Annotated in this window: 49 protein-coding genes and 1 tRNA gene (1 of these 50 cut by a window edge); 33 read left to right on the forward strand and 17 right to left on the reverse strand. The window is 70.6% G+C overall.

Features of this window, described 5'->3' with window-relative positions; translation table 11 throughout:
* The first annotated feature begins 20 nt into the window (after window positions 1–20).
* Entirely contained in the window at window positions 21–2,783 is a 2,763-nt protein-coding gene (locus tag ACH4YP_RS39725) for a penicillin acylase family protein (RefSeq protein WP_398495932.1), read from the forward strand.
* Between the two features lie 60 nt (window positions 2,784–2,843).
* Here ACH4YP_RS39725 and ACH4YP_RS39730 read toward each other — a convergent pair whose 3' ends face one another.
* A complete protein-coding gene (locus ACH4YP_RS39730; protein ID WP_361051893.1) occupies window positions 2,844–3,470 on the reverse strand; it encodes a 5-formyltetrahydrofolate cyclo-ligase in 627 nt (208 codons plus the stop codon).
* Window positions 3,471–3,564: 94 nt separating this feature from the next.
* On the opposite strand from ACH4YP_RS39730, the gene galU reads away from it, so the two are divergent.
* The 7 genes from galU to ACH4YP_RS39765 all read left to right on the forward strand — a co-directional run bounded on the left by galU (window position 3,565) and on the right by ACH4YP_RS39765 (window position 9,332).
* The gene (galU, locus tag ACH4YP_RS39735; RefSeq protein WP_361051896.1) at window positions 3,565–4,467 is read left to right on the forward strand and encodes a UTP--glucose-1-phosphate uridylyltransferase GalU; all 903 of its coding nucleotides are present in this window, start codon (window positions 3,565–3,567) and stop codon (window positions 4,465–4,467) included.
* A 5-nt stretch (window positions 4,468–4,472) separates the two neighbouring features.
* On the forward strand, window positions 4,473–5,795 hold the full coding sequence (gene glp / locus ACH4YP_RS39740; protein WP_398495934.1) for a gephyrin-like molybdotransferase Glp: 1,323 nt from the start codon (window positions 4,473–4,475) through the stop codon (window positions 5,793–5,795).
* Window positions 5,796–5,858: 63 nt separating this feature from the next.
* Window positions 5,859–6,338: a cyclic pyranopterin monophosphate synthase MoaC gene (gene moaC, locus ACH4YP_RS39745; protein WP_361051903.1), complete on the forward strand. Its 480-nt coding sequence runs from the start codon at window positions 5,859–5,861 to the stop codon at window positions 6,336–6,338.
* Window positions 6,335–6,889 carry a molybdenum cofactor biosynthesis protein B gene (locus ACH4YP_RS39750; protein ID WP_398495937.1) on the forward strand — a complete coding sequence of 185 codons (555 nt, stop codon included), beginning with the start codon at window positions 6,335–6,337 and terminating at the stop codon, window positions 6,887–6,889. Before moaC ends, ACH4YP_RS39750 begins: the two co-directional genes overlap by 4 nt.
* A 26-nt stretch (window positions 6,890–6,915) precedes the next feature.
* Complete coding sequence (locus ACH4YP_RS39755) at window positions 6,916–7,545, forward strand: GNAT family N-acetyltransferase (protein WP_234048271.1); 630 nt, start codon at window positions 6,916–6,918, stop codon at window positions 7,543–7,545.
* A gap of 177 nt (window positions 7,546–7,722) precedes the next feature.
* Complete coding sequence (gene glpR / locus ACH4YP_RS39760) at window positions 7,723–9,150, forward strand: gephyrin-like molybdotransferase receptor GlpR (RefSeq protein WP_361051912.1); 1,428 nt, start codon at window positions 7,723–7,725, stop codon at window positions 9,148–9,150.
* 108 nt (window positions 9,151–9,258) lie between these two features.
* Window positions 9,259–9,332, forward strand: a tRNA-Ala gene (locus ACH4YP_RS39765).
* A 165-nt stretch (window positions 9,333–9,497) separates the two neighbouring features.
* On the opposite strand, the gene ACH4YP_RS39770 is transcribed toward ACH4YP_RS39765, so the two are convergent.
* Window positions 9,498–9,974 (reverse strand): GNAT family N-acetyltransferase, encoded by a 477-nt coding sequence (locus tag ACH4YP_RS39770; RefSeq protein ID WP_361051915.1) that lies wholly within the window; start codon window positions 9,972–9,974, stop codon window positions 9,498–9,500.
* Between the two features lie 98 nt (window positions 9,975–10,072).
* Here ACH4YP_RS39770 and ACH4YP_RS39775 point away from each other — a divergent pair, with 98 nt between their 5' ends.
* The gene (locus ACH4YP_RS39775; RefSeq protein ID WP_398495940.1) at window positions 10,073–10,897 is read left to right on the forward strand and encodes an exodeoxyribonuclease III; all 825 of its coding nucleotides are present in this window, start codon (window positions 10,073–10,075) and stop codon (window positions 10,895–10,897) included.
* A 538-nt stretch (window positions 10,898–11,435) separates the two neighbouring features.
* On the opposite strand, the gene ACH4YP_RS39780 is transcribed toward ACH4YP_RS39775, so the two are convergent.
* Entirely contained in the window at window positions 11,436–12,065 is a 630-nt protein-coding gene (locus tag ACH4YP_RS39780; RefSeq protein ID WP_361052053.1) for a MerR family transcriptional regulator, read from the reverse strand.
* A 202-nt stretch (window positions 12,066–12,267) separates the two neighbouring features.
* On the opposite strand from ACH4YP_RS39780, the gene ACH4YP_RS39785 reads away from it, so the two are divergent.
* The 4 genes from ACH4YP_RS39785 (at window position 12,268) to ACH4YP_RS39800 (ending at window position 15,981) form a co-directional block, all read left to right on the forward strand.
* Entirely contained in the window at window positions 12,268–13,818 is a 1,551-nt protein-coding gene (locus ACH4YP_RS39785) for a flavin-containing monooxygenase (protein WP_398495942.1), read from the forward strand.
* Entirely contained in the window at window positions 13,815–14,747 is a 933-nt protein-coding gene (locus ACH4YP_RS39790) for an alpha/beta fold hydrolase (RefSeq protein ID WP_398495944.1), read from the forward strand. Before ACH4YP_RS39785 ends, ACH4YP_RS39790 begins: the two co-directional genes overlap by 4 nt.
* A complete protein-coding gene (locus tag ACH4YP_RS39795; RefSeq protein ID WP_398495945.1) occupies window positions 14,744–15,628 on the forward strand; it encodes an SDR family oxidoreductase in 885 nt (294 codons plus the stop codon). The genes ACH4YP_RS39790 and ACH4YP_RS39795 overlap by 4 nt, the downstream gene beginning before the upstream one ends.
* Before the next feature lie 92 nt (window positions 15,629–15,720).
* A complete protein-coding gene (locus ACH4YP_RS39800) occupies window positions 15,721–15,981 on the forward strand; it encodes a hypothetical protein (protein ID WP_361051931.1) in 261 nt (86 codons plus the stop codon).
* A 244-nt stretch (window positions 15,982–16,225) separates the two neighbouring features.
* On the opposite strand, the gene ACH4YP_RS39805 is transcribed toward ACH4YP_RS39800, so the two are convergent.
* On the reverse strand, window positions 16,226–19,570 hold the full coding sequence (locus ACH4YP_RS39805) for a S41 family peptidase (RefSeq protein ID WP_398496025.1): 3,345 nt from the start codon (window positions 19,568–19,570) through the stop codon (window positions 16,226–16,228).
* Window positions 19,571–19,942: 372 nt separating this feature from the next.
* Between ACH4YP_RS39805 and ACH4YP_RS39810 the strand changes: the two genes are divergently transcribed.
* The 3 genes from ACH4YP_RS39810 (at window position 19,943) to ACH4YP_RS39820 (ending at window position 23,689) form a co-directional block, all read left to right on the forward strand.
* Entirely contained in the window at window positions 19,943–20,533 is a 591-nt protein-coding gene (locus ACH4YP_RS39810) for a TetR/AcrR family transcriptional regulator (protein WP_361051934.1), read from the forward strand.
* Between the two features lie 151 nt (window positions 20,534–20,684).
* Window positions 20,685–22,979 carry an MMPL family transporter gene (locus ACH4YP_RS39815; protein WP_398495948.1) on the forward strand — a complete coding sequence of 765 codons (2,295 nt, stop codon included), beginning with the start codon at window positions 20,685–20,687 and terminating at the stop codon, window positions 22,977–22,979.
* A gap of 155 nt (window positions 22,980–23,134) precedes the next feature.
* Window positions 23,135–23,689, forward strand: a complete 555-nt coding sequence (locus ACH4YP_RS39820) for a cysteine hydrolase family protein (RefSeq protein ID WP_361051940.1) — start codon at window positions 23,135–23,137, stop codon at window positions 23,687–23,689.
* A gap of 26 nt (window positions 23,690–23,715) precedes the next feature.
* On the opposite strand, the gene ACH4YP_RS39825 is transcribed toward ACH4YP_RS39820, so the two are convergent.
* On the reverse strand, window positions 23,716–24,504 hold the full coding sequence (locus tag ACH4YP_RS39825; protein ID WP_398495950.1) for a class I SAM-dependent methyltransferase: 789 nt from the start codon (window positions 24,502–24,504) through the stop codon (window positions 23,716–23,718).
* Between the two features lie 199 nt (window positions 24,505–24,703).
* On the opposite strand from ACH4YP_RS39825, the gene ACH4YP_RS39830 reads away from it, so the two are divergent.
* Together ACH4YP_RS39830 and ACH4YP_RS39835 are read left to right on the forward strand one after the other, a co-directional pair.
* Window positions 24,704–25,210, forward strand: a complete 507-nt coding sequence (locus ACH4YP_RS39830; protein WP_361051946.1) for a YbaK/EbsC family protein — start codon at window positions 24,704–24,706, stop codon at window positions 25,208–25,210.
* Window positions 25,207–26,052: an EamA family transporter gene (locus ACH4YP_RS39835; protein WP_398495952.1), complete on the forward strand. Its 846-nt coding sequence runs from the start codon at window positions 25,207–25,209 to the stop codon at window positions 26,050–26,052. The genes ACH4YP_RS39830 and ACH4YP_RS39835 overlap by 4 nt, the downstream gene beginning before the upstream one ends.
* Window positions 26,053–26,159: 107 nt before the next feature.
* On the opposite strand, the gene ACH4YP_RS39840 is transcribed toward ACH4YP_RS39835, so the two are convergent.
* The 6 genes from ACH4YP_RS39840 to ACH4YP_RS39865 form a co-directional block, all read right to left on the reverse strand.
* Window positions 26,160–27,344, reverse strand: coding sequence for a serine hydrolase domain-containing protein (locus ACH4YP_RS39840; RefSeq protein WP_398495954.1), 1,185 nt, complete (start codon window positions 27,342–27,344; stop codon window positions 26,160–26,162).
* Between the two features lie 91 nt (window positions 27,345–27,435).
* Window positions 27,436–27,885: an organic hydroperoxide resistance protein gene (locus tag ACH4YP_RS39845; protein ID WP_361051955.1), complete on the reverse strand. Its 450-nt coding sequence runs from the start codon at window positions 27,883–27,885 to the stop codon at window positions 27,436–27,438.
* Window positions 27,886–27,987: 102 nt separating this feature from the next.
* A complete protein-coding gene (locus ACH4YP_RS39850) occupies window positions 27,988–28,482 on the reverse strand; it encodes a MarR family winged helix-turn-helix transcriptional regulator (RefSeq protein ID WP_398496027.1) in 495 nt (164 codons plus the stop codon).
* 48 nt (window positions 28,483–28,530) lie between these two features.
* A complete protein-coding gene (locus ACH4YP_RS39855; RefSeq protein ID WP_361051958.1) occupies window positions 28,531–29,322 on the reverse strand; it encodes an ABC transporter ATP-binding protein in 792 nt (263 codons plus the stop codon).
* On the reverse strand, window positions 29,310–30,071 hold the full coding sequence (gene cbiQ, locus ACH4YP_RS39860; protein WP_398495957.1) for a cobalt ECF transporter T component CbiQ: 762 nt from the start codon (window positions 30,069–30,071) through the stop codon (window positions 29,310–29,312). Before cbiQ ends, ACH4YP_RS39855 begins: the two co-directional genes overlap by 13 nt.
* A 1-nt stretch (window position 30,072) precedes the next feature.
* Window positions 30,073–31,122 (reverse strand): energy-coupling factor ABC transporter permease, encoded by a 1,050-nt coding sequence (locus tag ACH4YP_RS39865; RefSeq protein WP_398495959.1) that lies wholly within the window; start codon window positions 31,120–31,122, stop codon window positions 30,073–30,075.
* 179 nt (window positions 31,123–31,301) lie between these two features.
* Between ACH4YP_RS39865 and ACH4YP_RS39870 the strand changes: the two genes are divergently transcribed.
* Entirely contained in the window at window positions 31,302–31,643 is a 342-nt protein-coding gene (locus tag ACH4YP_RS39870; protein ID WP_361051967.1) for an SsgA family sporulation/cell division regulator, read from the forward strand.
* 27 nt (window positions 31,644–31,670) lie between these two features.
* Here ACH4YP_RS39870 and ACH4YP_RS39875 read toward each other — a convergent pair whose 3' ends face one another.
* Window positions 31,671–33,371 (reverse strand): penicillin-binding transpeptidase domain-containing protein, encoded by a 1,701-nt coding sequence (locus tag ACH4YP_RS39875; protein WP_398495961.1) that lies wholly within the window; start codon window positions 33,369–33,371, stop codon window positions 31,671–31,673.
* 111 nt (window positions 33,372–33,482) lie between these two features.
* Window positions 33,483–35,144, reverse strand: a complete 1,662-nt coding sequence (locus ACH4YP_RS39880; RefSeq protein WP_361052062.1) for a penicillin-binding transpeptidase domain-containing protein — start codon at window positions 35,142–35,144, stop codon at window positions 33,483–33,485.
* Between the two features lie 356 nt (window positions 35,145–35,500).
* Here ACH4YP_RS39880 and ACH4YP_RS39885 point away from each other — a divergent pair, with 356 nt between their 5' ends.
* Together ACH4YP_RS39885 and ACH4YP_RS39890 are read left to right on the forward strand one after the other, a co-directional pair.
* Entirely contained in the window at window positions 35,501–36,010 is a 510-nt protein-coding gene (locus tag ACH4YP_RS39885; RefSeq protein WP_398495963.1) for a DUF6232 family protein, read from the forward strand.
* Complete coding sequence (locus ACH4YP_RS39890) at window positions 36,007–36,321, forward strand: hypothetical protein (RefSeq protein ID WP_361051973.1); 315 nt, start codon at window positions 36,007–36,009, stop codon at window positions 36,319–36,321. Before ACH4YP_RS39885 ends, ACH4YP_RS39890 begins: the two co-directional genes overlap by 4 nt.
* 346 nt (window positions 36,322–36,667) lie before the next feature.
* Here the strand turns inward: ACH4YP_RS39890 and ACH4YP_RS39895 are convergent, their stop codons facing one another.
* The 3 genes from ACH4YP_RS39895 to ACH4YP_RS39905 form a co-directional block, all read right to left on the reverse strand.
* Window positions 36,668–38,089 (reverse strand): hypothetical protein, encoded by a 1,422-nt coding sequence (locus ACH4YP_RS39895; RefSeq protein WP_361051976.1) that lies wholly within the window; start codon window positions 38,087–38,089, stop codon window positions 36,668–36,670.
* A gap of 148 nt (window positions 38,090–38,237) precedes the next feature.
* Complete coding sequence (locus ACH4YP_RS39900) at window positions 38,238–38,846, reverse strand: HAD family hydrolase (RefSeq protein ID WP_398495965.1); 609 nt, start codon at window positions 38,844–38,846, stop codon at window positions 38,238–38,240.
* A gap of 165 nt (window positions 38,847–39,011) precedes the next feature.
* Window positions 39,012–40,754, reverse strand: a complete 1,743-nt coding sequence (locus tag ACH4YP_RS39905) for a phospholipid carrier-dependent glycosyltransferase (RefSeq protein ID WP_361051982.1) — start codon at window positions 40,752–40,754, stop codon at window positions 39,012–39,014.
* A 62-nt stretch (window positions 40,755–40,816) separates the two neighbouring features.
* Here ACH4YP_RS39905 and rsmI point away from each other — a divergent pair, with 62 nt between their 5' ends.
* From rsmI to ACH4YP_RS39965, 12 genes are all read left to right on the forward strand, one after another.
* On the forward strand, window positions 40,817–41,671 hold the full coding sequence (gene rsmI / locus ACH4YP_RS39910; protein WP_361051985.1) for a 16S rRNA (cytidine(1402)-2'-O)-methyltransferase: 855 nt from the start codon (window positions 40,817–40,819) through the stop codon (window positions 41,669–41,671).
* Between the two features lie 261 nt (window positions 41,672–41,932).
* The gene (locus ACH4YP_RS39915) at window positions 41,933–42,379 is read left to right on the forward strand and encodes a hypothetical protein (protein ID WP_361051988.1); all 447 of its coding nucleotides are present in this window, start codon (window positions 41,933–41,935) and stop codon (window positions 42,377–42,379) included.
* A gap of 204 nt (window positions 42,380–42,583) precedes the next feature.
* Window positions 42,584–43,483, forward strand: a complete 900-nt coding sequence (locus tag ACH4YP_RS39920) for a TatD family hydrolase (protein WP_398495968.1) — start codon at window positions 42,584–42,586, stop codon at window positions 43,481–43,483.
* 142 nt (window positions 43,484–43,625) lie between these two features.
* A complete protein-coding gene (locus ACH4YP_RS39925; RefSeq protein ID WP_398495970.1) occupies window positions 43,626–45,008 on the forward strand; it encodes a ubiquitin-like domain-containing protein in 1,383 nt (460 codons plus the stop codon).
* A 192-nt stretch (window positions 45,009–45,200) separates the two neighbouring features.
* Window positions 45,201–46,061, forward strand: coding sequence for a 16S rRNA (adenine(1518)-N(6)/adenine(1519)-N(6))-dimethyltransferase RsmA (rsmA, locus tag ACH4YP_RS39930; protein WP_361051997.1), 861 nt, complete (start codon window positions 45,201–45,203; stop codon window positions 46,059–46,061).
* Window positions 46,058–46,960: a 4-(cytidine 5'-diphospho)-2-C-methyl-D-erythritol kinase gene (locus ACH4YP_RS39935; protein WP_398495972.1), complete on the forward strand. Its 903-nt coding sequence runs from the start codon at window positions 46,058–46,060 to the stop codon at window positions 46,958–46,960. Before rsmA ends, ACH4YP_RS39935 begins: the two co-directional genes overlap by 4 nt.
* 337 nt (window positions 46,961–47,297) lie before the next feature.
* Window positions 47,298–48,077, forward strand: a complete 780-nt coding sequence (locus ACH4YP_RS39940) for an MHYT domain-containing protein (protein ID WP_361052003.1) — start codon at window positions 47,298–47,300, stop codon at window positions 48,075–48,077.
* Between the two features lie 83 nt (window positions 48,078–48,160).
* Window positions 48,161–50,170 (forward strand): nitrate- and nitrite sensing domain-containing protein, encoded by a 2,010-nt coding sequence (locus ACH4YP_RS39945; RefSeq protein ID WP_398495974.1) that lies wholly within the window; start codon window positions 48,161–48,163, stop codon window positions 50,168–50,170.
* 93 nt (window positions 50,171–50,263) lie between these two features.
* A complete protein-coding gene (locus ACH4YP_RS39950; RefSeq protein WP_361052009.1) occupies window positions 50,264–52,087 on the forward strand; it encodes an ABC-F family ATP-binding cassette domain-containing protein in 1,824 nt (607 codons plus the stop codon).
* A gap of 213 nt (window positions 52,088–52,300) precedes the next feature.
* Window positions 52,301–54,115, forward strand: coding sequence for a PQQ-binding-like beta-propeller repeat protein (locus tag ACH4YP_RS39955; protein WP_398495976.1), 1,815 nt, complete (start codon window positions 52,301–52,303; stop codon window positions 54,113–54,115).
* A 97-nt stretch (window positions 54,116–54,212) separates the two neighbouring features.
* Window positions 54,213–56,048 (forward strand): PQQ-binding-like beta-propeller repeat protein, encoded by a 1,836-nt coding sequence (locus ACH4YP_RS39960; protein ID WP_398495978.1) that lies wholly within the window; start codon window positions 54,213–54,215, stop codon window positions 56,046–56,048.
* Between the two features lie 240 nt (window positions 56,049–56,288).
* Window positions 56,289–56,990 carry a LuxR C-terminal-related transcriptional regulator gene (locus ACH4YP_RS39965; RefSeq protein ID WP_361052018.1) on the forward strand — a complete coding sequence of 234 codons (702 nt, stop codon included), beginning with the start codon at window positions 56,289–56,291 and terminating at the stop codon, window positions 56,988–56,990.
* Between the two features lie 84 nt (window positions 56,991–57,074).
* Here ACH4YP_RS39965 and ACH4YP_RS39970 read toward each other — a convergent pair whose 3' ends face one another.
* On the reverse strand, window positions 57,075–57,317 hold the 3' portion of the coding sequence (locus ACH4YP_RS39970; protein WP_398495980.1) for a hypothetical protein. Its footprint extends 81 nt past the window's final position; only the last 243 of its 324 coding nucleotides appear in the window; its start codon lies off the right edge, out of view — the gene reads right to left on this strand; its stop codon occupies window positions 57,075–57,077.

The following is a 57,317-nucleotide window of genomic DNA, read 5'->3' on the forward strand; positions in this document are numbered from 1 at the left end:
TGAGGACAGCAAGGACAGCGATGCCCCCCAACACCACCGCATCTTCCGGTCAAAAGCCCGGCAAGTCCGGCAGGAAGAAGGGGCGCAGAGCCCGTGTGATCCTGATCGTCCTGGTTCTGGCCATCATCGGCGGCATCGCCTACGGGTCGTTCTGGAGCATCAGCACCGTCCGTGCCTCCTTCCCCCAGACCAAGGGTTCCATCACGCTCGACGGCCTGTCGGGCCCCGTGGACGTGAAGCGCGACGGCTACGGGATCCCGCAGATCTACGCCTCGACCGACGCGGACCTGTTCATGGCGCAGGGCTACGTCCAGGCGCAGGATCGGTTCTACGAGATGGACGTACGCCGTCACATGACGGCCGGCAGGCTGTCCGAGATGTTCGGCGAGAGCCAGGTCGACGAGGACGAGTTCCTGCGCACGCTCGGCTGGGACCGGGTGGCGGAGAAGGAGTACAGGACCAAGCTCTCCGCGGAGACGAAGAAGTACTTGCAGGCATACGCCAAGGGGGTCAACGCGTACCTGAAGGGCAAGGACGGCGCGGACATCTCCCTGGAGTACGCGGCCCTCGGTTTCCGCAACGACTACAAGCCCAAGGAGTGGACCCCGGTCGACTCGGTGGCCTGGCTCAAGGCGATGGCCTGGGACCTGCGCGGCAACATGCAGGACGAGATCGACCGCTCCCTGATGACCAGCCGCCTGGGCCCGCAGCAGATCGCCGACCTGTACCCGCAGTACCCGTACGACCGGAACAAGCCGATCGTGCAGGAGGGCCAGTACAACAGCGCCACCGGGGAGTACCAGCAGGGCGGCGACGGCGACAGCGGCACGGGTGGTACGCAGTCCGCGGCCGGCACCGGGCTCGCGAACAACACCGAGGCACCTTCCGGGCTGCAGAGCCAGCTGTCGGGCCTCTACAAGGTGCTCGACGACGTCCCGACGGCCGTCGGCGTGAACGGCAACGGCATCGGTTCGAACTCCTGGGTCGTCAAGGGCACCCACACGATCACCGGCAAGCCACTGCTCGCCAACGACCCGCATCTGTCGCCCTCGCTGCCGTCCGTCTGGTACCAGATGGGCCTGCACTGCAGGAGCGTCTCCGAGAAGTGCCAGTACGACGTCTCCGGGTACACCTTCGCGGGCATGCCGGGCGTGGTCATCGGCCACAACCAGTCCATCGCCTGGGGCATGACCAACTCCGGGGCCGACGTCACCGACCTGTACCTGGAGAAGCTCACCGGGAACGGCTACGAGTACGACGACAAGGTGAAGGCCTTCACCACCCGCGAGGAGAAGATCGACGTCGCGGGCGGCGACTCCAAGACCATCGTCGTCCGGGAGACCAGCAACGGACCGCTGCTGTCCGACCGCGACGACGAGCTCGTGAAGGTCGGCAAGAAGGCCACCGTCGACAGCGCGGCACCCGACCGCGGCGACGGCTACGGCATCTCCCTGCGCTGGACCGCCCTGGACCCGGGCAACTCGATGGACGCCGTGTTCGCGATGAACAAGGCCACCGACTGGACGGAGTTCCGCAAGGCGGCCGCCCTGTTCGACGTGCCCTCGCAGAACCTGGTCTACGCCGACAGGGACGACAACATCGGCTACCAGCTGCCGGGCAGGATCCCCATCCGCGGTGAGGGCGACGGCTCGCTCCCCTCGCCCGGCTGGGACTCCAAGTACCGCTGGACCGGCTACATCAAGCAGGCCGAGCTGCCCTACGAGTACAACCCGAAGCGCGGCTACATCGTGACCGCCAACCAGGCCGTCGTCGACAAGGACAAGTACCCCTACACGCTGACCACGGACTGGGGCTACGGAACGCGCAGCCAGCGGATCGCCGATCTCATAGAGTCGAAGATCAAGGGCGGCGGCAAGATCTCGACCGACGACATGCGCCAGATGCAGCTCGACAACAGCAGCGAGATCGCCAAGCTCCTGGTGCCCAAGCTGCTCAAGATCGACGTGGCCGACAAGAACGTCCGTGAGGCGCAGAAGCTCCTGGAGGGCTGGAACTACACCCAGGACGCCGACTCGGCCGCGGCCGCGTACTTCAACGCGACCTGGCGCAACATCCTCAAGCTCGCCTTCGGCAACAAGCTGCCCAAGGAGCTGCGGGTCGAGGGCCAGTGCCTGAACGTCGAGCCGGTGGACTCCACCGGTCCCGCCGACGAGGACCAGCGGGTGCGCGAGTGCGGTCAGCGCGACGCCGACAGCGCGCAGCCGGACGGCGGCGACCGCTGGTTCGAGGTGGTGCGCAAGTTGCTCGACGACGAGGACAACGCCTGGTGGTCGACGCCGAAGACGCGTACCGAGAAGGCCGTCGACACCCGTGACGAGCTCTTCGCGCGGGCCCTCACGGACGCCCGCTGGGAGCTCACCGCAAAGCTCGGCAAGGACATCGACAGCTGGAACTGGGGCCGGCTGCACCGGCTCTACCTCAAGAACCAGACCATGGGCATCGAAGGCCCCGGCTTCCTGCAGTACATGCTCAACCGCGGCCCGTACAACATGGGCGGCGGCGAGGCGGCGGTGAACGCCACCGGCTGGAACGCCGCGGGCGGCTACTCCGTGGTCTGGGTCCCGTCGATGCGCATGGTGGTGAACCTGGAGGACTTCGACAAGTCGAAGTGGATCAACCTCACCGGTGCCTCCGGGCACGCCTACAGCGCCCACTACATCGACCAGACGGGCAAGTGGGTCAAGGGCGAGCTGCTGCCCTGGGTCTCCACGGAACGGGCGGTCGACGCGAAGACGTCGGACACGCTGGTCCTGAAGCCCTGAGCACCACGTGAGAACGGCCCTCCACGCACGCGTGGAGGGCCGTTTCGCGAAAAGGGGCCTCTACGGAGAGGGCGGGCGGAAGCGGCGTACTCCCGAAGGGGTCACCACCGCGTGCACCGGCCGGTCGTGCGGCTCCTCGGGGACGCGGTCGACCACTTCGGAGTCGTACAGCAGCACCACGAGGGCCGGATCCGCGCCCGCGCCGTCGAGCCGCGCCAGCACCCGGTCGTACGATCCGCCGCCCCGGCCGAGCCGCATCCCGCGCGCGTCCACGGCCAGGCCCGGCAGCAGCACGGCGTCGGCCGCGAGCACGGCCTCCGGGCCCAGGCGCTCACCCGCGGGCTCCAGGAGGGCCATCTTTCCGCGGTGTCGTACGGCGACGAGCGAGCCCTCTCCGGCGTACGTGCCCCAGTCCAGGTCGTTGTCCGTGAGCAGCGCCGGGAGCAGGACGCGCACCCCGCGCGCGTGGAGTGCGTCGAGGAGCGCACGGGTGCCCGGTTCGCTCCCCACGGACACGTAAGCTGCCACCGTGCGCGCGTGCGCCAGTTCGGGCAGCTCCAGGGCGCGGGTGGCGAGTGCGGCCCCGGTTTCCCGCACGTCATCGGCCGTATACCGGCTTCTCACCGTGAGGATCTCTCGCCGCAACACTCGCTTGCCAGACTCGGGTTCGGGTCCCAGGTGGCTCATAGGCTTGTTCCGTACCCTTCGCAATGCGCTCATATGACAGCAAATTAACCGGAGCCACAGATTCCATACAAAGGCACCGGATATGGTGTCGGGCATGACTCAGGCACACCCCAGGATCAGCAAGGCTGTCATCCCCGCAGCAGGCCTCGGCACCCGGTTCCTGCCGGCCACCAAAGCCACTCCCAAGGAGATGCTGCCGGTCGTCGACAAGCCGGCGATCCAGTACGTGGTCGAGGAGGCCGCGTCCGCGGGCCTCGATGACGTCCTCATGATCACGGGCCGCAACAAGCGCCCCCTCGAGGACCACTTCGACCGCAACTACGAGCTGGAATCGGCCCTTCAGAAGAAGGGCGACGCCGACCGGCTCGCCAAGGTGCAGGAGTCCAGCGACCTCGCCACCATGCACTACGTCCGCCAGGGCGACCCCAAGGGCCTCGGCCACGCCGTGCTCTGCGCCGCCCCGCACGTCGGCCACGAGCCCTTCGCCGTGCTCCTCGGCGACGACCTGATCGACCCGCGCGACGCGCTGCTCAAGCGCATGGTCGACGTCCACGAGCAGTACGGCGGCAGCGTGATCGCCCTCATGGAGGTCGCCCCCGAGCAGATCCACCTCTACGGCTGCGCGGCCGTCGACGCCACCGACGACAGTGACGTCGTCAAGGTCCACGACCTGGTCGAGAAGCCGGCCGCCGCCGACGCCCCGAGCAACTACGCGATCATCGGCCGCTACGTCCTGGACCCGCACGTCTTCGACATACTGCGCCAGACCGAGCCCGGCCGCGGCGGCGAGATCCAGCTCACCGACGCCCTCCAGCAGCTCGCGGCCGACGAGAAGGTCGGCGGCCCGGTGCACGGCGTGATCTTCAAGGGCCGCCGCTATGACACCGGTGACCGGGGCGACTATCTGCGTGCCATTGTCCGACTCGCGTGCGAACGTGAAGACCTGGGCCCGGACTTCCGGACCTGGCTTCGCAGTTACGTCACCGAGGAGATGTAAGCAACTTGAGCAGCGCCGCGACCCGCGTCACCGGCCAGGACCACCTCTGGTCGGTGTCCGAGCACCTGGAGGACATCCTCGCGACCGTCCGCCCCCTCGAAGCCATCGAGCTGCAGCTCCTCGACGCCCAGGGCTGCGTCCTGGTCGAGGACGTCACGGTGCCGGTCTCCCTGCCGCCGTTCGACAACAGCTCGATGGACGGGTACGCGGTCCGGGTCGCCGATGTCGCGGGCGCGAGCGAGGAGTTCCCGGCCGTGCTCACGGTCGTCGGCGACGTCGCGGCGGGCGAGTCCGAGCTGCTCCACGTGGGACCCGGCCAGGCCGCCCGCATCATGACGGGCGCCCCGCTGCCGCCCGGCGCCGAGGCCGTCGTCCCCGTGGAGTGGACCGACGGGGGACTGGGCGAAGGCCCCGTCTCCGGGATGCGCGCCCGCAGCGCGTCCCCCGAGGGCGCCTCCGGCGAGGTCCACGTCCACCGCTCTGCACCGGCACGCGCGCACGTGCGTGCCAAGGGCAGCGACGTGAAGGCGGGCGACCGCGCCCTCGCCGCGGGCACCGTCCTCGGCCCGCCGCAGATCGGGCTGCTCGCCGCGATCGGCCGGGGCACCGTCCGGGTGCGCCCGCGCCCGCGCGTGGTCGTCATGTCCACCGGCAGCGAACTGGTCCAGCCCGACGAGCAGTTGGGCACCGGCCAGATCTACGACTCCAACAGCTTCGCGCTGTGCGCCGCCGCCCGTGACGCCGGCGCGATCGCCTACCGCGTGGGCGCGGTCGCCGACGACGCCGAGACACTCCGCGCCACCATCGAGGACCAGCTCATCCGCGCCGACCTCGTGGTCACCACGGGAGGCGTCAGCGTCGGCGCGTACGACGTCGTCAAGGAGGCCCTGTCCTCCGTCGGCGACGAAGACGAGGCGGGCAGCGGCATCGACTTCCGCAAGCTCGCCATGCAGCCCGGCAAGCCCCAGGGTTTCGGCTCCATCGGCCCCGACCACACCCCGCTGCTCGCGCTCCCGGGCAACCCCGTGTCGTCGTACGTGTCCTTCGAGCTGTTCGTGCGCCCCGCGATCCGCACCCTGATGGGCGTGGACGACGTCCACCGGTCCACGACCCGGGCGACCCTCCGTACGGACAAGGCGCTCACCTCGCCCGCCGGACGCCGTCAATTCCTGCGCGGACGGTACGCGGACGGGGAGGTGACCCCCGTCGGCGGCGCCGGATCCCACCTGATCGCGGCCCTCGCGCACGCGAACGCGCTGATCGTCGTCCCCGAGTCCGACGAGTCCGTGGAGCCCGGCACCGAGGTCGACGTGGTCCTCCTCGGCTGAAGGCGCCGACTTGGGGGTACCGTGTCGCGCACAACAGGCCCGACCGGGAGCGCCCCAGCCATCATGAGTACGCAGGACCGACTGACCCACATCGACGAGGCGGGCGCCGCCCGCATGGTGGATGTGTCCGAGAAGGACGTGACCGCCCGCACGGCCCGCGCGAGCGGCCGCGTCCTCGTCTCGCCCCGCGTGATCGAGCTGCTGCGCGGCGAGGGAGTCCCCAAGGGAGACGCCCTCGCCACCGCGCGCATCGCGGGCATCATGGGCGCCAAGCGCACCCCCGACCTGATCCCGCTCTGTCACCCTTTGTCAGTGTCGGGTGTCAAGCTTGACCTGTCGGTCGCGGACGACGCCGTCGAGATCCTGGCCACCGTGAGGACCACCGACCGCACGGGCGTCGAGATGGAGGCCCTCACCGCGGTCAGCGTCGCGGCTCTCACCGTGATCGACATGGTCAAGGCGGTAGACAAGGGGGCGGTCATCACGGACGTGCGCGTGGAGGAGAAGACGGGCGGCAAGTCGGGCGACTGGAGCCGGACATGACGGCGCCCGCGGCCCCGGCCGAGCCGCCGACCGGCGCCGCCCTGACCGCCCCGTACAGCGCCCTCGTCGTGACGGCCTCCAACCGCGCGGCGGCGGGTGTCTACGAGGACCGGGGCGGGCCCCTGATCGCGGAAGGGCTCCTGAAGTCCGGCTTCGCGGTCGACGGACCGTGGGTGGTCCCTGACGGGGACCCCGTCGAGAACGCTCTGCGGGTGGGCGTCCGGGCCGGGTACGACGTCATCGTGACCACCGGCGGCACGGGCATCTCACCCACCGACCGCACGCCCGAGGCCACCCGGAAAGTGATCACGTACGAGGTGCCGGGCGTTCCCGAGGCCATCAGGGCGTTCGGCAGGGAGAAGGTGCCCACGGCGGCGCTCTCCCGGGGGCTCGCCGGCGTCGCGGAGGGCACACTGATCGTGAACCTTCCCGGTTCCACCGGCGGGGTGCGGGACGGCCTCGCCGTCCTCGAACCCCTCCTGATCCACGCCGTCGAGCAGATCCGCGGCGGCGACCACTCCAGACCCGGCGGCAGTGGGGGTGCGAGCTGAACAGCCCATCCTGGCCGGTCGAGCTGGTGGACGGCGATGTGGTCCTCCGGCCCATAAAGCTGCGCGACCAGCGGGCCTGGCGCGACGTGAACCGCCGTAACCGGGACTGGCTGCGCCCCTGGGAGGCGACCATCCCGCCGCCCACGCCCAGCGGGCCGATCGCCCACCGGCCGACCTATCGCCAGATGGTCCGGCATCTGCGCGCCGAGGCGAACTCGGGGCGGATGCTGCCGTTCGTCATCGAGTACCAGGGGCGGCTCGTCGGGCAGTTGACGGTCGCCGGAATCACCTGGGGCTCGATGTGCTCGGGCCATATCGGCTACTGGGTGGACGAGGCGGTCGCCGGTCGCGGAGTGATGCCCACGGCCGTGGCGCTCGCCTCCGACCACTGCTTCCGAACCGTCGGTCTGCACCGCATCGAGGTCTGCATTCGGCCCGAGAACGGGCCGAGCCGACGGGTCGTGGAGAAACTCGGATTCCGTGACGAAGGCCTTCGTCCCCGCTATCTCCACATCGACGGCGCCTGGCGTGACCACCTCGTCTTCGCGCTCACGGCCGAAGAGGTGCCCGAAGGACTGCTGGCCCGCTGGCGTCGGACGCGCTCGCGGAACACGTCCGAAAACTCACCGCGGGACACGCCCCGGAACACCGCGTAAATGAAATGGGTGTTCGAAAATGATCGGCGATCGACCATCCTCGGGCATTAATTTCGCGCTCCAGGCGGCCTGCTGATCGCATCGGTCACAAAAAAAGCTCGAAATATCAGCCAGATCGTGCGACACACCGGCTCAATTGGCAGATGGCCTCACGCAAACCCCTCTACCGTGTGAGGCGTGAGCAGCAGCGGCCTCATCTACGCAGTCATTGTCGGGGCCTGGGCCGCCTACTTGGTGCCTATGTGGCTCCGTAGGCAGGACGAGCTGAATGAGGCCCGTCCGACGGAACGCTTCAGCACCGCCATCCGGCTTCTGTCCGGCCGGGCGGGGATGGAGCGCCGGTACGCCAAGGACCTGCGGGCGCGCTCCACCGAAGAGGGGGAGCACCACGCCGACCCGGACGGCGTCACCGACTCGGTGGACGTCCGGGCCTTCGCCATGCCTCCGACGCGTCGCGAGGCGCGGGCCGACGTCGATGACGTACGGGATGCACGGGACGTACGAGACGTGCGTGGTGCACGGGATGTGCGGGGCGAAGCGCGGTCCGAGGGGCAGGCGCAGGCGCAGCCCGCTTCGAAACAGGCGCCGAGGCAGGCGTCGAAGCACGCATCGGAACAGGCGGCGCGGCAGGCGTCGAGGCAGGTGTCCGCGACGGTGCCGAAGCCCGGCTCCCCGGCCGGTGCCGCCCACCCCGCGTCGAAGTCCGGCCGTGCGGCGGACGGGCGGCCGGTGCCCCGGCAGGGCGCGAAGCCGTCGTCGAACGGAGCGTCCGCGTCGTCCGTGTCCGCCGCCTCGTCCCCCGCGAGGCGGGCCGCGGCCGCGGACGCGGCAGCGCGCGCCCGGCGCTCGAAGGTGCTCGCGCGCCGACGGCGTACGACGGTCATGCTCTTCATGGCCTTCACACTCGGCGCGGTCGTCGCGGCGGTCGGCGGGCTCGCGTTCCTGTGGGCGCCCGGTGTGCCCGCGGTGATGCTGAGCGTCTACATCGCCTATCTGCGTTCCCAGGAGCGGCGGCGCTTCACGTACGTGATGGACCGCAGGCGGGCCGAGGTCGCGGCGCAGCGGCTGCGGGAGCGGCAGCCCAGGCGGCGGCCGCCCACCGACCCGGGTGCCGCGGACGAGCCGGAGGACGGACCCGAGGCCGACACCGATCCCGGTCTGTCCGCGCTCGCCGCCGACCGCCGCGCCCTCGTCGAGCAGACCGACCACGCCGAGTGGGTCGACCAGCAGCGCGAGCGCCGCAGCGGCCCCTCCTCCGGCGGCGACAGCTGGGACCCCGTCCCGGTGCCCCTGCCGACGTACGTGACCGCTCCGGTGGCCCCCCGAGCCACGTCCGAGGTCGACCTGGGCGGACCGGACGCCTGGAGCTCGGCCCGGTCCAGCACGGTCGAACCGAACGCCGACTGTCCCACGGCCGAGGCGGGGGAGGAGCTCGGCGAGTCCGAGGCGGACGACACGGACTACGCGGACGACACGGGCGACGCGTCGGGCAGCGCCGCGGACGCCCGGCGCGCGGCCTCGGCCCGCCGTGCCCGCGAACGCGGCCGCACGCCCCTCTTCGACCAGTACGAGGACGGCGACCGGCCACGCGCCGCCAACGAGTGACGACGCCTCAGAAGTCCCGTCGCGGGCCCGCTCCTGACCAGCGGGTGAGGGCCCGGGAACGGATTTCCAAGCACCCTGACGGGGATGCTAGAGTTTCACTCGTTGCAAGGGCCTGTGGCGCAGTCTGGTAGCGCACCTCGTTCGCATCGAGGGGGTCTGGGGTTCAAATCCCCACAGGTCCACGCACAGATCAGAGCCCCAGTCGGTATCACCGGCTGGGGCTCTGACGTGTTCGCTGCCTGGCCGTGTTGGCTACTTGGCGTCGACCATCCGCAGCCGGGTGGCACGGCCGGGGCCCTCGGCCTTCGGCCGGTTCCGGTGGTCGATGTCGCGCCGGGCCGGAGTGCTCACAGAAGCTTCGCGAAGCAGTGGCTGTCCTCGTGGAAGCGGTAGTGGCCGAACTTGACGCACGGCTCGTAGCCGCTGGAGGCGTAGAGGGCGATGGCCTCGGGCTGCTTGTTGCCGGTCTCCAGGACCATTCGGATGCGGCCGGCCGCGCGGGCGTCGTCCTCCAGGGCCGCCAGGATGCGGCGGGCCAGCCCGTTGCCCCGGGCCTCCCCGATCACGAACATGCGCTTCAACTCGGCGTCGCCGTCCGAGTAGCCCTCGTCGTTCTCGTCCTGGGTGCGCCAGCCGCCGGTGGCCACCGGGCGCTCCTGGGCGTCGTACGCCATCAAATACAGGCCGGCCGGCGGCTCGAACATCGACGGGTCGAGGGGGGTGACGTCACCCTCGTCCCCGTAGCGCTGGGCGTACTCGCCCTGCACCTGGTCGTTGAGCTTGACGGCGTCGGGGTGGTCGAAGGCGACCCGGCGTATATTCATGCTGGTTATCGTACTTCTATGCGGTGGGCGGGAATGATGGCGTGCGGTGCGTCCGCCCGGCCGCGCGAAGGGCTCGGGCGGGCGCTGTGCACGTACCAGTGTGCCGGTATCGTGCCCGCGTGCTGACTGTGACCTCTGTGAATGTGAACGGGCTCCGGGCCGCCGCCAAGAAGGGCTTCGTGGAGTGGCTGGCCGAGACGTCCGCCGACGTGCTGTGCCTCCAGGAGGTACGGGCCGAGCCCCAGCAACTCCCGGAGGGCGTACGGCAGCCCGAGGGGTGGCACGTCGTGCACGCGCCCGCCGCCGCGAAGGGGCGGGCCGGTGTCTCCCTCTACACGCGCCGCGAGCCCGACCGCGTCCAGATCGGCTTCGGATCCGCCGAGTTCGACGGCAGCGGACGCTACGTCGAGGCCGACCTGCCCGGCGTCACCGTCGCCAGCCTCTACCTGCCCTCCGGCGAGGTCGGCACCGAGCGGCAGGACGAGAAGGTCCGGTTCATGGACGAGTTCCTCGTTCACCTGAAGAACCTGCGCGAGCGCGCCGCCGCCGACGGGCGCGAGGTCGTCGTCTGCGGCGACTGGAACATCGCCCACCAGCGGGCCGACCTCAAGAACTGGCGCGGCAACCAGAAGAACTCCGGCTTCCTGCCGGAGGAGCGCGAGTGGCTCGGCCGCGTCCTCGACGAGACGGAGGGCGGGTACGTGGACGTCGTCCGCGCCCTCCATCCGGACGTGGAGGGGCCGTACTCGTGGTGGTCTTACCGGGGGCGGGCCTTCGACAACGATTCAGGTTGGAGGATCGACCTCGCCGTCACGACTCCTGGGCTCGCCAGGCGTGCGGTCAAGGGATATGTGGAACGGGCCGCCAACCATGAGGAGCGCTGGTCGGACCATGCTCCAGTGACAGTCGTCTTCGAGATGTGAGGAGAACGGTGTGGGGCGCACCGGATCTGTACGCCCCATCCGGCTCAGGGCTGTAGCTGGTCCGGCAGGGAGCCCACGACAGTGAACGTCAGCCGTGGTGTGTCCGGTCCGACCAGGCGGGCCGGTCCACCGCCGCGGCGGCCCCTGGTGACGGTGACCCGGACGCCGTCGTGGAGCAGTTGCTCGTCGTTCGGCGCAGAGTCGGATCGCGGCGCGTTGCCGGGTGGGTGAAGTGGTCGCGCTGGTCACGTTGCTGAGGCGGAGCGCTCCGAGGGCTCTCAGTCGCCCGGCAGAGGGCGATGTCGGCGCAGGCCGTGGGGAACTAGGATCGGGCACGTTGGCACTCCTCGACAGTGTCGGCCGTGCCCCGGGGCTGGTAGGACAGCCGCCGGGGTCTTTTCGATCTCACTCTCGGCGTGCGAACTGAAGTTCGTCTTCGATTGGTTGGAAAGTACCTCGATGGGATGAACATTCCGGGAACCAGGTTCTGGAAATCTCTGCCGGTTCGGGACGTTCAGTCCCTACCTGGCTGTGGGCATCAGGATTCCAGTCGGTGGCTGAGGCGCCGGTCCAGCGCCATCGAAAGTTCCGCCTCCACCACGTTCTTCGCCAGGGGGCGCAGGCGTTGGAGGTCTTCCGGGGTGCGGTCGTCGGTGAGGACCAGGTCGGTGAACAGTTCGGCCAGGGCCTCGGTGTGTTCGCGCACGCGGCGGGCCGCGGCCAGGACGTCCGCGAGTGGGATGCCCTCGCGGACCAGTGCCGCCGAGGTGTCGAGGAGGCGGCGGCTGATGTGGACGAGGTCTGTGCCGTCCGTGGCGAGGTAGCCGAGGTCGAGGGCCGCGGCGAGGTTCTCCGGGGTGGACTGGCCCGCGAAGACGTCCGCCAGTTCCTCCGGTGAGAGGCGGACCGGGGTCTCCTCCGTGGGTGCGCCCAGGCCGAGGAGTTCGCCGACGTCGCGGCCGTGGTCGAAGGCCTCGGCGAGTTCGGCGATGCCGCTCAGGGTGTGGCCGCGTTCCAGGAGCGCGGCGATCGTGCGCAGGCGGGCCAGGTGGTCCTCGTCGTACCAGGCGATCCGGCCCTCGCGGCGCGGGGGTGGGATCAGCTTGCGCTCGCGGTAGAAGCGCAGCGTGCGCACGGTGATGCCGGCCTCCCCGGCCAGCTCCTCCATTCGGTACTCCCGCTTGTCCGCCACGCCGGAAGCCTATGTCGTACCGTCGGTACCCGCGGCGGAGCCGCTGATGTGAACGTCCTTCCCCCCGACCCCTACCCATCGGTATGGAGCTGCTCTACGCTCCCATTGCGCCAGTGTTCACTGGCGGAGTCGGCAGCGTCGTAGCGGCAATGCCGTACGCGGCAATGGAGGCGTCGGGATGACCGAGCACGAGCATGTACGGGTGGCGGTGATCGGCTCCGGATTCGGTGGGCTCGGAGCCGCTGTGCGGTTGCGCCGCGAGGGCGTCACCGACTTCGTCGTCCTGGAGCGGGCCGACAGTGTGGGCGGGACCTGGCGGGACAACAGCTATCCGGGCTGCGCCTGTGACGTGCCGTCCCATCTCTATTCCTTCTCGTTCGCGCCCAATCCCGACTGGCCGCGCACCTTCTCCGGGCAGGAGCACATCCGCGCCTATCTGGAGCACGTCGCCGACGTCTTCCGGCTCCGGTCGCATCTTCGCTTCAACTCGGAGGTGAAGGTGATGACTTGGGACGGGGAGCGGCTGCGCTGGGTCATCGAGACCAGCAGCGGGACACTCACCGCCGACGTCGTCGTTTCCGCCACCGGGCCGCTGTCCGACCCCAAGGTCCCCGACGTTCCCGGCATCGACACCTTTCCCGGCAAGGTCTTCCATTCGGCCCGCTGGGACCACGACTACGACCTGCGCGGCAAGCGGGTCGCGATGGTCGGTACGGGCGCCTCGGCCATCCAGATCGTGCCGGCCATCCAGCCGGACGTCGCGAAGCTCACCCTCTTCCAGCGCACCCCGCCCTGGGTGATGCCCCGCGTCGACCGGGCCGTCACCGGCGCCGAGCGCTGGCTCCACCGGCAGCTGCCCTTCACCTCGCAGGCCCGGCGCGGACTCCTGTGGGGCCTGCGGGAGTTGCAGGTCCAGGCGTTCACCAAGCGGCCCAACGAGCTCGGTCTGATAGAGCAGTTGGCCAAGCGAAACATGGCACGGGCCATCAAGGACCCGGAGCTGAGGGCCAAGTTGACGCCGTCCTACCGCATCGGCTGCAAGCGCATCCTGCTGTCCAGCACGTACTACCCGGCCCTCGCGCAGCCCAACGTGGACGTGGTCGCGAGCGGGCTCAGCGAGGTCCGCGGCTCGACCGTCGTGGCCGCGGACGGGACCGAGGCCGAGGTCGACGCGATCGTCTTCGGTACGGGCTTCCACGTCACCGACATGCCGATCGCCGACCGGGTCGTGGGCGCGGAGGGTAAGACGCTCGCCGAGGCGTGGCGGACCGGCATGAAGTCGCTGCGCGGTGCGACGGCGGCCGGGTTCCCCAACTGGATGACGATCATCGGGCCGAACACCGGCCTCGGGAACTCCAGCATGATCCTGATGATCGAGTCCCAGCTGAACTACATGGCCGACTACGTACGGCAGTTGGAGGTGCTCGGCGGGCGGGCCGCCCTCGACGCACGGCCCGGCGCGGTCGACGCCTGGAACCACCGCGTCCAGGAGCGCATGAAGCGCACGGTCTGGAACACCGGCGGCTGCACCAGCTGGTACCTCGACGACAACGGCGTCAACACCACCATCTGGCCCGGTACGACGACGGAGTTCCGCGGTGCCACGCGGCGCGTGGATCTGGGGGAGTACGACCTGCTGCGCCCGCCGCCCGAGCCGGAGACGGCATCCGGGCGTCGTACGACGAAGAAGACGAAGAAGACGAAGAAGACAGTGGAGGCGGGCGCGTGAGCCGGTTGATGCATGTGGCTTCCGGTCCCTACGCGCCGCCCGTTCCCGTGCGCGAGCTGACCGCCGTCTCCGCCGACGGGGCCCGGCTGCACGTCGAGGTGCACGGGCCCGAGGGGGCGCCCGCCGTGGTGCTCTCGCACGGGTGGACGTGCTCGACCGCCTTCTGGGCGGCGCAGATCCGGGACCTCGCCGCCGACCATCGCGTGATCGCGTACGACCAGCGGGGGCACGGGCGCAGTCCCGTGAACCCTGTGTGCAGCGCGGACGCGCTCGCCGACGATCTGGAGGCGGTGCTCGCCGCCACGCTCGCGCCCGGCGAGAAGGCCGTGCTGGCCGGGCACTCCATGGGCGGGATGACGCTGATCGCCGCGACCGGGCGCGACCGGTTCCGGGAGCACGCGGGCGCCGTGCTGCTGTGCAGTACGGGCAGTTCGCGGCTGGTCGCCGAGTCGCTGGTGGTGCCGATGCGGGCCGGGCGGTCGCGGACCTGGCTGACCAGGAAGGTGCTCGGGTCGCGGGCTCCGCTCGGGCCCGTCACACCGGTCGCCCGGCGGATCCTCAAGTACGCGACGATGGGGCCCGGTTCGGCGCCCGGCATGGTCGAGGCGTGCGCGCGGATCGTGCACGCGTGCCCGCGCAAGGTGCGCTGCGCCTGGTCGCACGTGCTCGACACGCTCGATCTCGACCATCGCGTACGGGAGTTGAGCGTGCCGGCCGCGGTCGTCGTCGGCACGGCCGACCGGATGACACCCGTCGTGCACGCGCGTTCCCTCGTCGCCGCGCTGCCGAACTGCGTCGGTTCCACCGAACTGCCCGGGCTCGGGCACATGACCCCGGTCGAGGCACCCGCGCTGGTCAGCACCCGGATACGGGAACTCGTCTCCGCGTACACAGGCGTTCAACGGATCCAGCAGAAGGAGGGCGCATGAGCAGGGTCAGCCTGGAAGGGCAGGTCGCCGTCGTTACGGGGGCCGCGCGGGGCGTCGGCGAACTCCTCGCCCGCAAGCTCTCCGCGCGCGGTGCCACGGTCGCGCTCGTCGGTCTGGAGCCGGACGAGCTGAAGCAGGTCGCCGAGCGGCTGCACGGCGAGAGCGGGCACTGGTACGCCGACGTCACCGACCACGAGGCGATGACGCGGGTCGCGGCGGAGGTGAAGGAGCGGTTCGGGAAGGTCGACATCGTCGTCGCCAACGCCGGGGTCGCCAACGGGGGGCCGTTCGTCGACTCCGATCCGGAGGCGTGGAAGCGGGTCATCGAGGTGAACCTGATCGGGTCGGCGATGACCGCGCGGGCGTTCCTGCCCGTGCTGATGGAGAGCCGCGGGTATCTGCTGCAGATCGCCTCGCTCGCGGCCATCACCCCGGCTCCCATGATGACCGCGTACTGCGCGTCCAAGTCGGGCGTCGAGGCGTACGCGCACAGCCTGCGGGCCGAGGTCGGGTACAAGGGCGTACGCGTGGGGGTCGGGTATCTGTCCTGGACCGACACCGACATGGTGCGCGGGGCCGATCAGGACGACGTCATGCGGGAGTTGAGGCAGCGGCTGCCGTGGCCCGCGAACAAGACGTACCCGCTCGGGCCCGCCGTCGACCGGATCGTGGCCGGGATCGAGCGGCGGTCCAGCCATGTGTACGGGCAGTGGTGGCTGCGCGGGATGCAGGGCGTACGCGGGTATCTGCCGGGGATCATCGGGGCGGTGGGGCAGCGGGAGATGCGGCGGTTCGCTCCGCGGGCGGGGCAGGTGTCCAAGGGGCTGGTCGGGGCCGGGGGAGAGGCCGATGAGCAGGCACGGGGCACGCTGCGTAACTGACCGTTACTGATCGAAATGCGCGCTCTGTCGGTCCGTGTGAATCTGGTCGAGGCCCCAATCCCCCACCCACTACGGGAGTGAATCTCATGGGCATGAAGGACCAGTTCCAGGACAAGGCCGAGGAGCTCAAGGAGCAGGCGCGTCAGCGTGCCGGCCAGGGCCGGGACGAGGCGAGTGAGCGCGGGCGCCAGCCGCAGGAGCCGCGCGAGCCGCGTGAGCGGGCGTCGCGTGAGCAGGCTCCGCGGGAGCGTCAGGAGCCGACGCGCCGGGAGCCGGGGCGGGAGACGCCTGACGAGGCGCAGCGTGCCCAGCGGGACTCGCAGGAGCGGTTCGATCAGGACTATGACATCTGATCGAGTGTGCTGAGTGTGGGGTGCCCTTCTTTGGGAGGGCGCCCCACACTTTTGTGTTTGGCGGGGGTTCGTTGTTGGGTGCGGGTTGGTTGTGGCTGGGTGCGCCCACGCGGCGGAGCCGCACATGTCACAGCCCCGCGCCCCTAAAAGCGAATGGTCCGCCCGATGCCCCGTGGCGGTACCTGAAGCGAAGAGCCCCGGCGACGGGCAGCCTGAAAGCGAAGGGACTCCCCGGCGCCCTCTGTCACGAAGCCCTCGGCGGTAGTTTCGGGCGGCTTCTGTCCGGGGTGGTTTCGTAGGTTGGTGGCGTTGCCGCCGGGTGGAGGTTCAGGAGGTCCAGGGCCAGTTGGACCGCGTCGTCCAGTTGGGCGTGGCGGCCTTCTGCCCAGTCGAGGGGGGTGCGGAGGATTTCGAGGTCGGGGGTGACGCCCTGGTTCTCGACGGACCAGCCGTACGCGTCGAACCAGGCGGCGTTCATGGGGACCGTGATGACGGTGCCGTCGCCCAGGCGGTGGCGGCCGGTCATGCCGACGACGCCGCCCCAGGTGCGCTGGCCCACCACCGGGCCCAGCTTCAGGAGTTTGAAGGCCGCCGTGATCATGTCACCGTCGGACGAGGTCATTTCGTCCGCCAGGGCCACCACCGGGCCCCGCGGGGCGTTGGACGCGTACGACACCGGTTGGGCGCCCCGGGTCAGGTCCCAGCCCAGGATCGTGCGGGTGAGTTTCTCCACGACCAGCTCGCTGATGTGGCCGCCGGCGTTGCCGCGTACGTCGACGATGAGGGCGGGCCGTGACACCTCCATGCGCAGGTCTCGGTTGAACTGGGCCCAGCCCGAGCCGCCCATGTCCGGGATGTGCAGATAGCCGCAGCGGCCGCCGCTCAACTCCCGTACCACCTCACGGCGTTTGGCGACCCAGTCCTGGTAGCGCAGGGGGCGTTCGTCGACCAGGGGGACCACCGCGACCCGGCGCGAGCGGCCCTTGCCCTCCGCCGGGGTGAACGTCAGCTCCACCGTCGTGCCGCCCGCGCCCGCGAGGAGGGGGAAGGGGCCCGAGACGGGGTTCACCGGGCGGCCGTCCACGTGGGTGAGGACCGCGCCCTCGCGGATGCCCGTACCGGCCAGCGGGGAACGGGCCTTGGAGTCGGAGGAGTCGCCGGGGAGGATGCGTTTGACGAGCCAACCGCCCTCACGGCGTACGAAGTTGGCGCCGAGGACGCCCTGCGCCCGCTGATAGTGGGGCGGGCCCTCGTTGCGGCGGGAGGCGGTGACGTACGCGTGCGAGGTGCCCAGTTCGCCCAGGACCTCGCGGAGCAGGTCGGCGAACTCGTCGGGGGAGGCGACCCGTTCGACGAGCGGGCGGTACTGCGCGAGGATCCCGTCCCAGTCGATGCCGCACATGTCGGGGGCCCAGAAGTAGGCGCGGATGAGCCGGCCCGCCTCGGCGTACGCCTGGCGCCACTCCGCGGCCGGGTCCACCTCGTGCAGGATGCGGCGGAGGTCGATCCAGACGGTCGTGTCGCCGTCGCCCGACTCGGTGGAGGGGACCGCGCGCAGGTCGCCCTCGTCGACCACGACCAGCCTGCTGCCGTCGCCGCTCAGCGCGAACCAGTCGAGGTGGTCGACGAGTTCGGACTTCTTCGCCTTGGTGATGTTGAAGTACTCCAGGGTCGGACGGCCGCTCGTGTCGTCCGGGTTCGCGAACGTCTCGCCGAGCGCGCCCGAGATCGGCCAGCGCAGCCAGACCAGGCCGCCGCCCGCGACCGGGTACAGCGCCGAGTACTTGGACGCCGTGACCGGGAAGGGCGTCACCCGGCTCTCCAGGCCCTCGATCTCCACGGTCACCGTGGCGCCGTCGCCGGTGTCGTCCTCGACCGGGTCCAGGCCGCCGGCCGCCGGGCGTCCCTCGGGGTTCAGCGCGAAGGGGGACGGGGTCGCCGAGGACAGGGGTACGAGGTACGGGCGGCAGCCCAGCGGGAAGGACAGGTCCCCGGTGTGGACGTCGTACACCGGGTCGAAGCCGCGCCAGGAGAGGAAGGCGAGGAAGCGGCCGTCCCGGGTGAACACCGGGTTCTCGTCCTCGAAGCGGCCGTTGGTGACATCGACGATCGTGCGCGCGCCCGGCCCCTCGATCCGGGCCATCTTGATCTGGCGCAGGGTGCGGCCGATGCCCGGGTGCGACCACGTCAGCCAGGCCCCGTCCGGGGAGAAGGCCAGGTCGCGCACGGGCCCGTTGATGGACCGGATGAGCTCCGTGACCTCACCACCTTGCCCAGGGATTCCCCCGGGCTCCGCCCCGGAGGCGCCTCCGGACCCCGACTCCTCCGTCGCGTCGAGCAGCAGCAGCCGCCCGTCGTTCGACGCGATCGCGAGGCGCTCGCCCTTCGGGTCCGAGACGAGTTCCAGGACGCGGCCCAGTCGGCCGGAGGCCAGCCGGCGCGGCTCGCGTTCGCCGCTGGCGCGTGGCAGGTAGGCGATCTCGACGGCGTCCTCGCCCTCCGCGTCCGTCACGTACGCGACCTGCCCGCCCGAGCCGAGCATCTCGGGGAGCCGGACGCGGACGCCCGGGGTGTCCGCGATCGTGCGCGCGGGGCCGTCGCGGTGCGTGAGCCAGTACAGGCTGCCGCGCACGACGACCGCGCTCGCCCGGCCCGTCTCGTCCACGGAGATCCCGTCCACGTGCTGCGCGGCCGGCACCTGGTACGTACGGCGTCCGGCGCGCGGCCCTCCGAGGCGTACGTCGAGGCGGCGGGGGAGCGATTCGGGGGACAGGTCGTCGACGATCCACAGGTCGCCCGCGCACTGGTAGACGACCCGGGTGCCGTCGCTGGACGCGTGCCGGGCGTAGAAGGTGTCGTGGTCGGTGTGGCGGCGAAGGTCGGAGCCGTCGTGCAGACAGGAGTAGAGGTTGCCGATGCCCTCGTGGTCGGAGAGGAAGGCGATCCGGCCGCCGACGAACATCGGCGAGTCGAGGTGTCCGTCGAGATCGGCGAGGATGCGCCGCCCGTGCAGCCAGAGCCGGCCGGTGGCACCGCCGCGGTAGCGCTTCCAGGCGGCGGGCTCGTGCGGGGGCGTGCCGGTGAGCAGCAGGGTCAGGCGCTCGCCCGCGAAGTCGCCGCCCGAGCCCTCGACCGAGTCCTTGCCTGAGTCCTTGCCCGCGAAGTCCGCGACCGCGATGTGGGAGACCGGGCCCCACGGGAGCTTGCCGCCGGGGCAGCCGTCGACCGGCACGCTGTAGGCCCAGGTGAAGTACGAGAAGGGCTCGCCGTGCGAGGCGACGGCGAGGATGTCGCTGTTGCCCTCCTTGTCGGGGGGCGACCAGCCGCAGACCTGGGTGTCGGCGTTCCCCCAGTAGGTGAGCCGCCGGGCCGGACCGCCGTCCACCGGCGCCAGATGGATCTCCGGCACGAGGTTGCGCCAGGTCGTGTACGCGATATGCCGGCCGTCGGGCGAGAAGCGCGGGTGGCTCACCTTCGTACGGTCGACGGTGAGCCGCCAGGCGCGGCCGGGGGTGTCGAGCGGGGCCACCCAGAGGTCGTCCTCGGCCGCGAAGCACAGGCGGTCGCCGTTGAGGTGCGGGAAGCGCAGGTAGGCGGCGGAACCGTGGCCGTCCCGGGTCGACCCGCCGTCCCCGGTCGCCCCGCCACCCGCGGCCGCCCCGCGGTCCACGGCCTCTCCGGTCAGGGGCCCGGCTCCGGTCGCGTTCTCGTACTCGTCGCTCACCCACCCATGCTTTTCCGGTGGGCGGGGCCCGGCAACTCGTGGTCCGGCGGAGCGGGTGCCGGTGGGACGCCGGTGAGGAGGGAGCGAGAAGGCAGCGAGACGGGAGTGAGTCGGGCGTGAGAAGGGAGCGGGAAGCCGTGACGCAGCACACGTACGAAACGGTTTCGTTTCGTTGGGGGATAGGGTACCTTCATAGGAGTACGAGACAGTTTCGTTCGAGCGGGAACGGTGAGTGGCATGGCTGAGACAGCAACGACGCGTCGAAGCCGGATCACGCCCGAGCGCGAGGCCGAGTTGTACGAGGCCGTGCTCGACCTGCTCCGGGAGGTCGGTTACGACTCCCTGACCATGGACGCGGTCGCCGCCCGCACCCGGTCCAGCAAGGCCACCCTCTACCGCCAGTGGGGCGGCAAGGCCGAACTGGTCGCGAGGGCGATCCGGCACCACAAGCCGGTCGATCTCGCGGCGGTCGACACCGGAAGTCTGCGAGGCGACTTCCACGCGTTCACGCACCGCCAGGACGACTGCCAGATGGAACAGGACTCCGCACTGATGCGGGTCCTCGGCACGGCGGCGCACACGAACCCCGAGCTGCTGGTCGCCCTCCGCGAATGGCTGATCGAGCCGGAGCTGGCGGAGATGCGCCGGGTGTTGCAGCGTGCGATCGACCGCGGTGAGGTCCGTCCGGACAACCCCGCGATCGACTACGTGCTGCACATGATCATCGGTGCCTTCGCGGCACGGACGATGATCGACGAACAGCCACCGACCCAGGCCTTCGTCACCTCGTACATCGACGCTGTGGTGATCCCCGCCCTCAGCGCCTGATCCGGCCCCCGTTTCCTCGATTCCCCGAGCCTCACGCCCCGAGGCTCAACCTCCTTACGCACGACCCCAGTTGCACCTGACGCGACCGCTCACGTCGTCGGGCCGATGACTAACGCCCTGCCATCACCGACCTGACCGGGAGTACGCCCTCGTGGCCACTTTCCTCTACAACCTCGGCCGACTCGCCTTCCGGCGACGGCATTTCGTCGCACTGATATGGGTGGCGCTGCTGACGCTCGCGGGCGTCGGAGCGGCGAGCGCACCCGCCGCCGGAACCACCTCCTTCTCGATCCCCGGCACCGAGGCGCAGAAGGCCTTCGACCTGCTGGAACAGCGGTTCCCCGGCGCCAGCGCCGACGGCGGCACCGGGCGCATCGTCTTCAAGGCGCCCGAGGGCCAGAAGATGACGGACGCCGACAACAAGGCGACCGTCGCGAAGACCGTCAAGGAACTGGGCGGCGGCACCGAAGTCGCCTCCGTCACCGACCCGTTCACGACGAACGCCGTGAGCAAGGACGGAACCGTCGCCTACACGTCGGTGAAGTACAAGGTCCCCGGCATGGAGCTCGCGGACTCGACCCGGACCTCCCTGGAGGCCGCCGGTGACGACGCCAGGGCCGCCGGGCTGACCGTCGACGTCGGAGGCGACGCGCTGGAGGCCGGCGCCGAACCGGGAGCGGTCGGCGAGATCATCGGCATCGCCATCGCCGCGGTCGTCCTCGTCATCACCCTGGGCTCGCTGGTCGCGGCCGGACTGCCGCTGCTGACCGCGATCATCGGCGTGGGCATCGGTGTCTCCACCATCACCGTCCTCGCCAAGGCGCTCGACCTCGGCGACACCACCTCCACGCTCGCCCTGATGATCGGCCTCGCGGTCGGCATCGACTACGCGCTCTTCATCGTCTCCCGCTACCGGAGCGAACTGGCCGAGGGCCGCGACCGCGAGGAGGCGGCGGGCCACGCCACCGGCACCGCCGGCTCGGCTGTCGTCTTCGCGGGACTCACCGTCGTGATCGCCCTCGCGGGCCTCTCGGTCGTCAACGTCCCGATGCTGACCAAGATGGGCCTCGCGGCGGCGGGCACGGTCGTCATCTCCGTCCTCATCGCGCTGACCCTCATCCCGGCGATGCTCGGATACGCGGGCAGGAGGATCCGCCCGGCGGGCGAGAAGCGCAAGTCGGCCAAGGAGCGCAAGTCGGCCGAGGAGCACAAGCCGGCCGAGGAGCACAGGTTCTCCGACGCCGCCGGCTCCGGGAAGGCCGCCGCCTCCGGGAAGTCGGCCAAGCCCAACATGGGCACCCGTTGGGCGAGCTTCGTCATCCGCCGGCCCGTCGCCGTGCTGGTGCTCGGCGTGGTCGGTCTGGGCGCGATCGCCCTGCCCGTCACCCAGCTGGAACTGGGCCTGCCCGACGAGGGCTCGCAGCCGACGTCCACGACCCAGCGCCGGGCGTACGACACCCTGTCGGAGGGCTTCGGTCCCGGCTTCAACGGCCCGCTGATGATCGTGGTCGACGCCAAGGACAGCGACGACCCGACGGCCGCCTTCGGTGATGTGGCCGACGGGATCAAGGGCCTCAAGGACGTCGTGACGGTCACCCCGCCGATGCCCAACAAGGCCGGCGACACCGCGACGATCACCGTGATCCCGAACTCCAAGCCGTCCTCGACCCAGACCGAGGACCTGGTGCACGCCATCCGTGACAAGGGTTCCGAGTTCAAGGCCGACACGGACGCGGAGGTCCTGGTCACCGGCACCACCGCGATGAACATCGACTTCTCGCAGAAGCTCAACGACGCGCTGGTCCCGTACCTGGCACTGGTGGTCGGTCTCGCCTTCCTGCTCCTGATCGTGGTCTTCCGGTCCATCCTGGTCCCGCTGAAGGCGGCCCTCGGCTTCCTGCTCAGCGTGCTCGCCGCGCTCGGGGCAGTGGTCGCGGTCTTCCAGTGGGGCTGGTTCTCCGGCCTGATCGGTGTCGAGGAGACCGGCCCGATCATGTCGATGATGCCGATCTTCATGGTGGGCGTGGTCTTCGGTCTCGCGATGGACTACGAGGTGTTCCTCGTGACCCGGATGCGGGAGGCGTTCGTCCACGGCGAGACGCCGAGCCAGGCCGTGGTGACCGGCTTCCGGCACAGCGCCCGGGTCGTGGTCGCCGCCGCGATCATCATGATGGCCGTCTTCGGCGGCTTCATCGGCTCCAGCGAGGCCATGATCAAGATGATCGGCTTCGGCCTCGCGATCGCCGTCTTCTTCGACGCCTTCGTCGTCCGCATGGCGATCGTCCCGGCGGTCCTGGCGCTGCTCGGCAAGAAGGCCTGGTGGCTGCCCAAGTGGCTGGACCGCGTCCTGCCGAACGTCGACGTCGAGGGCGAGGGCCTGCGGGCCCACGACGACCGCCCGAAGGGCTCGGACGCGGACGAGAACCGGGAGTTGGTACGCGTCTGATGTGCGACTGACGCGCGTGTGACGCGTCGGCTCCCGTGAAGGACCAGCCGGTGAGGGCTCCGTGGGGACGGGCGGCCCTCACCGGCTTCATGTGTGCCGCGGGTGTACGCGGTATGCCGGGGCGGTTGTCAGTGGTGCGGTCTAGCGTGAAGGGCATGACGACTTTCTCCGAACGACCCCGCACGGCCCTGATGGTGATCGACGTCCAGAAGGGCGTCATGGCCGGGGCCCACCAGCGCGACACGGTGGTCGCGAACATCGCCGTCCTCGTCGACACGGCACGCGCCCAGGGCACCCCGGTCGTCTGGGTCCAGCACTCCGACGAGGGCCTGGAGAAGGGCAGCGAGGACTGGGAGTACGTTCCCGAGCTGGCCCGCCGGGATTCGGAACCGCTGGTGCACAAGACGTACGGCGACTCCTTCGAGGGCACCGGCCTGGAGGAGGTCCTGGCCGGAGCCGGCGTCGGACACCTGGTGGTCACCGGCGCCCAGACGGACGCCTGCATCCGGTCCACCATCCACGGAGCGTTCGTACGGGGCTACGACGTGACACTCGTCGGCGACGCCCACACGACGGAGGACCTGAGCCGGTGGGGTGCCCCGCCGCCGGAGCAGGTCATCGCGCACACGAACCTGTACTGGCAGGAGCAGTCGGCGCCGGCGCGCAAGGCCGGGGTGGTGGAGACGAAGGACGTGACGTTCGGCGGCTGAGCCAGGGTCTGTCTGTCGGACAGGTCTTAGGGGCGGCGGCCCCGCGTGCTGACCAGTGGCAGGGAGTTGACCACGAAGGCCGGGTCCGTCAACAGAGCCTGGAAGCGGTCCAGTTCGCCGTCCGTCAGGCCTTCCGCCCGCAGCCGGTCGGCCAGTTGCCGCGCGTTGACCCGGTGCAGCCCGATGCCCGTACCGCCGCCAGCCCACGACTCCGCGTACGTCGTCGCCGTGACGTCCTCAAGACCGGCACCCAGCATCGCGCCGGGCACACGGCGGCCCCACACCGGGTCGAGGCCCGCCTTCTCCAACTGGACCCGCATGGCGGTGTGGACGCGTTCGAAGAGGGCGACCGCCTCCTCGTCGGGAGCGGCGAGCACGGGGACCCAGCTGGTGTCGAACTCCTCCAGCACCAGCCACCCGCCGGGCCGCAGTGCCTCCGCGAGCCGCGCCAGGACGTCCAGCCGCTCCGGCAGGTGCTGCAGTACCAGCCGGGCGTGCACCAGGTCGTAGCCGTCGGCGGGCAGCGGGTCCCGCACGATGTCGTGCCGCAGGAGGCGTACGTGCGGTGGCCGGGGGCGGGACTCGGCCCACCGCGGGTCGAGGTCGGTGATGGTGACCTCGCCGTCCGGGCCGACCTGTTCGCCGAGCCAGTCGCCCAGCGAGCCGCCCCCTCCGCCGACCTCCAGGCACCGCCAGCCCCGGGTGAGCCCGGTCAGCTCCAGGCGGCGACGGGAGAACGGGTCGTAGCAGGACTCCAGCGCGAAGAACCGGCCCCGGGCGTGGTCGGCGCTGTTGTCGAACGCATAGCGGGACATGGGGGAGGCCTCTCCTTCACGCACGGCACTTCCTCGCACACGGCGGTTCCATCGTCACCGTCGTGGCCCCCGACGGCCAGGCGGCGGAGTGGGACGGGTGACGTGAGGGCGGGGCTTTCGGGTGTGCGCCCCGGCCGGGGAGTGCGCCGCCGTGGAACTCGTTCGCATGTCCCGTACACCCACCGCTAGCGTGCCGTGCATGACGACGAGCGCAGCTGACGAGTCCGGAGCACACCCCCGTTTCGCCGAAGCCCTGAGCGAGCTGGGTCTCGACGATCTGCACCCGCGGATCCGCCGCTTCCCGGACGCCGCCCGGACCGCCGTCGAGGCGGCCGAGGCGATCGGGTGCGAGCTGAGCGAGATCTGCAAGTCGCTGATCTTCGCGGCGGACGGGGTGCCGGTCCTGGTGCTGATGGACGGATCGTCCCGGGTCGACGTCGAGCTCGTCCGCCGGGAGCTGGGCGCCGCGAAGGTCACCCGGGCCAAGGTGGAGCTGGTCAGGGAGACCACGGGGTACGCGATCGGTGGCGTACCGCCCTTCGGACACCGCACCAGGACCCGGGTCCTGGCGGACCGTTCGCTGCTGGACCACGACACGGTGTGGGCCGCCGCGGGCACCCCGCACACCGTGTTCCCCATGGACCCGAAGACCCTGATCGCCCACGCGGGCGCCACGCTGGTGGACGTCCGCGAGCAGACCACGTGACCCCGCTGGTCACCGCCGCCGTCCTGCTCGCCGCGGTCACGCACGCCAGCTGGAACGCCATCGCCCACCAGATCACCGACAAACTGGTCGGCTTCACGCTGATCGCCGGCGGCGGGATGCTGATCGGGCTGGCGATGGTCCCGTTCGTGCCGTTCCCGGCGGCGGAGGCGTGGCCGTATCTGATCGCCTCGGCGGTCATCCACGTCGTGTACTACGTGCTGCTGATGAAGTCCTTCCGGCTCGGCGACTTCGGGCAGGCGTACCCGATCGCGCGCGGCACCGCCCCGCTGGTCGTGACCGCGCTGGCCGCCGTCTTCGCCCACGAGGTGCCTGACGGGTGGGCGGCGTCCGGCATCGTGGTCTCCTGCGCCGGGCTGACCGGCGTCGCGCTGTGGGGCCTGCGCGGAAGTCGGCCCAACTGGGCCGCGATCGGCGCCGCGTTGGCGACGGGTCTGTCGATCGCCGCGTACACGGTCGTCGACGGCCTGGGCGTACGCGCCTCCGGCTCCGCCCTCTCCTACATCGCCTGGCTGATGGCGGTGGAGGGCGTGGCGGTCCCCGCGTACGCCCTGTACCGCTGGCGCGGCGACCTGTTCACCGTCCTGCGCCCCTTCGCGGCCGTCGGCCTACTGGGCGCCGCCCTGTCCGTCGCCGCCTACGGCCTGGTCCTCTGGGCCCAGACCAAGGCGGAACTGGCCCCGATCGCGGCGCTGCGGGAGTCGTCCATCATCGTCGGCGCGGCGATAGGAGCGGTCTTCTTCAAGGAACGGTTCGGGGCGCCGCGTATCGCTGCCGCGGGGCTGGTGGTGGTGGGGATCGGCCTGATGCTCCACGCGGCGTGACGCGGCGGAGCCGCACATGTACACAGCCCCCCTTCAGGGGCGCGGGGAACTGCGCGACCAGCCACAACGCATCCGCACCCAGCACCCAACCGCCGGAGGCACCCCGTTCACAAGGAAGCGTGAAGCCCCCGCACCAGTGCCTGTGCCCTCGGGTCCGCCGTCACCGTCTTGGTGAAGCCGTTCGTGACGTAGCCGAAGGCGATTCCCGACTCGGGGTCGGCGAAGCCGAGGGAGCCGCCACGGCCCGGGTGGCCGAAGGAACCGGTGGCCAGGAAGGGGGAGGCCGAGCCGTGGAGCATGTAGCCGAGGCCGAAGCGGGTGTTGATCACGAGGACCCGGTCAGGGCCCGCGGACTCCTCGGTGCGGGCCGCCGCCAGTGTCCCGGCCGTGAACAGCCGTGCCCCGCCGTCCACTTGGCCGATCAGGGACGCGTAGAAGCGGGCCAGCCCGTCCGCCGTGGCGATGCCGTTCGTCGCGGGGAGCGCGGCCGCCCGGTACGCCGGGTCGTTCTGGTCGGGGAACGGGGTGATCGCGGCGAAGGCCCGCCGGGTCAGGGACGCCGGGTCGTCGTACGCCTCGGCGACCGACCGCTTCGGGCGGGACCGCAGGCCCCCGGCGTTCCCCGGCGCCTCCACGCGGCCGACCACGCCCACCCGGCCCGCCTCCGCTGCGGGCAGGCCGACCCACAGGTCGGCGCCCACCGGCCCGGCGATCTCCTCGGCGATCCAGTCACCGACGCCACGGCCGGTGACGCGCCGCACCAGCTCGCCGACGAGCCAGCCGTACGTCAGCGCGTGGTAGCCGTGATCGGTGCCCGGCTCCCATACGAGGCCCTGGCGCGCGACCGCCTCGGCACCGCGCAGGGGGTCCAGCGCCTCCTCGGGCGTCAGCGGCAGATCCAGGACCGGCAGCCCGGCCCGGTGCGACAGCACGTGCCGCACCAGCACCCGCTCCTTGCCCGCCGCCTTGAACTCGGGCCAGTACTCACCCACCGGAGCGTCCAGGTCCAGCAGCCCGCGCTGGTGCAGGAGAAGGAGCGCTGCCGCGGCGACGCCCTTGGTGGCCGAGCGCACGATCTGGGCGGTGCCGCGTTCCCAGGGCGCCGAGTCGGCCGCACCGTCGGCATCCTTGGTGCCGTTCACGTCCTTCGTGCCGGCCCACAGGTCCACGACCCGGTGCCCGTCCCGGTACACGGCGACGGCCGCGCCCCGGTCCCCGAGCACCTCGAAGTTCCGTACGAACGCTTCCCTGACCGGCTCGAAGCCCTCGGCCACAGTGCCGTTCACGTCCACGCCCGTGCTCCGTCCAGTTCAGTCCTGTCCGGCCTCGCCCGGCGAACAGTCGGTGCAACACGCACCCACCGTCCGCGATTCCGGTGGCGCGTCAGCCCAGCAGAATCGTGACCTCGATGTTGCCGCGTGTCGCGTTCGAGTACGGGCAGACCTGGTGGGCGGCGTCCACGAGCTTCGACGCCACGTCCTGGTCGAGGACCGGCAGCGAGACGCTCAGGGCGACCGCGAGGCCGTAGCCGCGCTGCTTGTTGGGGCCGATGCCGACCTTCGCCGCGACCGTGGAGCCGGACAGGTCGAAGCCCTCGCGGCGGCCGACCAGGACCAGCGCGTTGTGGAAACAGGAGCTGAAGCCGGCCGCGAAGAGCTGCTCCGGGTTGGTGCCGTCACCGTCGCCGCCAAGGGCCGGAGGCATCGCGACCTTCAGCTCCAGCTGGCCGTCCTGGCTGGTCACATACCCTTCGCGGCCCCCGTGCGCGGTGGCCTCGGCCACGTACATGATCTTCGTGGGACGGCTGTCGAGTTCAACAGCGGCGTCGGTCATGGATCGCCTCACCCCCAGGCACGCGAGAACGCGGAATCAGAACGCAGAAACAGAGTGCACAAACACATCGCACACAATGTATCCACCGATTCCGGCCACTTATTACTTGGGGGTAGCAACCGTGGGTAACATCGAGGTCAGCCGCCGGAGGTCCGCCCGGAGCCGGGCCACCTCGTCCGCCGTCAGCCGTGTCCCGGCCAGCAGCGCCGACGGCACGCACTCCGCGCGCTCCCGCAGCTCCTCGCCCCGCCCGGTGACCGCGACCAGCACCGACCGCTCGTCCAGCGCGGAACGCTCCCGGCGGACGAGACCGGCCGACTCCAGGCGTTTGAGCAGCGGCGACATGGTTCCGTAGTCGAGCCGCAGGGTCCCGGCCAGCTCCTTGACGGTGAGTTCGCCGCGCTCCCAGAGGACGAGCATGACCAGGTACTGCGGATAGGTGAGCCCGAGCGCTTCGAGAAGCGGGCGGTACGCGCCGGTCACGGCACGCTGGGCCGCGTACAGCGCGAAGCACAGCTGGTCGTCGAGCAGCAGCGAACCGGCCGGCGCGCACTCGTCGGGCGAATCCGCCGCCGGACCCTCGTCGGGCGAACCCACCCTCGGAACCTCTTCGTTCGTCACACGCCCATTGTCACGCGCCCGTGGTCACGCGCCCATGGTCACGGAGCGCGGGTCGAAGCCGAACGGCAGCTCCAGGCGGTGCTCCCGCATCAGTTCGTCGTCCGACAAAAGCTCGCCGGTCCTGCCGTCCGCCGCGATCACGCCGTCGCTGAGGATCAGGGCACGCGGGCACAGTTCGAGGGCGTACGGCAGATCGTGCGTGACCATGAGCACGGTCACGTCCAACGACCGCAGGATGTCGGCGAGTTCGCGCCGTGAGGCGGGGTCGAGGTTGGACGACGGCTCGTCGAGGACCAGGATCTCCGGCTCCATCGCCAGCACGGTCGCGACCGCCACCCGGCGCCGCTGCCCGAAGGAGAGGTGGTGCGGCGGGCGGTCGGCGAAGGCCTCCATCCCGACCCGTTCGAGGGCGGTGCGCACCCGCGCCTCCAGCTCGGGGCCCTTGAGTCCGGCGGCGGCGGGCCCGAAGGCCACGTCCTCGCGCACGCTCGGCATGAACAGCTGGTCGTCCGGGTCCTGGAAGACGATCCCGACCTTCCGCCGGATCTCCGCCATGTGCTTGCGGCCGACGGGCAGCCCGGCCACCGTCACGGTCCCGGCGCCGCCGGTCAGGATGCCGTTGAGGTGCAGTACGAGGGTCGTCTTGCCGGCGCCGTTCGGCCCGAGCAGCGCCACGCGCTCACCGCGGCCGACGGTGAAGTCGACGCCGAACAGGGCCTGATGGCCGTCGGGGTACGCGAAGGCGAGCCCGGAGACTTCGAGCGAAGGTGCGGTCACAGGGGTCACGGGAGTCACGGAGGTGGTCACAGAGTCCATCCCAACAGACACACGACAAGGGCGGCGGACGGCAGGGCGAGCGCGTACGACCACTGCGCCCGGGACGCGGTCACCTCGTCGATGACCGGCATCGAACCGGCGTACCCCCGGCTGACCATGGCGAGATGCACCCGCTCCCCGCGTTCGTACGAGCGGATGAAGAGCGCGCCCGCGGACTTGGCGAGGACGCCCCAGGACCGGACACCGCGGGCCTCGAAGCCGCGCGACTCCCGCGCGATCTTCATGCGCCGCATCTCGTCCGCGATGACGTCCCCGTAACGAATCATGAAGGACGCGATCTGTACGAGGAGCGGTGGGAGCTTCAATCTCTGGAGCCCCAGCAGCAGTTCTCGCAGTTCGGTCGTCGAGGCGAGCAGGACGGACGCGGCGACGCCGAGGGTGCCCTTGGCCAGCACGTTCCACGCGCCCCACAGCCCGTTCACGCTCAACGACAGGCCCAGTACGTCGACCCGCTCGCCCTGCGCCACGAAGGGCATCAGCACGGCGAAGGCCACGAACGGCACCTCGATCAGCAGCCGCTTCAGCAGGAAGCCGGCCGGGACGCGGGCCGCGTACGCCACGGCTCCCAGCAGCAGCGCGTACAGCCCGAAGGCCCACATCGCCTCGCGCGGGGTCGACACGACGACCAGCACGAAGGCGAAGACGGCGGCCAGTTTGGTGTGCGGCGGCAGGGCGTGCACGGGTGAGTGTCCGTGCCGGTAGAGCCGGTGCGCGTGTCCTGTGCCCATGTCAGACGGATTCCCCGACCGCCGAGGGCGAGGTCTCGGACGTACGACGCTTGCGTACGGCCCAGAAGACACCCGTGCCCGCGACGACCGTGACGCCCACGCCGATCACGCCCGCGAGGCCGCCGGAGATCCGGGAGTTCGTGAGGCCATCGACGCCGTAGTCGGCGAGCGGGGAGCCGGCGGCGGCGTGGTCCTCGGCCTTGGCGTCGATGCCCTTGTCGGCGGCGACCTTCTCCAGGCCGTCGGGGCTCGCGGAGGCGTAGAAGCTGACGAAGCCCGCGAGGACGAGGGAGGCGGCGAGCCCCGCCAGCCACACCGGGCGGTGGGACCGGGCGGCGACCGGGACGGGTTCGGCGGCCGGCGTGTCCACCAGCTCCCCGCCGACGCGCAGCTTCAGCGGCGCGGTCAGACCGCGGGCCCCGTACACGAGGTCCGGTCGTACGGCGATGACGGCGCCGACCGTGAGCGCGGTGATCGCGGCCTCACCGATGCCGATCAGGACGTGGACGCCGACCATCGCGGTGAGGACCTGCCCGATCGGGACGTCCGTGGTGCCGCCGATCGCGTAGACGAGCGTGAAGGCCGCGGCGGCGGCCGGCACGGAGAGCACGGCGGCCACGAACGCCGAGACGGTAATGGACCGACGCTTCCTGGGCAGGAGTTTTACGAGGCCGCGGAAGACGGTGTACGCCACCACCGTCGTGACCACCGCCATGACCGTGATGTTCACGCCGAGCGCGGTGAGCCCGCCGTCCGCGAAGAGGATGCCCTGCATGAGGAGCACGACCGAGACACAGAGGACCCCGGTGAAGGGGCCCACGAGTATTGCGGCCAGCGCGCCTCCGAGCAGATGTCCGCTGGTCCCGGCCGCGACCGGGAAGTTGAGCATCTGCACGGCGAAGATGAAGGCGGCGACGAGACCCGCGAGCGGGGCCGTGCGTTCGTCCAGCTCACGGCGGGCGCCGCGCAGGCTCACCGCGACCGCTGCGGCGGCCACGACTCCGGCGCCAACGGAGACGGGGGCGTTGATGAAACCGTCGGGGACGTGCATGGAGGGCTCCGCTTCCGGGGGCAGGCCGGCTGTCGATAACCGTTCGATGATAGTGGCTTAATGCGAACAGCTTGCAAGAGCGAGGTGACCTCGAATAATCCGGAAGCGCATTTCAGGAAATATGCGACATTGGAGAGGAAGCAGCTCACACACGGAGCAGCTCACAGAGGGAGCGATCGATGTCCGCCGTCGAGCAGTACGCGCGCGCCCACATCGTGACGGACGCGGCGCAGGATCCGCCCGCCGTCCCGGTGGCCCTTCGATACGACCCGGAGGCCGACCCCCGACGGGTGCACATCATGCTGCCCGGCCATCACGAGTGGGTCTTCGCCCGCGACCTGCTCGAACAGGGGCTGCGCTCTCCGGCCGCCGCCGGTGACGTACGCATCTGGCCGTGCGGGCGGGTCCAGGCCGTCATGGAGTTCCACTCGCCGAACGGAGTGGACGTCGTCCAGTTCGACGCGAAGACCCTGATCCGCTTCCTGCGGCGTACGTACACGGCCACTCCGGTCAGCAGCTGACGGAGCTGACGGAGCCGGCGGGCGTCGTCAGCTGCCCGCCTTCAGCAGTGCGGCCACGATCGGGCCCGCCGTGTCGCCGCCGTGGCCGCCCTGCTGGACCACGCCCGCGGCCGCGAGGTCGCCCTTCCAGGCGGTGAACCAGCCGTTGGGCTTCTTCTGGCCGTCGACCTCCGCGGAGCCGGTCTTGGCACCGAAGTCCGGGCCGAGACCGGCCATCGCCTCGGCCGCCGTGCCGGCCGCCGCCGTGTACTGGAGGAGCTCCTTGAGCTGGGCCTGCGTGCCGGCGGACAGCGAGCGGGACGCCTTCGCGACGGTGCGCTTGTCGACCGTCGGGGACACCAGGTAGGGCTGGTGGAAGGTGCCCGTCTTGGCGGTGGCGACGACCGACGCCATGTTCAGCGGGTTCATCCGGACCCCGCCCTGGCCGAGCAGCGAGGCAGCCATCTGGGCCTGCGACTGGACCGGCACCGAGCCGTCGAAGGTCGGCACCCCGATGGCCCAGTTGTCCATGCCGAGCCCGAACACCTGCTGGGCCTGCTTGGTCAGGTCGTCGTCGTTCAGCTTCTTGGCCTGACTGATGAAGGCCGTGTTGCAGGAGCGCGCGAAGCTCGCCTTGAACGTGCCGCCCTTGATCTCGAACTTGTCGTCGTTCTGGAACTTCCAGCCGCCGTACGTCGAGTACTTGGGGCAGGGGTGCTGCTCGTCCGCCGAGGCGAGCCCCTTGTCGATGAGCAGCGACGCCGTGATGATCTTCATCGTCGAGCCGGGGGCCAGGGAGCCCTGGAAGGCGGTGTTGAAGCCGTGTCCGGCGTTCGCGACCGCCAGGATCTCACCGGTGGACGGCCGGATGACGACGGCAGAGGACTTGGCCTTCTTGGTCACCTGCTGCTCGGCGGCCGTCTGGAGGCCGGGGCTGAGTGTCGTACGGACCGTGCCCGGGGTGCCCTTGCTCAGCTCGACGAGCGTCTTGTCGGGGTTCTCCTCGGAAGCGGCGGTCTTGCCGGAGCCCTTGGCGTCCTTCGACTTGGCCTCGGCGCGGATCACCCGCAGCTCGATGCCCGCTTTGCCGCCCGCCGTCTTGCCGAACTTCTCCCGCAGACCGTCGAGGACCGTGCCGAGCGAGGGGTACTTGGCGGTGGTCAGCTCGCCGCCGTCCCGGTCGAGCGCCTTCACCGGCGGCGTCCCGGCCTCCCCGGTGACCAGCTTGTCGCCGTCCTTGAGGTCCGGGTGCACGACCGCCGAGTGCCAGTCGACCAGCGGCTTGCCGTCCTTGACGCGACGGACGACGGTGAGCTCGGACTCGTACGTGAGGGGCTTGGTCAGGCCGCCCTTGTACGCGACCGTGCCCTTGACGGAGAACGGGACGGCGTCACCGGAGCGCTTCTTGGCGGTGAGCGTCACATCCTTGATGTACGCCTCCTTGCCGTAGCCGGTGAGGAGGGTGCGGGCGGCCGCGGTGTCGTTCGTGGCTGCCGCGGCGGTCGTGACGTCGCCGCCCTGCCAGGCCGTGAGGAACGCCGTGGCCGTCGACTTCACCTCGGTCGCCGACAGCGGGCCGCTCTTCACGGGCTTCGTGTCGGAGGCCGCACTCGAGTCGTCGGCCGCCGCCCCACCCCCGTACAGGGCGTAGACACCGAATCCCGCGCCGCCCACGACAACGGCGATCATCCCGCCGATGACGGCGGGTTTCGTCCTGCCGCGCTCAGGAGCGCGCCTTCTGTTCCCCACGGCTTCCGTTCCTTCGCTGCTTTCCCGGTGTCCGCTGCTTCCCCGGCACCCTCACGGTCCTCTACGACAACGAGCGTCACCACCCTAGAGTCCCGCCCTGTGGACGTGAGTTCAGCCACCTGTCCGTAGCACAGCTGCGACAATCGGACCCGCCGCGTCCCCTCCGTGGCCGCCCTCCTCCACCATGGCCGCCACGGCGACGTCGTTGCGGAAGCCGGTGAACCAGCTGTCGGACGTCTCCTGGCCGTCGACCTCGGAGGAGCCGGTCTTGGCGCCGATGTCCCCGCCGAGCCCTGACATGGCCTGTGTGGCGGTGCCACCGGGTGCGGTCGCGGTGAGCCGCATCATCTGCTTCAGCTGTGCGGCGGTGCCGCTCGACAGGCCGCGGGCGGTGGCCAGTTGGCGGTTGTCGAGCTTCGGCGACACGACGAACGGCTGCCGGAACGTGCCCGTGATCGCGGTCGCCGTGACCGACGCCATGTTCAGCGGGTTCATCTGGACCTGGCCCTGGCCGATGGCGTTGGCCGCGCGGTCCGGGCCGGGGGACGCGGGGACGCTGCCGTCGTACGAGACGACTCCGGTCTTCCAGTTGTCCTTGCCCAGGCCGAACCGCTCCTGGGCCTCCGTCGTGAGCGACTCGTCCGTGAGGGGCTTCTCGTCGGTGCCGTCGATGAGTTTCACGAAGGCCGTGTTGCACGAGCGCATGAAACTGTTGGTGAGCGTGGCGCCCTCGTTGGGCTGCATGCCCTTGAGGTTGTGGAACTTCCGACTCATCCAGACGGCGTCGGCCGGACAGGGCGCCGGGCTGTTCATCGAGGTCACGCCGTTGTCGATGAGCATCGCCGCGGTGATGATCTTCATCGTGGAGCCGGGTGCGACCCGGCCCTCGAACGCCGCGTTGAACCCGTCCTCGCGGTGGTTCGCGATCGCCAGCACCTCCCCGGTGCTGGGCTTCACGGCGACCACCGACGACTCCGTGAACCGCTTGACCGCCTTCTCCGCCGCCGCCTGCGCGCCCGCGCTGAAAGTGGTGCGGAGCTTGCCCGCCTCGCCCTTGGCGAGGGTCACCAGCGAGGTGTCTCCCGCGCTCTCGCCGCTCTCGCTCTCGTGCCGGATCGCGAGCTCGACGCCCGGGGTGCCGCCCGCCTTGTCGCCGTACTTGTCGCGCAGCGAGTCCAGGACCGGGCCGAGGGACGGGTACTTCTCCTTGGTCAGGACGACGCCGTTCCGGTCCACGGCCTCGATGGGCGGGCTCGCGGCCTCGCCCGTGACCAGGGTGTCGCCGGTCTTCAGTTCCGGGTGCACGACGGACGGCTGCCAGTCGACCAGCGCCCGGCCAGTGGTCTTCCCGCGCACGACGGTCAGTTCGCTCTTGTACGCGAGGGGCTTGCTCTTCCCCTCGTACGACACCGTGGCCGCCACCGAGTAGGGAACGGTCGTGCCCGTCGGCGTACCGGGCGTGATCCTCACCTTGGTGATGTGCGCCTGGCCGCCGTAGGCGACCAGCAGCGGCTTGGCGGCCTGCGCGTTGTTGGTCTCCGCCGCGGCCGTGGCCGCCTCACCCTGCTCCCAGGCCGCGAAGAACTTCTTGCTGGTCTCCTCGACCTCGCCCCCCGACGGCGGCCCGGTCTTCTTCTCCTTCTCCGCCTTGGTCTCGGCCGAGCCGCTGCCGCCGCTGACCGCGCTGACTATGTTGTACGCGCCGTACCCGGCGCCCCCCACCATCACAGCGAACACCCCGCCGACAATGGCGGCCTTGGCCCCGTTGCGCATCGCGCGTTCCCTCCCCGTTCCGCGTTCCCCGTGAACCTTTCTGAACGCGTTCAGAAAGGTGTCCATGGTGGCACTGTATGCGGGAGGGGTGACGGCTGGGGCGGTCGTCCCCAGAAGTTGACCGAACAGAGACGAGACCTCGACGCGGTTCACGTGCGTGACTGCCTGCGCCCCCCCGTGACCGCCCATGTCGGTCCGCGCACCCCCTCGGAACGGTCGCCGGAAGCGGACAAAAAATCAGAAAGAGACCGACTTCGTCACCGCGTTCCCAATATCGGATCACCATTCTTTTGCGGTTCGCCGATTCCTTCCGTGTGTTTGAGTGTCGTGCTTCGCACAGCGAACGAGGGGGACGAGTGGGGTATTCGCGCGGGATCACAGAAGTCCAAGTCGGCAAGGGCGCCCTGTGGGTGGGTTCCGACACCTGTCCGTTGCGCAACATCGCCCGTACGTCGATGAGAGAACTCGTGCCGGACTACGGCAAGGCCAAGGCCGAGTTCGTGAAAAAGCTGGTGCTCCAGCTGATCCTGGTGTTCGCCGGGCTCGGGCTGATGTCGGCGTCGGCCTTCTTCGGGTTCCTGCTGATCGTCGGTGCCGGGCTCGGGCTCATCGCCCGCGACTATCAGCGGCTCCAGAAGGTACTGAACGCTCCGACGCTCCACGTCCTGCGGATCACGACGTCAGGCTCTCCGCAGACCGCGCTGACATGTGACGACAAAGGACTGATGGACAAGATTTTCCACCAGCTCATGGAAGCGATGGACAACCCGGAAATCCAGTTCCACTACGAAATGCCGACCTGCAACATCAACGGCGACAGCATCTACCAGTTCGGCGACCACAACACGGGACAGGTGACCAGGTGACCGGCGACAGTGTCGTGCAGTTCGGCAACTTCAACATCGGAATGGTCAAGAGCCAGGGCCCGGTGGACCAGCGAGCGGCCCACGAGCAGATGATCAACGCCGTACTGGCCATCCGGGCGCACGTCTCCGACGCGGACCGATCGGTGATCGACGACTCCCTGGGCATCCTCGACACCGACGGCCCGGTGGACCACCGACGCTTCCGCCAGGCCCTCGGCACCATCGGCGGAATCGCGGCGCTGCTGGGGGCGACGGGGGCACCGGTGATCGAGGCGATCGGCAGGGTGATGGAGGCGTTCGGGTCGGGGTGACAGCCCCTGGAGCGACGGTCCGGGGATGACGGCCCTGGGCTGATGGCTCTGGCGTGACGGCCCAGCGCCCGACACGGCAGTGCTCCTGACCCGCGACGAGGGGGGCCGGGAGCTCTGGCGTGTCGGCCCGGTCGGACCCGGCCGACGGGTGGTTGGGCTACTCGCGCCTTGTCAGTTCGGCAGTCGCCAACACGGCCCTTCCGGATGCCCCAGCCAGACGATCTGGTTCAGGTCCGTGACGGTCATCCCGAACGATGTCTGGTCGGGTGAGCCCGCCTCTTGCCATGTCACCAACGCGTCCTCGGGGAAAGCGATCACGTTCGAGGCCGGACCGTAGCGAATGAGCTCAGTCGGGGACGCGGGCATCTCGGGTGGATGTCCGCACCCAGCCCTCCTCACGCCGCAGCCGACCCCTGGCTCTGTTCAGGACGATCGGAGTCGCGATCACCGCCGCTACGACGGCGGGGACAGTGGTGAGCCAGCCGACGAGGTGGGTGGTGTGACCCGTCAGAACCGGCAGCAACGCCACGGCGAGGAGCGCATGAACACCCACGAGCGCCAGGCGCGCACCCGGCGTGGTCCCGCAGAACCCGTGGAACAGCCGCCCCTGCGTATCCGGCCGGGTGGCGTGTTCCTCGAAACCGCCGGGCGAGCTGTGCAGGCGCACCTCCCAGGTCCGGGTGGTGGCCCAGAACATCCGGCCGTCGTCCGCAACGTACACGACGGGCAGCGGATGCTTGTCCTTGACCATGGTCCAGCGCCGAGCCACGCACACCCAGCCGCCGCCGACGCTGAACTCCCTTCCATGGCCGAGGGTTTCGCCCTCGACGTCGGCGAGGTCGATCGACCCGGCCGCGCCGGTCACCCTCAGCCTCGTACGAACCTTCTCCACCACGCTGCCGGCCCGAGAGCCCACGGTGGTGTGGGTTTCGAGCACGGCCTCCAGCCGCTCGACCCGCATGGCGTGCACCTGCCCCGCCGCCGAGTCCTCGATGAGAACGCGCCGCTGCCCACGCGACCCGAGCTGCCCGGCTGCCCCCACGAAGAGGAGGCATACCAGGGAGAGGCCCAACAGCGGCACCGGTCCCGAAGGAGGCAGCCGCAGCCGCCAGCCGGGGACGAAGGCACGGACATCGTCGGATTCGTCGACCCAGCCTCCCAACTCGGGCCGGCCCGGCGCGTACAGAACAGCGACCTCCTGGTCGGCGGACGGGCTGCTGGCGGTGATACCTCTGTCGACGTCGAGGACCGCGCCCTCGTGCACCTTCACCTTCATCGATACGAAGTAGTACGAACCGCCGCTCCTTCGGCTGCCGTATCCGACGCCGCTGTGCTCCTCGCTGTCGACTGACACCACGGCGCCAGTGGCGACGCGTGCCCCGGCCTCCTGGAGGGCACGGATGGTCCGCTGCTGCTCCCCGTCGGGCAACTGGCCCAGGATGGCCGCGGGTATCAGCGCCAGGAGACCGAGCATCGCGGCGATGCCCGGCCCGATCCGAACCAGCCCCGGGCGGGGGATGACGGACGGGATCTCGGGAGCGCCGGAAGCAGGTTGGCCGACGGGCTCGGCCTGCGTTCCGGCGTATGGCGCGCGGCGGGTGGCGACGACCCAGACCAGGCCGGAAGCGAGGGCGAGGCCGATGGCCGTGAGGACGTCGATGCGGGGCGTGGGTGCGCCGTAGCGGAACCACACAAGCAGCACCGCGACGGCCGCGCACATCAGCGCGAACGTTCCCGAGGCTCTGGTCAGGGGCGTCGATCTTCTCATCGGCGCATTCAAGTACAGCGTGTGGCACATGTGAAGGTCGTGCTTCGACCACTCTGACCCGTTCCTGGCACGATTCCCCAGACTCTGGTCAAGTTGGAGTTGCGTTCGATGCTGGACCTTGAACGACAAGCTCAGCGCACACGCGTATTCACCCAGCAAGTCCTCGGCGAATGCGAGGACTCGTTGTGTCGTCCGCCCACAAGTGTCCCCAGGGTCCACGGCGGATGTGCGCCGTCCGTAGCCCGACCGCCTTCGTGGGGAAGATGTCGTTGGCCGGGTGGTCGCCGACGTAGACCGTCTCTCCCGGCGTTGCCTGCGCAACCTCCAGCCCGCGCTCGAAGAACTCCGGCTGCGGCTTGGCCACGCCCCACTCACCCGACGTCGCGATCAGGTCCGCAGGCAGGTCCAGGGCGCGGAGCAGTTCGCCCGCGCGAGAGGTCTGGTTACCGGCAACGACGACACGGATCCCGAGCTCGCGAAGCCCGGACAGCGCGGGACGGACGTCGTCGTAGAGATCCGTTTCGTCGAGCACCTCGCCACGGCCTGCGGCCTCGCGTGCCCGGTACTCGGCGGGGAGATCGATCCCAGGTCTGGCGAGGCGCATGGCATCGGCATTGTCCCGGCCCTGGGCGACGACCGCACCGACGAGGGCGGAGAGAGTGTGGCGAGGAATGTCCAGCCAGTCGGCCCAGGAATTCCAGTAGCGGTCGTCGCGGACGATGGTCTCGCCGACGTCGAGCACGATGGTCGAAATCACCTTGGGAAGCCTACGGCTTCTCGGCAAATGGTCCGCTGAGGGTCCTGCCACAGAGAACTCGTGCACCGTATCCGAGCCGGCCGAGGGTGACCGACGACAGCCACCGACGACCAACGATCACGGTGGCGCTGCGGGCCGCCGCGCCACCGTGGTGTGTTCGCCCAGCTAAACCCAAGTATCCAGCCACATCCGAGACCGCCAACCGTCGATCGGAATCGCCTGCCCCGTATAGATCGGCCAGAAGTAGATGAAGTTCCAGGCGATCAGCAGGACCAGGACTCCCGCCGTGGCCGCGCCGATCACGCGGCGGCGTTCCGTGGAGCCGGGGGGGCCGAGGATGGCGCCGGTCATCATTGCCACGGCCAGGCAGAGGAAGGGGAGGAAGACCACGGCGTAGAAGAAGAAGATCGTGCGTTCCTGGTACATGAACCAGGGGAGGTAGCCGGCCGCGACGCCGCAGGCGATCGCGCCTGCGCGCCAGTCGCGGCGGAAGAGCCAGCGCCACAGGACGTAGAGGACCGCGAAACCCGCCGCCCACCAGAGCATGGGGGTGCCGAGGGCGAGGACCTCGCGGGCGCACTTCTCGCCCGCGTCCGTGGGGCAGCCGTCCTTGCCGGGGAGCGGGGACTCGTAGAAGTACGAGACCGGGCGGCCGGTGACGATCCAGCTCCACGGGTTGGACTGGTAGGTGTGCGGGGAGTGCAGGCCGACGTGGAAGTCGTACACCTGGGTCTCGTAGTGCCACAGGCTGCGCCACCAGTCGGGGAACAGCCAGGACCAGTTGCTGGTGCGGCCGTCGGCCGAGGCCCAGTCGCGGTAGTAGCCGCCCTTGCCGTTGGTGGCGGACAGGAACCAGCCGGTCCACGACACGATGTACGTGGCGATCGCGACCGGGACCGTGGACAGGAACGCCCAGCCCAGGTCGTGCTTGAGGACCGCCAGATGGGGGCGGCGGGCGCCCGCGACCCGGCGGGAGCCGACGTCCCACAGGACCGTCAGCAGACCGAACGCGACGAGGAAGTACAGGCCGTTCCACTTCGTGCCGATGGCCAGGCCGAGCAGCAGTCCCGCCGCCAGGCGCCAGGGGCGGCGGCCCAGCAGCGTCTCCTCCGCGATGCGCGCGTCCGGGCGTACGACGCCGTCGGCGTCCGGTGGGAGCGCGGCGGCGAGGCGTTCGCGGACCTTGTCGCGGTCGATGAGCAGCGCGCCGAAGGCCGCGAGGACGAAGAACATCAGCACCTGGTCGAGCAGCGCGGTGCGGCTCATCACCAAGTGCAGGCCGTCGACGGCCATCAGGGCGCCCGCCAGGCAGCCCAGGAACGTCGAGCGGAAGATGCGGCGGCCGATCCGGCACAGCATCAGCACCGACAGCGTGCCGAGCAGCGCCGTCATGAACCGCCAGCCGAACGGCGTGAATCCGAACATCCACTCGCCGAGCCCGATGACGTACTTGCCGACGGGCGGATGGACGACGTAGGCGGCGTCCGTCGGGATCCTGACGTCGCCGCCGTTCTGCAGGATCAGCTCGTTGGCGTTCTTCGCCCAGTTGACCTCGTACCCGCGGTGGATGAGGGCCCAGGCGTCCTTGGCGTAGTACGTCTCGTCGAATATCACCGCCTTCGGGCTGCCCAGGTTCCAGAAGCGCATCACGCCCGCGATCAGCGTGACGAGCAGCGGGCCGCCCCACGCCGACCAGCGGACGAGGCGGTCCGCGGCCTCCCGGCGGAGCCCGATCGCCGCCCACAGCCGGGGGCTGGGCTCGGTGTACGCGGGCACCAGGCGCTCGCGGACATCGCTTCTGGGCGGGGCCGTGTAGCCGAACCGGCGCAGCCGCTGTTGCCACGACGGTCGCTGGTCTTCTACGCCCTGTCCCTGCCGGGTGTCCGTGGAGGACGCGGTACTGGTCACCGCGCCATCGTAGGGAACAGGTCTGTGTGAGTCCCGCGGGCGGCCCCTGCGAGGATGGAACCGTGACAGGAACCCTTGTACTCGCAGGCACGCCCATCGGGGACATCGCGGACGCGCCGCCCCGGCTGACGGCCGAGTTGGCGGGGGCCGACGTCATCGCCGCCGAGGACACGCGGCGCCTGCGGCGGCTGACGCAGGCACTCGGCGTACAGCCGTCCGGGCGGGTCGTCTCGTACTTCGAGGGGAACGAGACCGCGCGTACGCCCGAGCTGGTCGAGGCGCTGGTGGGCGGGGCGCGCGTGCTGCTCGTGACGGACGCCGGGATGCCGTCCGTGTCCGACCCGGGGTACCGGCTGGTCGCCGCCGCCGTGGAGAAGGACATCAAGGTCACGGCCGTTCCCGGACCCTCCGCCGTCCTCACCGCGCTCGCGCTGTCCGGGCTGCCCGTCGACCGGTTCTGCTTCGAGGGATTCCTGCCGAGGAAGGCCGGCGAGCGGCTGTCGCGGCTGCGCGAGAACGCGGGCGAACGGCGCACGCTCGTCTACTTCGAGGCGCCGCACCGCCTCGACGACACACTCGCCGCGATGGCCGAGGTGTTCGGGGCGGAGCGGCGGGCCGCCGTCTGCCGGGAGCTGACCAAGACGTACGAGGAGGTCAAGCGCGGGCCGCTGGGCGAACTCGCCGCCTGGGCCGCCGAAGGGGTGCGCGGCGAGATCACCGTCGTCGTGGAGGGCGCCCCGGAGACCACCGAGTCGCTCGACGCCGAGGAACTGGTGCGCAGGGTGCGGGTGCGCGAGGAGGCGGGGGAGCGGCGCAAGGAGGCGATCGCCGCGGTCGCCGCCGACGCGGGGCTGCCCAAGCGCGAGGTCTTCGACGCGGTCGTCGCGTCGAAGAACGCGACGCGCCCGAACCCATGACACGAGCGGACAGTCCCGCCCGATGCCATGACGTCCGATGCCATGACGTCCGAACCCTTGAGCGGGCAGCCGCTCCCGACCCCATGAGCGGGCAAAGGACGATCGCGAAAAGCAAAGCTCAGACCGTGTTCTGAGGGCCCTCCGACAAGGAACGGCCAAGACGGCTCCAACACTCGACAGGTCTGGTGCTTATCCGCCGGCGGAGGCGTCCACTGGTTGAAGGACGCACCCGTCCTCGTCCAGCGGACAAGAGGAGCTGGCATGAGTGAGATCGCAGGTCAGACCGGGCAGATCACTGGAGATCATGGCCACCGCACCACGGCGACCGACATAGTCCACGAGTCGTACTCCTTCGCCTGCATGCGCTGCGGGCACGGCTGGGAGCAGTCGTACGAGATCGAGCACCACCTCGACGCCGAGGGCACCGAATTCGTCATGTACGTGGCCGACGGCCAGGTCGTGCCGTCGCCGCTGAGCCGGCCCAGCTGTTTGAACTGCGACGGCCATGTCGTCCGCATCATGCGCGCGGGGCAGGTCTCCTCGGCGCAGAACCCGCTGCGCCACCCGACGCCCGTACGGCCGCGGAAGGCCCCGGACGCCGAGACCCCTCGGACGGCGGAGAACGGGGAGCCGGCGGCGGCAGAGGACCGTCACCACTGGCACCTCTCCGATCTGCTGCACCCGTTCCACCACCACAAGGCGAGCTGATCCTCCGGTTTGCCCACTGATGCCGGGCCTCACGTTCAGCGGCGCCTCCCCCCGCCTCCCGCGACGTGCGGCCCGGCATCCCTCTTTCCGAGGCCTGCCGAAACCTCCTCCCGAGCCGTCCCACGACAGCTCTTCCACGACAGCCCTTCCATGACAGACCTCCCGGGACCCTCTTCGCAGGATCGGGCTTCGTAGGATCGGTGCATGCCTTCCAACGCCGAAGCCCCGCCCCCGCCGACCCCGCTCCGGGTGCCGGTCGCCGACTCGCACACCCACCTCGACATGCAGTCCGGCACGGTCGAGGAGGGGCTCGCCAAGGCCGCGTCGGTCGGTGTGACCGCGGTCGTCCAGGTGGGCTGCGACGTGAAGGGCTCGCGCTGGGCCGCCCAGACCGCCCTGGACCACGAGGCCGTCCACGCGACCGTCGCGCTGCACCCGAACGAGGCACCCCGGATCGTGCACGGCGACCCTGGGGGCACCTCCCAGCCCCCTGGGGCTGGGGGAGGCTGGTCCCGGCAGGGCGCGCGGCAGCCCGGGGGCGACGGCGCGCTGGACGAGGCGCTCGCCGAGATCAACCGGCTCGCCGCCCTTCCGCAGGTCAAGGGCGTCGGCGAGACCGGCCTCGACTACTTCCGCACCGGCCCCGAGGGCAAGGCGGCCCAGGAGAGGTCCTTCCGCGCACACATCGAGATCGCCAAGCGGCACGGCAAGGCGCTCGTCATCCACGACCGCGACGCCCACGCCGACGTGCTGCGGGTCCTGAAGGAGGAGGGCGCCCCCGAGCGGACCGTCTTCCACTGCTACTCCGGCGACGCCGCCATGGCGGAGATCTGCGCCCGCGCCGGCTACTACATGTCGTTCGCCGGGAACATGACCTTCAAGAACGCCCAGCCGCTGCGCGACGCCCTCGCGGTGGCCCCGCTGGAACTGGTCCTCGTCGAGACCGACGCGCCCTTCCTGACCCCCGCGCCGTACCGCGGACGGCCCAACGCCCCGTATCTCATTCCGGTCACGGTCCGCGCCATGGCCGCCGTGCGGGGTCTGGACGAGGACGCGCTGGCGACGGCGATCTCGGCGAACACTGCCCGCGCGTTCGATTTCTGAGCCGTAACGGCCGGCCCGCTCGCGAGGGGTCCGACCGGGGGACGGCTCGCGACACCGCGTAGTCGCGCTGCTTTGGAGAGTGACGAACGCTCCGCTAGGTTCCTCTGGCCCGATCCGGACCGGATCCCTGGAGCGTGTCGTAGTGAGCAATTCGCAGTACGAGACGTATGGCCCGACATACGAGATCCCTGAGCCGTACGGTCACGGATACCCGGACCCGGACCCGGACCTGGCGGCCGCGGACACGTACCGGCCCGCGTACGAGGACGTGAGCGGGGGCGGTGGCCGGGGCGGGGGCGGCAACGAGTACGCCCCCGAGGGCTGGCGCGGGCCGGAGGCGCCGACGCTTCCCCGGCAGGTTCCGCCCACGCTGGAGATGCCGCCGCCCGGTGGCCGCGCCGAAGCGCGGCGGGCCGCCCGGCGGCGCCGGAGTGCCGAGCGGCCCGACATGCGCCGGCTGCTGCCGCAGGCGCTCGTCGTGGCGTTCCTCGCGGGCGGCACCACCGCGTTCGTCGCCGACGACAAGGCGATCGAGCTGAACGTCGACGGGAAGCCGCGCACGCTGCACACCTTCGCCGACGACGTCACCGAACTCCTCGCCGACGAGGGCGTCCGGATCGGCGCGCACGACATCGTGGCGCCCGGCCCCGGAGCCGCCCTGACCAGCGGGGACGAGGTGGCCGTACGGTACGGGCGGCCCGTGCGCCTCACCCTCGACGGACAGTCGAGCAGGGTGTGGACCACGGCCCACACCGTGGAGGGCGCGTTGCGGGAGCTCGGGGTGCGTGCGGAGGGCGCGTATGTGTCCGTGCCGCGCTCCCGGCGGATCGGGCGGGAGGGGATCGCGCTCGACGTCCGTACCGAGCGGACCGTGACCGTCATGGCGGACGGGCGGGCGCGGACGGTCCGGACGAACGCCGCCACCGTCCGCGAGGTCGTGGCGGACGCCGGGATCACGCTGCGCGGGGAGGACACCACGTCCGTGCCGCCCGGGAGCTTTCCGCGGGACGGGCAGACGGTGACCGTCATGCGGATCACCGCCACGCAGGAGGTCCGCGAGGAGCCGATCCCCTTCGAGGTGCGGCGCACGGAGGATCCCGGGCTGTTCCGGGGGACGGAGGTCGTCGAGCGGGCGGGGCGGCCGGGGACGCGGCGCGTCACGTATGCCCTCCGTACGGTCAACGGGGTGAAGCAGCGGCCTCGGCGGCTGGGGGTCGAGGTGGTGGACCTGCCTCAGGCGCAGGTGGTGAAGGTGGGGACGAGGCCGCTTCCCACGTCCGTGCAGGGGGCGGACGGGTTGAACTGGCAGGGGTTGGCGCACTGCGAGTCGGGTGGGCGGGCGGGGGCGGTCGATGCCTCCGGTACGTATGGCGGGCTCTACCAGTTCGACACGCAGACCTGGCAGAGTCTTGGCGGTTCCGGGCGTCCTCAGGATGCCCCTGCGGCGGAGCAGACGTTCCGCGCGAAGAAGCTTTATGTGCGGCGGGGGGCCAGTCCTTGGCCGCATTGTGGGGGGCGGCTGTAGGGGGGGCGGGCTTTTTCTTCGCCCCCGCCGCCCCTACCCGTCCCGTCCCTGGGGGCTGCGCCCCCAGACCTCCGCTGAAAGTCAGCCGCTCCGGCGTTTGAGGAGCGGGGGTTCGGGGGCTGGCCCCCGAGACGGGAAGGGGAGGCGGGGGCGAAAAACAGGCCTGCCCCATCCCACCCGTACCCTTGGTGCGTGAGCAGCCCCACCTCCGACGCCCTCCTGGGCCCCGCCGACATCCGCGAACTCGCGGAAGCCCTCGGCGTACGGCCCACCAAGCAGCGCGGCCAGAACTTCGTCATCGACGCCAACACCGTGCGCCGCATCGTGAGGACCGCGGACGTCCGCCCCGAGGACGTGGTCGTCGAGGTCGGCCCGGGACTCGGCTCCCTGACCCTCGCACTGCTGGAGGCCGCCGACCGAGTCGTCGCCGTCGAGATCGACGACGTCCTCGCGGGCGCGCTCCCGGCGACGATCACCGCCCGCATGCCGTCCCGCGCGGAGCGCTTCGCGCTCGTCCACTCCGACGCCATGCAGGTGGCCGAACTCCCCGGCCCCGCCCCCACGGCCCTCGTCGCGAACCTCCCGTACAACGTCGCCGTACCGGTGCTCCTGCACATGCTCGACACCTTCCCCACCATCGAGCGCACGCTCGTGATGGTGCAGGCGGAGGTCGCCGACCGGCTGGCCGCGCCGCCCGGCTCGAAGGTCTACGGAGTGCCGTCCGTGAAGGCGAACTGGTACGCCGACGTCAGGCGGGCCGGTTCCATCGGCCGTAACGTCTTCTGGCCCGCCCCGAACGTCGACAGCGGGCTCGTCTCGCTGGTGCGGCGCGAGGAGCCGGTGAAGACGACCGCCTCCAAGCGCGAGGTCTTCGCCGTCGTGGACGCCGCCTTCGCCCAGCGCCGCAAGACGCTGCGGGCCGCGCTCGCCGGCTGGGCCGGTTCCGCCCCCGCCGCCGAGGCCGCCCTCGTCGCGGCCGGCGTCTCGCCCCAGGCACGCGGTGAGTCCCTGACGGTGGAAGAGTTCGCACGGATCGCGGAGAGCAAGCAGTGAGCGCGACGGGTGTGACGGTACGGGTTCCCGCCAAGGTCAATGTGCAGCTCGCGGTCGGCGGCGCCCGCCCCGACGGGTTCCACGACCTGGCCAACGTCTTCCTCGCGGTCGGCCTCCACGACGAGGTCACCGTGACCCCGTCGGACACCCTCCGGGTGACCTGCGAAGGGCCCGACGCCTCCCAGGTACCCCTGGACCGTACGAACCTGGCGGCCCGCGCGGTGGAGAAGCTCGCCGCGAGGACGGGGCGCGAGCCTGGCGTGCACATCCACATCGCCAAGGACATTCCCGTCGCCGGGGGCATGGCGGGCGGGTCCGCCGACGGCGCGGGCGCGCTGCTCGCGTGCGACGCCCTCTGGGGTACGGGGGCCTCGCGCGAGGAACTCCTCGACATCTGCGCCGAGTTGGGCAGCGACGTGCCGTTCAGCCTGGTCGGCGGCGCGGCGCTCGGGACCGGGCGCGGGGAGAAGCTGCGGGTTCTGGAGGTCGGGGGGACCTTCCACTGGGTGTTCGCCGTCGCCGACGGAGGGCTGTCGACGCCTGCCGTGTACGGGGAGTTCGACCGCCTCAACGAGGGGGTGGAGGTGCCTGAACCGGTTGCCTCCGGCGGGCTTCTGGGGGCGTTGGCCAAGGGTGACGCCGTCGCGCTCGCGGGCGCCCTCTCCAACGACCTTCAGGCCGCCGCGTTGTCCCTCCGGCCGTCGCTGGCCTCGACGTTGGCGGCCGGTACCGCTGCCGGGGCGCTGGCCGCGCTGGTGTCGGGCTCCGGGCCCACGACCGCGTTCCTCGTGCGGGATGCCGAGGCGGCGGTGAAGGTCGCGGACGCGCTTGTCGGTTCCGGGACCTGTCGCGCCGCGCGCGTTGCCGCGGGGCCCGTGCCGGGGGCTGTCGTGGTCTGACGGTTGGGCGTCGGTCCGATGGCTGTGTGCCGGGTGGCTCGAAAGGTGCCCCGGGGAGCCGTCTACACAAAGGGAGTTACCGGTTCCAGGCGAGCCTGTGTGGGCCGTGTGGAGGTCGTCGGCAGATTCCGCTTAGCCCGGTCGTCTGCATATAAATGCAGGTCAAGTGTTATGCAGGTCACCGTAGTTCAATTCATGTCTATCTCCCGGCTGGCCCCTTTCGTCCTGGTCCGCCGCTCATCTCGGGCTGGCATTATCGGCCGTCCCCGGTGTCTCGTTACCGGCGGTACTTCCGTGCGTACGGTCAGGCCGTGCGGCGGGCGAGAGGGGTTTCCCCATGGGTCACATGGACCACTTCAGCGCCGGATGGGTCACTCCCGTCCTGTCCTACGCGATGGCCTGCGTGGGCGCGGCACTCGGACTGCGGTGCACCGTCAGGGCACTTGAGGCGGACGGTTCCTCCAAGCGGAACTGGCTGCTGCTGGCCTCGGTCGCCATCGGCTCCGGGATCTGGACCATGCACTTCGTCGCGATGCTCGGCTTCGGCGTCGACGGCACGCCGATCCGCTACGACGTCCCGCTGACCGTGCTCAGCCTGGTCGTCGCCGTACTCGTCGTCGGCGCGGGCGTGTTCACCGCCGGCTACGGTCGTTCCCGCGTACGCGCCGTGCTGCTCGGCGGGCTCGGCACCGGCCTCGGCGTCGCGGCGATGCACTACATCGGCATGGCGGCACTCAACCTGCACGGCACGGTCCGCTACGACCCGGCCCTGGTCATCGCCTCCGTCGCGATCGCCGTCGTCGCCGCGACCGCCGCGCTCACGCTCAGCCTCGTCGTACGCGGACCCGTCGTCGCCACCGCGGCCGCCCTCGTGATGGGCCTCGCGGTGAGCAGCATGCACTACACCGCGATGTACGCCGTGACCATCTCCCTCGCGCCGAGCAGCGCGGCCCTGGCGGGTGCCACCGCCACGGAGTTCGTCTTCCCCCTCGCCGTCGTCCTCGGCTCCTTCCTCTTCCTGGCCTCCGCTTATGTCGCGCTCTCCCCGACCGGCAAGCGCGCCGAGTCCGCCGTGGCCGCCGAACTCCTGCGCCAGGTCGAACTCTCCACCGCCTGAGCCGGCCGCCGGAGACGGGCGAACGCAACCGCCCCCCAGGCCGGCCGCCGCTCGTCCCACCCCTCCCTGAACGAGGTGCCCCCATGCGTGTCCGACGCGCGCCCGACCGGCTGCGACCCCGGTCGGTCAGAGCCAAGATCGTCTCTCTGCTCATGCTGCCCATCGTGTCGCTGATGGCCCTGTGGGGCTTCGCCGCGGTGACCACCGCCTCCAGCATCGGCGCCACCGAGCGGGCCAAGGAGGTCAACGCCGAACTCCTCGTCCCCGTCGAAGGGTTCGTCACCGCCGTCCAGGCCGAGCGGACCGCCGCCCTGCGGTACGCCGCCACCCCCGGCAAGGGCGACCCCGCCGAACTGCGCGCCGCCGGCCGGACCACCGACGCCGCGGTGAGGAAGCTCCTCGACGGCGCCAACGCCAGCAGCGCCGACGCCGGACTGCTCGACTCCGCGCTGCCCGGTCGCATCGACCGCCTGGAGACGGACGCGGAGGGCCTCACCGCGCTGCGCGCCGAGGCCTCCGGTGACGGCGCGAAGGTCACGGACATCCACACGGCGTACTCCACGACGGTCGAGCACGCCTTCGCCGTCTCCGGCGCGCTCACCGGCGAGGAGCGCACGGGCGGTGCCTCCGAGGCCCGGGTCGTCCTCGAACTCGCCCGTGCCCGCGAGGCGTTGGCCCAGGAGCAGGCGATCCTCGCCGCCGGCCGGGCCGCCGGAACGCTCACCAAGGACCAGTACGCGCTGTTCGTCGGCGCCCTCGCCACCCAGCGCCAGCTGCTCGCGCCCGCCGTCGCCGATCTGAGGCCCTCGCACCGGGCCGCGTACAACACCGTTCTGCAGAGCGGGAGTTACGAGAGCCTCCAGGCCATCGAGAACCGGGTACGCAGCGCCGGGCCCGGCGCCTCGGCCGTGTCGGCGGGCTTCCTCACGCGGTGGGACGGCTCCGCGAAGACCGTCCTGGACGGGCTGGCCAAGGCCGAGAAGAGCGCCGGAACGGCCGCCGTCTCGCGGGCCGACGCCTTCGGCTGGGACACGCTCGGCGCCTCCGGCGTCGCCGTCGTCCTGGGCCTCGTCGGCGTACTCCTCTCGCTGCTCGTCTCCGTGCTCGTCGGGCGCGGACTCATCGTCGAACTCCTCGACCTGCGCAACTCCGCCCTCGAAGTGGCCGGCCGCCGCCTGCCGCAGGCCATGCGACGGCTGCACGCCGGGCAGGGCGTCGACATCGACGCCGAGGCACCCATGCGCCGCCTCGCCGGCGGCGAACTCGCCCAGGTCGGCACCGCCCTCACCGCCGTCCAGCGGGCCGCCCTGAAGGCCGCCTCCGAACGCGCCGAACTCCTCAGCGGAATCTCCGGCGTGTACGTCAGCATCGCGCGCCGCAGCCAGGTCCTGCTGCACCGGCAGCTCGATCTGCTGGACTCGATGGAACAGCGGCAGCGCGATCAGGCCGAGCTCCAGGACCTGTACCGGATCGACTACCTCGCCACCCGGATGCGGCGGCACTCCGAGAGCCTGCTCATCCTGTCCGGCATCGCGCCCGGGCGTGGCTGGCGCGATCCGATCCCGCTGTCGGAGGTGCTGCGCGCCGCCGTCGCGGAGATCGAGAACGCCTCCCGCGTACGGATCTGGGCCATGCCCCGCGTCTCCGTCGCGGGCGGGTCGGTCGCCGACGTCATCCATCTGCTCGCCGAGCTCGTCGAGAACGCCTCCGCCTTCTCGCCGCCCAGCACGCAGGTGCAGCTGCGGGCCGCGCGGGTGCGGGGCGGGCTCCTCATCGAGGTCGAGGACAGCGGCTTCGGTATGAAGGAGGACGCGATGGCCGAGGCCAACCGGAAGATCCGCTCCGAGAAGGTCGACCTGCTGGACGCCAAGCAGCTCGGGCTGATCGTGGTGAACCGGCTGGCCGAGCGGCAGGGGCTGAGTGTCGAGCTGAGGCCGTCCGTGAGCGGGGGCGTCACGGCCGCCGTCCTCATCCCGGAGAACCTGGTGCGGGACGACATGCCGGTGCACGACCGGGCGCCGGCCGAGTCGGGGGTGGGGGGCCGTTCCCTGGCACCGGCCTCGGCGCTGATACCGCGCCGGCGGGGGCGGTAGGCGCCGCGGGCGCCGCCCTCTGGACGGGCGGGAGGATCACCCTCACGGGCGACTACCCTGGAAGGTCGATCGATCCCCCCTGTCAGGAGTGCGATGGCCGTCAATCTGGTCAATGTCGAGGCAGTCAGCAAGGTGTACGGAACCCGTGCGCTGCTCGACGGAGTCTCCCTCGGCGTGTCCGAGGGCGACCGGATCGGGGTGGTCGGCCGCAACGGTGACGGCAAGACCACACTGATCCGGATGCTCGCCAAGCTGGAGGAGCCGGACACCGGCCGGGTCACGCACTCGGGCGGCCTGCACCTCGGTGTGCTCACCCAGCACGACTCCCTCGACCCCGAGGCCACCGTCCGCCACGAGGTCATCCGGGACATGGCCGACCACGAGTGGGCGGGCAACGCCAAGATCAGGGACGTACTCACCGGACTGTTCGGAGGGCTCGACCTGCCGGGCTTCCCGCAGGGGCTCGACACCGTGATCGCGCCGCTCTCCGGTGGTGAGCGGCGGCGGATCGCGCTGGCCAAGCTGCTCATCGAGGAGCAGGACCTGATCATCCTCGACGAGCCCACCAACCACCTGGACGTGGAAGGGATCTCCTGGCTCGCCCAGCATCTGAGCCGGCGCCGGTCCGCGCTCGTCTGCGTCACCCACGACCGGTGGTTCCTCGACCAGGTCTGCACCAGCATGTGGGACGTGCAGAAGGGCGATGTCTACGAGTACGAGGGCGGCTACACCGACTACGTCTTCGCCCGGGCCGAGCGGGAGCGCATCGCCGCCACCGAGGAGGTCAAGCGGCAGAACCTCGTCCGCAAGGAGCTGGCCTGGCTGCGGCGCGGGGCACCCGCCCGTACGTCCAAGCCGCGCTTCCGCGTCGAGGCCGCCAACGAGCTGATCGCCGACGTGCCGCCGCCGCGGGACAGCAGTGAGCTGATGAAGTTCGCCTCGACCCGGCTCGGCAAGACCGTCTTCGACCTGAAGGACGTCACTGTCCAGGCCGGGCCCAAGGTGCTCCTCAAGCATCTGACCTGGCAGCTCGGACCGGGGGACCGGATCGGTCTCGTCGGTGTGAACGGCGCGGGCAAGACCTCCCTGCTGCGGGCCATGCGGGACGCCGCGCTCTCCGAGGGCGAGACGCAGCCCGTCGCCGGGCGGGTCGCGGTCGGCAAGACCGTCAAGCTCGCCTACCTCTCCCAGGAGGTCGCCGAACTCGACCCGACGCTGCGGGTGCTGCAGGCCGTCCAGGCCGTGCGCGACCGCGTCGACCTCGGCAAGGGCCGCGAGATGACCGCGGGCCAGCTCTGCGAGACCTTCGGCTTCAACAAGGAGAAGCAGTGGACGCCGGTCGGCGACCTGAGCGGCGGTGAGCGTCGGCGGCTCCAGCTGCTGCGGCTGCTGATGGACGAGCCGAACGTCCTCTTCCTCGACGAGCCGACGAACGACCTCGACATCGAGACCCTCACGCAGCTGGAGGACGTCCTCGACGGCTGGCCCGGGTCGATGATCGTGATCTCCCACGACCGGTTCTTCATCGAGCGCACGACCGACCGGGTGTTCGCGCTCCTCGGCGACGCGACCCTGCGGATGCTGCCGCGCGGGATCGACGAGTACCTGGAGCGGCGCCACAAGATGGAGGAGGCCGCGGCTGCCTCGGCCCCCGCGCCCGTCCAGTCGGCCGAGAAGTCCGGTGTGTCCGCCGCAACAGTGTCTTCTAAAGAGGGCCGCGCGGCGAAGAAGGAACTCCAGAAGATCGAACGGCAGCTGGACAAGATCTCCGACAAGGAGAGCAAGCTGCACACCCAAATCGCCGACAATGCCACGGACTTCGGGAAAGTGGCGAAACTGGACTCCGACCTGCGCGAACTGGCCACCGAGCGCGAGGAGTTGGAGATGCGCTGGCTGGAGCTCGCAGACGACGCGTGAAGGCTGCGTGAAGGAGCATAACGAGGGCATCACGGGCCGGTCCTCCCTTGGGAACAGGGGAGGAACCGGCCCCTTGTTCGAGCGCGTCATGGTGATAGAAAGAGCCGTCCGAGAACACTCTTGGGCAGTCTGACAACCACTGTGAGTGCATCGCCTACTGCGGTGCGTACTGCAGGGCATGGCTAAAAATCAGTGAAGAGGGGGAACGCGCTGATGACTCAGCCGCCCAACCAGCCGCCGCAGGGCGGGTTCGGAGCGCCGCAGGACCAGCCGCCGCAGGGCCCGCCACCGCAAGGAGGCTTCGGCCCGCCGCAGAGTCCGCAGGGAGCCACGCCTCCGCCGCCCGCCCAGCCGCCGGGGACTCCACCGCCGCCTCCGCAGGGCGCCCCGCCGCAGCCCGGTTACGGCTACCCGCAGCAGCCCGGCCCCTACGCCCAGCCGGGTCCGTACGGACAGCCGCAGCAGCCGGGCCCGTACACCCAGCCCGGCCCGTACGGGCAGCCGCAGCAGCCGGGGCCGTACGGCCAGCCCGGTTACGGCTATCCGCAGCAGCCGCAGTTCCCGGGTGCGCCCGGGATGCCGCCGGGCGGTGGCTCGCGCAACCCCTTCAAGGGGAAGCCCGCGGTGATCATCGGGGCGGCGCTGGCAGCGGCGCTCGTCGTCGGCGGCACCGTGTTGGCCGTCTCCGGCAGCGGTGACGACGCCAAGAAGAAGCCCGTCGCCGACAAGAGCCAGGACGGCAAGGCCTCCGAGTCCGGCGCCCCGGTCAACCCCGGTGACGGCGACGGCGACGGCAACGAGGGCACCGAGGACCTCAACGAGGGCCGCCAGGCGGGCGAGTCGAAGGTCCTCTGGTACAAGGAGGCGCCCGACGCGCCCGGTTCCGGCGCCGAGGCCCCCGGCCTGTGGATCACCGACAAGGTCGCCGTGAAGGCCGCGTACAAGCAGGTCTTCGCCTACAACGTCGACGACGGCAAGGTCAGCTGGCCCGCGGTCTCCTTCCCGGAGAAGATCTGCGCGGTGTCCCCGCAGAAGACGTCCGACGACAAGGTCTTCGTGGCGTACAAGGAAGGCACCAAGGACGCCGCCGAGTGCAACCAGGTCGTGGAACTCGACCTCGCCACCGGCAAGAAGGGCTGGACGAAGGAGATCCCGGAGGGCGAGCTCTTCGACAGCGCCCTCAGCCTCAGCCTGAACATCGTCGGCGACACGCTGATGGTCGGCCGCTCCATGTCCGGCATCGCCTACGACGTGACCAGCGGCGACAAGCTCTACGACAAGAAGAAGTACGGCGCCTCCTGCTTCCCCTCGGCGTTCACCGGCGGCGCCAAGCTGCTCGCCGTCTCCTCCTGCGGGGCCGGCGGCGACAACGAGCACGACGAGGTGCAGGAACTCGACCCGGCCACCGGCAAGACCCAGTGGACCAGGAAGTTCCCCAAGGGCTGGCGCGTCGAGCGGACGTACTCCGTCGACCCCGTCGTCATCTACCTCACCAACGCCGACAAGAAGCAGTGGAACGTCACCGCGCTGAAGAGCGACGGCTCGGTCCGCTCGGAGGTCGACGTCGACGAGTCGTTCGCGCCCGAGTGCGGCTGGGCGATCCTCTCCCGCGACCTCCAGGGCTGCGGGGGTGTGGCGGCCGACGCGAACACCCTCTACCTGCCGACCGAGGCGAAGAGCGGCGCCAACGAGATCGTCGCGATCAGCCTGGAGAACGGCAAGGAGAAGTGGCGGGCCAAGTCCCCGGCGGACGAGGCGATGATGCCGATGAAGCTGGACGGCACGAACCTGATCGCGTACGTGCAGCCCTCGTACGACTCGGGCGGTCAGGTCGTCTCCATCCCGACCGGCGGCGGCTCGCACACGCCTCGGAAGCTGCTGCAGAACCCGCAGGGCACCGCGGACATCGAGGACGGCTTCTTCTCGAAGGCCGTCGATTACGTGGACGGGCGCTTCTACCTCTCCACCACTCGCCTGACGGGCAACGACGAGTCCAAGGAGAAGCTGATGCTGGCCTTCGGCAAGTGACCGGGCCGGCTCTCCCGCACATCCCGCCCGCTCGTCCCGTCCGGCCCGTCCACGGCCACCCGACCTTCGTCCCCTTCGTATCCGAGGTACACACGTCATGAGTCAGCCGCCGCCCCCGCCGCCCAACCAGCCGCCCCAGGGAGGCGGTTTCGGCGCCCCGCAGGACCCGCCTCCGGGCGGCTTCGGTGCGCCCACCCCGCCGCCGGCCACTCCGCCCGCCGGGCCCCCGCAGCAGCCGCAGCCGGGCTACGGCTACCCGCAGGCACCGGGTCAGGCACCCCAGACCCCGCCCCCGGCCGGACCTCCGTCGGCCCCGCCGCAGCAGCCGTACGGCTATCCGCAGGGAGCCCCGCAGACGCCGCCGGCCCAGCCGGGCTACGGCTACCCGGGTCAGCAGCAGCCCGGTTACGGCTACCCGGGCCAGCAGCCCCAGTACGGCTACCAGCAGCCGGGCACCATGCCGATGCAGCCGCAGGCTCCGCAGGGCGGGCGGAAGGTCAACCCGCAGGTGGCGATCATCGTCTCGGCCGTCGTGGCGATCGCGCTCATCGTCGGCGGCGGTGTCTGGTACTCGAACTCGTCCGGCAAGAGCGACGAGAAGGACACCTCCGCAGGCCCCGGCGGCACCGAGGGCAAGGACGGCGACAACGGCGGCGACGACGTCGGCGGAGGCGGCGGCACGGAGAAGGTGCCCGCCAGCACCAGCGCCAAGGTCCTCTTCCAGCTGCCCGCGGCGGAGGTCCCCAAGAAGGACGTCTGGAGCGTCGCCGGCTCCTGGCTGACCGACAAGGTGTACGCCAAGTCGGGCGTCAGCGAGGTCATCGGCTATGCCCCGGACACCGGCAAGGAGTCCTGGACGCTGCCGCTGACGGGGCTGACCTGCGCCGGTTCCCCCGAGGTCACCAAGGACGGCGTCGTCGTGGTGGTCGCCGAGGACGCCAAGCGCACCAAGGCGAACCCGTACCCGGAGTGCACCGAGGTCACCGCGTTCAACCTGAACACCGGCAAGGCGCTCTGGACCAAGTCCGTGGCTCCCAACGGCGGTGAGAAGGCCGCGTTCAAGGAAGTCAGCATCACCGGCACCACGGTCGCCGCCGGCTCCGGCCTCAACGGCGGCGCCGCCTTCGACATCAGCAACGGCAAGATCCTCTGGCAGCCGAAGGTCGGCACCTGCGAGGACGTCGGCTACGCGGGCGGCGAGCAGCTCGTCGCGGTCCGCAAGTGCGGCGACTACGGCAACGAGAAGTACGAGGTCCAGCTCCTCGACCCCAAGTCGGGCACCGTCAAGTGGAGCTACAAGCTCCCCGCGGGCATCGACAACGCCAAGGTCATCTCCACCAAGCCGGTCGTCTTCGGGGTGGACTCCGGCGAGATCACCGCGTCCGGCGCCACGGACATCTTCTCGCTGGACGACAGCGGCAAACTGCGCACCAAGATCACGCTCGAAGACGGCAAGTACGAGCACGACTGCGGTGTGAACAAGATCCACAACTGCCGTTCCATCGCGGTCGGCAACGACAGGCTGTACGTGCCGACCAAGCAGCACGAGGGCGCCGAGCAGTACTCCCGGGTCAACGAGATCGTGTCCTTCTCGCTGGCCACCGGCAAGCCCACGAGCGACCGGGCCGACGCCGGCGACGGCTACGAGATCCTGCCGATCCGGATGGACGGCGGCAACGTCATCGCGTACAAGAACGGCCCGTACGACAAGGGTTCCCAGGTCGTCTCCATCGACGGCAAGACCTTCAAGGAGACCAAGCTCCTGGAGACCCCCGCCGAGGCCCAGGTCCGCAGCGCGATCAGCAGCATCAGCCCGAGCAGTGCGGAGCTGCGGTACACGAGCGGCCGGCTCTTCATGGCCCAGGAGCTGATCAGCGCGCCGTACTCCGCGGACGACAAGGAGTACGCGGCGATCGGCTTCGGCGCCGAGTAGGCCGTACGCCGATCAAGCGTTCGCCTGTCGATCACGACTCCGCCCCTGTTCAGGGGCGGGGTCGTTCTCGTACGGCCCATCGCTCGCGAATGTGAGGAATTTCGGAAAACCGGGGCACTTCTCTCCAGTAGGGGAAGCGCAACGTCGAACAAGCGTGTAGCTTCCGGGGGATGGAGAGCCGGGGGGCTCCTATCCATGGGGTACCAGTGGGGATCCGGGGGGACTGGGGGGTTGGGCTCGATGGGAGTGCGGCTCATGGTGGTCGACGACCACCGACTGCTCGCCGAGGCGTTGGCCTCGGCTTTGAAGCTGCGCGGGCACCGCGTGCTGGCCGCGGCCGCGCCTGCCGCGGGAGCGGCGGAGCTGGTGATCACAAGGGCGCCGGAGGTGTGCCTGATCGGCACGGCGACGCCCGCCGAACCGGGCATGTTCGACCCGGTGGTGAGAATCAAGCGGGAGCGGCCGCAGGTCGCGGTGCTGGTCCTCGGACCGGTGCCGAACCCGCGGGGAATCGCCGCGGCGTTCGCCGCGGGGGCGTCCGGTTACGTACGGCACGACGAGCGCATAGAGGGTGTCGAGCGGGCCATCATGAAGGCCCGGGCGGGGGAGGCGGCCGTGGCGCCGCAGCTTCTGCAGGGCGCCTTCAGCGAACTGCTCAACCCGGCCGCGCAGCCCGACGACGAGGGCCAGCGGCTCCTCCAGATGCTGACGCCGCGAGAGGTCGAGGTGCTGGTGAGGGTGGCCGACGGCGAGGACACGCGGCTCATCGCGGCCGGCATGGGCATAGCGCCGAGCACCGCGCGGACCCACGTGCAGCGCGTACTGATGAAGCTGGGCGTCGGCTCCCGGCTGGAGGCGGCGGCGCTCGCGGCCCGTACGGGGCTGCTGGACCGCGCGGGGCCGATTCAGCACCCGGCGCCGGACGCGGGGTCCGAGGTCTAGTCCCGGTCCCGGTTCAGGTCCCGGTACAGGTGTGGGGGTCGGAGTCGCGTTGTGCGGCTCCGGCCCCGTACCCGTGAACGGCGGTTATTCGGCGGGTCGTTCGGTGTCCGGGTCCAGGTCCGGTGTGGGCGGAGCCACCGGCCGCAGCCACAGCCAGGCCAGGAAGAACAGGCCGAGCGCCAGCATGCCGAGGCCCGTCCAGAGGTTGATGTTGATGTCCTGGGCCTTGGCGATGTCGGCGTCGGACTCGGTGATGCCGGCGATCGTGACGATGATCCCGTAGACGACGAACAGGCCGCCGATGATGCGGCGGATGTCGAACAGGCG

Source organism: Streptomyces sp. NPDC020747 (assembly GCF_044334695.1).
In the GTDB taxonomy this organism is placed as follows: Bacteria; Actinomycetota; Actinomycetes; order Streptomycetales; family Streptomycetaceae; genus Streptomyces.

Bases quoted from the DNA above. Each gene is read 5' to 3' on its own strand.
- ACH4YP_RS39945 (WP_398495974.1), top strand. From the start codon at position 48,161: ATGCGTGTCCGACGCGCGCCCGACCGGCTGCGACCCCGGTCGGTCAGA.
- ACH4YP_RS39725 (WP_398495932.1), top strand. From the start codon at position 21: ATGCCCCCCAACACCACCGCATCTTCCGGTCAAAAGCCCGGCAAGTCC.
- ACH4YP_RS39810 (WP_361051934.1), top strand. From the start codon at position 19,943: ATGGCTGAGACAGCAACGACGCGTCGAAGCCGGATCACGCCCGAGCGC.
- ACH4YP_RS39865 (WP_398495959.1), bottom strand. From the start codon at position 31,122: ATGCACGTCCCCGACGGTTTCATCAACGCCCCCGTCTCCGTTGGCGCC.
- ACH4YP_RS39960 (WP_398495978.1), top strand. From the start codon at position 54,213: ATGAGTCAGCCGCCGCCCCCGCCGCCCAACCAGCCGCCCCAGGGAGGC.
- ACH4YP_RS39770 (WP_361051915.1), bottom strand. From the start codon at position 9,974: ATGAATATACGCCGGGTCGCCTTCGACCACCCCGACGCCGTCAAGCTC.
- ACH4YP_RS39895 (WP_361051976.1), bottom strand. From the start codon at position 38,089: ATGAGAAGATCGACGCCCCTGACCAGAGCCTCGGGAACGTTCGCGCTG.
- ACH4YP_RS39920 (WP_398495968.1), top strand. From the start codon at position 42,584: ATGCCTTCCAACGCCGAAGCCCCGCCCCCGCCGACCCCGCTCCGGGTG.
- ACH4YP_RS39915 (WP_361051988.1), top strand. From the start codon at position 41,933: ATGAGTGAGATCGCAGGTCAGACCGGGCAGATCACTGGAGATCATGGC.
- ACH4YP_RS39880 (WP_361052062.1), bottom strand. From the start codon at position 35,144: ATGCGCAACGGGGCCAAGGCCGCCATTGTCGGCGGGGTGTTCGCTGTG.
- ACH4YP_RS39845 (WP_361051955.1), bottom strand. From the start codon at position 27,885: ATGACCGACGCCGCTGTTGAACTCGACAGCCGTCCCACGAAGATCATG.
- ACH4YP_RS39795 (WP_398495945.1), top strand. From the start codon at position 14,744: ATGAGCAGGGTCAGCCTGGAAGGGCAGGTCGCCGTCGTTACGGGGGCC.
- ACH4YP_RS39955 (WP_398495976.1), top strand. From the start codon at position 52,301: ATGACTCAGCCGCCCAACCAGCCGCCGCAGGGCGGGTTCGGAGCGCCG.
- ACH4YP_RS39870 (WP_361051967.1), top strand. From the start codon at position 31,302: ATGTCCGCCGTCGAGCAGTACGCGCGCGCCCACATCGTGACGGACGCG.
- ACH4YP_RS39750 (WP_398495937.1), top strand. From the start codon at position 6,335: ATGACGGCGCCCGCGGCCCCGGCCGAGCCGCCGACCGGCGCCGCCCTG.
- moaC (WP_361051903.1), top strand. From the start codon at position 5,859: ATGAGTACGCAGGACCGACTGACCCACATCGACGAGGCGGGCGCCGCC.
- ACH4YP_RS39965 (WP_361052018.1), top strand. From the start codon at position 56,289: ATGGGAGTGCGGCTCATGGTGGTCGACGACCACCGACTGCTCGCCGAG.
- ACH4YP_RS39780 (WP_361052053.1), bottom strand. From the start codon at position 12,065: ATGGAGGAGCTGGCCGGGGAGGCCGGCATCACCGTGCGCACGCTGCGC.
- ACH4YP_RS39855 (WP_361051958.1), bottom strand. From the start codon at position 29,322: ATGGACTCTGTGACCACCTCCGTGACTCCCGTGACCCCTGTGACCGCA.
- ACH4YP_RS39785 (WP_398495942.1), top strand. From the start codon at position 12,268: ATGACCGAGCACGAGCATGTACGGGTGGCGGTGATCGGCTCCGGATTC.
- ACH4YP_RS39950 (WP_361052009.1), top strand. From the start codon at position 50,264: ATGGCCGTCAATCTGGTCAATGTCGAGGCAGTCAGCAAGGTGTACGGA.
- ACH4YP_RS39820 (WP_361051940.1), top strand. From the start codon at position 23,135: ATGACGACTTTCTCCGAACGACCCCGCACGGCCCTGATGGTGATCGAC.
- ACH4YP_RS39730 (WP_361051893.1), bottom strand. From the start codon at position 3,470: ATGAGCCACCTGGGACCCGAACCCGAGTCTGGCAAGCGAGTGTTGCGG.
- galU (WP_361051896.1), top strand. From the start codon at position 3,565: ATGACTCAGGCACACCCCAGGATCAGCAAGGCTGTCATCCCCGCAGCA.
- ACH4YP_RS39830 (WP_361051946.1), top strand. From the start codon at position 24,704: ATGACGACGAGCGCAGCTGACGAGTCCGGAGCACACCCCCGTTTCGCC.
- cbiQ (WP_398495957.1), bottom strand. From the start codon at position 30,071: ATGGGCACAGGACACGCGCACCGGCTCTACCGGCACGGACACTCACCC.
- ACH4YP_RS39825 (WP_398495950.1), bottom strand. From the start codon at position 24,504: ATGTCCCGCTATGCGTTCGACAACAGCGCCGACCACGCCCGGGGCCGG.
- ACH4YP_RS39800 (WP_361051931.1), top strand. From the start codon at position 15,721: ATGAAGGACCAGTTCCAGGACAAGGCCGAGGAGCTCAAGGAGCAGGCG.
- ACH4YP_RS39940 (WP_361052003.1), top strand. From the start codon at position 47,298: ATGGGTCACATGGACCACTTCAGCGCCGGATGGGTCACTCCCGTCCTG.